Origin of the sequence: [Collinsella] massiliensis, from assembly GCF_002161605.1 — a bacterium.
GTDB lineage: Bacteria > Actinomycetota > Coriobacteriia > Coriobacteriales > Coriobacteriaceae > Enorma.
In genome coordinates this window covers 1-57,671 of the sequence record NZ_NFIE01000004.1, presented here as the reverse complement: position 1 = coordinate 57,671, position 57,671 = coordinate 1, and the positions used below count along the sequence as shown (strand labels likewise).

The following is a 57,671-nucleotide window of genomic DNA, read 5'->3' as shown; positions in this document are numbered from 1 at the left end:
ATCAACCTGGAACACCGTCCCGCACTTGGGGCATTTGATCTCGTTCATCGCAACGCCTCCTTTTGCCTCGACAGGTAGCCTACCGCGCCGCCCGGACAAAAGCGAGATGATAAAAACCAGCCTGTCTGCTTTTTATCATCTAGGCGAGGTAGGCGCGGAGCGCGTCGAGCGTCGCGGCGCCGTCGCGGCGGCCGACCTCGTACACCCGATCGAGCTCGGCGGGGTCCTTGATGGTGATGGGCACCTTCACCGACTCGCTCGGGCGGATCACGAACACCGCGCCCGCGCGCTCGAGCTCCGCGAGCTCATCGAGCTGGGCGTTGTAGCGCTCGTGCCGGTTGGCGAGCAGCTCCACGAGCGCCGGGTAGCGCCGCAGCAGCACGCGAAGCACGGGCATGAGCTCGTTCGGCTCCTTGCGGTACCCCGCCGGCTGGGTGCACACCACCACGCAGCGCTCGTACCCCTGGTCGAGCATCCAGCGGAAGGGGATCGAATCCGCCATGCCGCCGTCGAGGAGCTTCCGCCCCTCGAGCTCGACCGGGCGCGACAGCCCGGGGATCGCGGAGGAGGCGCGCATCCATTCGACATCGACCGTATCGCCCGCGTTCAGGCCATGGTAGACGGCCTCGCCGGTCTCGACGTCCGTCGCGACGCCCGTGAAGCGCATGGGGTTCGCCGCGTACGTGGGCGTATCGAACACGTCGAACTCCCAAGGCAGCCGCCCGAAGGCGAAGTCCCGGCTGAAGAAGTTCCCCGTGGTGATGAGGCTCTTGATCCCCATGTAGCGCGGGTCGCGGCAGAAGCGCTTGTTGTACCTGAGCGCGCGGCCGACCTGGCGGGACTTGTAGTTGCAGCCGAACGTCGCGCCCGCCGAGACGCCGATCACGTGCGTGGCGGAGATGCCCTGCTCGAGCCAGGTGTCGTAGACGCCCTCGGTATACAGGCCGCGGAAGCCGCCGCCCTCGAATACCACACCCGTCGTGTGTGCCGGCGCACAAAACGGTGGGCGCTCCGCCGCAGGGACGACATCCGAAACCATGTACTCTCCGCCGCTCCGTCCGCGGCGCGCATCACGTACCATCTCTCGCCTCGATTCTTAGGTGAACACCGAGTATAGCGCGAGCCGGGCCGGCCATGGCCGCGCTCCTATCCGCTCCGGGAATCCGAGCCCCTCCCACGCGCCGCGTAACAAGTGGGTTTCGAGCGCGCAGCGATGCCCCGCTCCATGCAAGACGGCGGCATAATGATGCATCACGCACCATCGGCCGGCGCGACCGCAGCTCGCACGGAGCCCCGCCGCACCGACCGGAGAAGAGAAGATAGGAACACCGACATGTCCATGAAATTCAAGCGCCTGCTGCCCATCCCCAAGGAGATCCGCCAGGAGATGCCCCTCTCGGCCGAGACCGCCGCGAAGAAACCGGCGTTCGACGAGCAGGTCGCGGCCATCCTGCGCGGCGAGGACGACCGGCGCCTCGTGATCGTGGGCCCGTGTTCCGCCGACCGCGAGGACTCCGTGCTCGAGTACGTCACGCGCCTCGCCGCGCTCGCCGACCGCGTGCGCGACCGCCTCTTCATCATCCCGCGCGTCTACACCAACAAGCCGCGCACGAAGGGCACCGGCTACAAGGGGCTCCTGCACAACCCCGACCCCGAGGGCCCCTCCGACCTCCTGGGCGGCGTGAAGGCCATCCGCCGCATGCACCTGCGCGTGGCCGAGGAGACCGGCATGTTCACCGCCGACGAGATGCTCTACCCCACCAACTACCAGTACCTCATCGACGTGCTGGGCTACATCGCCGTGGGCGCGCGCTCCGTCGAGAACCAGGAGCACCGCCTCGTGGCGAGCGGCGTCCCCATGCCCGTGGGCATGAAGAACCCCACCGGCGGCTCCACGAGCGTCATGCTCAACTCGATCTACGCGGCGCAGCAGCCCCAGACCTTCCTGTTCCGCAACTGGGAGGTCGAGACCACGGGCAACCCGCTCGCGCACGCGGTGCTGCGCGGCTACATCGGCGATGACGGGCTTAACTACCCCAACTACCACTATGAGTACCTCGAGCGCCTGGCCGAGAAGTACACCGAGGCCGATTTCGCCAACCCCGCGGTGATCGTGGACTGCAACCACGACAACTCCGGCAAGCGCCCGCTCGAGCAGATCCGCATCAGCCACGAGGTCGCCGATTCCATGCGCCGCTCCGACCAGATCCGCCGGCTCGTGCGCGGCTTCATGGTGGAGAGCTACCTCGAGGACGGCAACCAGCCCATCGACGGCGGTGTGTACGGCAAGTCCATCACCGACCCGTGCCTGGGCTGGGAGAAGACCGAGCGCCTCATCCTCGACCTCGCCGAGCGCCTGTAGCGCGGTGGCCGCGCGGCGCTTGGTGCACGTCGCCGCGCGGCGCGAGGCGCCCCATCATATCGACCCGAGATAGCGCGAAGCCCCCGGAACCCTAGGGAACCGGGGGCTTCGCGCGCTATAGGCTTTGACGCCGCTTCGGCGCGACCGGCGCGCGGCGATTCGCTAGCGGTCGAGCGCCTCGCGGCGGGCGCGGCCCGCGAACAGCACGGCGACGAGCACGAGCACGGCATACGCGGCGTTCACCCACACGGGGCCGGAACCGCCCATGACCGAGAGCGCAACCTCGCCCGCGTTCACGATCACCAGCACCGTGCCGAGCACGATGAACGACATGAGGTGCGCCGGGTTGTTCGCCCCCCGCGCGCCGAGGAAGCCCGCGACGAGCTCGAACGCGCCGGCGACGGCCATGACCACGCTCGCCACCTGGATGGGAACGACTCCCTCGTTCGCCGCGGAGCCGATCTCGGGGGCACCCAGGAACGAGGCGATACCCAGGGCGACCGCAGCGATGCCGAGCACCATGAGCACCAGGCAGAGAACCTTCACGATCTTGCAGTTGGTTGACATAGAACCCCTTTCGCCAGGCGGACGGCGTCCACCTTGCAACGCATGAAACGTCTTATGATTATCGGCCAACGGGCGCGTCCGTCAACACGATAAACCATCCGATGACGCCATCGCGCGCGAGCTACGGGCACGCATCCGTCCCGCGCACGTGAATAACGGGTATATACCACTCGATTCTAGCTCTGAGACAAGGGACACACCATGAGCGAACCCACCAAGCACCCGCTACCCGACCTCGACCTACCCGGAAACGACCTCGACCCCAACGTGCCCACGACGCAGGAGCAGCGCAAGCTCCCGCTCATCGTCAAGGTGTACGGTCTGCTCTGCACCCTGAGCGGCCTCATCACCGTCGGGCTGACCGCCCTGCTCATCACCCTTATCGCGCTCGTCATCGCGTCCGGCAGCAGCGAGGTCTCGGTCGGCAGCCGAGACATCACGCTCGCCGTCATCACCATGGTGCTCTCGGGCGTCGTCGCCGTCGTGAACGGTGCCTGCCTCGTCTTCTTCGGCATCTCGCTGATCCGGAACCGCCGGCGCAACGCGGGCCGCTGGTCGCATGTGCTCATCGCGCTCACCGTGGCGCAGATCATCCTCGACGTCATGCTCCAGGGCATCGGGCCGCACCTCATCCAGCCGGCGATCCAGCTCGTGATCCTCGTCGCGCTCTCCGTCACGGTCGACCCGGCCCTGCGCCAGGAGCGCCAGCTGCAGCGCGACCTCCGCGACCTGGCCGACCGCGAGGCGGCCAAGGAGGGCATGCTCGGGCGCGACCCCGAGGGCAAGGGCTTCATCGAGCTCAACTTCTTCAACCTGTTCTGGGTCTTCGTGGTGTGCAGCGTGCTCGGCCTCATCATCGAGACCGTCTACCACATGGTCGTCGTCGACCCGGGCGTCTACCAGGACCGCGCGGGCCTGCTCTTCGGCCCCTTCTCGCCCATCTACGGTTTCGGCGCGCTGCTCATGACCGTCGCGCTCAACCGCTTCTACCGCGCCAACCCCATCATCATCTTCCTGGTGAGCGCCGTCATCGGCGGCCTCTTCGAGGCGGCCACCGCGTGGTTCATGCAGGTGGGCTTCGGCGCCACGGCGTGGAACTACAGCGGCTCCACCATCTTCGGCCTCTTCCCCGACCCCATCGCCGTCATCACGGGCGGGCGCACCTCGACGCTCTTCATGTGCATGTGGGGTACGCTCGGCTTCGTGTGGATCAAGTTCTGCCTGCCGCGTCTCCTCAAGCTCATCAACCTCATCCCCTGGAAGCTGCGCTACTCGCTCACCACGGTTTGCTTCATCCTCATGCTCGTGAACGGCGTCATGACGCTCCAGGCGCTCGACTGCTGGTTCGAGCGGCTCTCGGGCGTCCCGGACACCACCCCCGTCCAGACGTTCTACGCCAAGAACTTCGATAACGCCTATATGCAGCACCGCTTCCAGACCATGGAGATCACGCCCGAGCACTCCGGCCGCGTGAAGACCTCCTCGTAGCAGCGCGATGCCGGGGCTCAGGGCGGCGCTTTTGAGCCTCGTGCGCCGGGTGCCGTCATACCGGGTACGCGAACGCCCCGTCGACCAAGGTCGGCGGGGCGTTTTCGTAGAGCGAGGTATGGTCGGGCGCGGCGGGCGCTACCCCACGAGCTCGAAGAACACGGCGCTCGCGCCGGGCATGCGCAGGCGGCCGTCCGCAAGCCGGCACCCCTCGCCCGCGCCGAGCGCGTAGAGCACGCGCGCCGCCTCGTAAGGGCACGGGATCTCGACCGGTCGCGCCGCAGGGTTCAGCGCCGCGAGCACGCGCTGACCGCCCGGCACGACCTCGCCGGACGCGTCGCGCTCGCTCCGCACGTACACGAGCGGGTAGGCGCCCTGCTCGCAGTACGCGAACTCGATGGCGCCCTTCGCGCCGAGCGCCGGGTTCGCGCGGCGCACCGCGATGAGCCGTTTCACCTCGTGCCAGAGCGACTGCTCGTCGGCCATCTCCGCCTCGACGGTCGGCGCATCGGGCGCATCATCCTGCCTGATGTAGAGCTCGCTCGCCGGCGCGTTCGAGAACCCGAGGTTCCCGCCGGCGCCCCACTGCATGGGCGAGCGCGCGCCCGTGCGGATGTAGCCGCCCTCCACCGACGTCACGTCCAGGTGGAGCATGCCGATCTCGTCGCCGTAGTACACGAAGGGGCAACCCGGCATGGACATGATGAACGCGAAGGCGAGCTTCATCTCCTCCGGGTCGAGGAAGCGCCGCAAGCGCTCCATGTCGTGGTTACCCGAGGGGATGCACATGAGGCCGCGACCGTCGGTGAGGTCGAGGTTGCGCTGGTAGGTTGCCACGAACGCGCTCGCGTCGCCCGCTCCCTCGCGCGCGAACCACGGGTGCTCGCAGCGGAAGAGGTCGAGGTAGTGCGAGGTGCCGAACTGCAGCAGGAAGTCCATGTGGAAGCCCGCGCGGATGGTCTTGTCCGGCTCGCCCCATTCCGAGATGAGCACGGCGTCCGGGTAGGCGTCGTCAAGGAACGCGCGGATGTCCTGCCAGACCTTGATGGTGCCCTCCTGGCCGGGGTCGTTCTTCACGAGCGAGCCGGCCATGTCGCAGCGGAAGCCGTCGCAGCCACGCTCGAGCCAGAACGCCATGACGTCCTTCATGGCCTGGCGCGTGGCGAGCGCCTCGGGCGCGTCCATGGCGCTTTGCCAGGGCTCGGTGACTTCCGCGAAGCCGTAATTGAGCGCGGGCTGGAAGGCGTAGAAGTTCACCGCGACCGCGCCGTCGCGCTCCGAGACGCCGCGCAGGACGCCGTTCACCCCGGGGACATCCCCCACCGGCGTCCACACGCTGTCCGTCCACACGTAGCGGCCGGAGAGCTCGTTCGGCGCCGCCTTGGCCGATTCCCGAAACCACGGGTGCTCGATGGAGGTGTGCCCGGGCACGAGGTCGAGCAGGACGTGCATGCCGCGCGCGTGCGCCTCGTCGAAGAGCCGCACGAGGTCGTCGTTCGTGCCGTAGCGCGGAGCCACCTGGCAGTAATCCGCCACGTCGTAGCCCGCGTCGCCGAAGGGCGAGACGAAACAGGGGTTCAGCCAAAGGGCGTTGCAGCCCAGTTCGCGCACGTAGTCGAGGCGCGCGATGATGCCCGGCAGATCGCCGATGCCATCGCTGTTCGTATCGAGGAAGCTCTGCGGGTAGATCTCGTAGAAGACGGCATCATCCAACCAACTGCTCATAGCGGTCCCCTTCCCTGCGCGCATGGGTCGAAACACGCGCCCATGGTACTACAGCGGGAGCCTAGAGCTGCGGGATATCTGGGATGAAATCTGGCGGGTCGCCGCGCGGCGCGGGCTCAGGGGTTGCACCTGCTACAAGGCTCGTACCCTTGGTCGATGAGTTCGTCGCGCGTACCTGTGTAGTCCCGCTTGTTGTGCGCGCTCATGTCGTCCACCGAAGAGCAGTCGAGGCGGTGGAACTTCCCCGTGTTCACGTTCAGGACGTAGGTGACCTCGTCCGCAGACGACGCCTCACCGTCCCCATCCGCGCTGGGCGCGCGCCAGCTCTCGCCCGTCTCGTAATCGATCTCGACGCCGGGCTGAACGTTGTAGCAGAACACGTTGAACGACACGCCCGCGCCGTCGTCCTCGACCGACTCGGCCTCGACGTGCACGCCGCGTGCGACGAGCTCGTCCCCCTCGAAGACGGGCGTCACGCGGTAGAGCACGTGGTTGCCCGTCTCCTGGACGTAGTCCGCCACCTCGTTCTCGTAGGGCAGCATGCCCTCGACGTTCATGTAGCGCGTGCCCGTGATGAGGTTCCGTTCGTTGGCGTTCTCGCCGGAGAGCTGGTAGCCGATGAGGTGACAGCGGTTGTAGAGGTAGCGCCCGTCCACGAGGTCGTCGTAGCGCACGGTGTGCCAGCCGCTCGGCTTGACCATGCCGATCGACTCGCGGTCCTCTGTGGGCATGGTCTCCTCCCCCACGATGGCCGTCGCCTGGCCGCAGCGGCCGAGGTCGTCGAGTTCCGCATACGTTTCGGCGGGGGCATCGAGGTCCTCCTCGGTGAAGTCGGGCACGTTGCCGTCGACCTCGATCGATGCCGCGCCGTCGTATGCAGGCAGCTCCGAGGCGTCGAGGGTGCCGTCGGGCGCTGCCTGCACGCTCGATGCAGCCGGCGTGGCGGCGCTGCCCTCGTCTGCGGCGGCGGTGATGCGCCCACACCCCGTGACCCCCGCCAGCGCCCACGCGAGCGCAACGACGAGCAGCAGCGACCACGCGGCGCGGCGGCGCGCGAGCCTCATCTCATCACGCATCGACGGCTCCCATCCCTTCGCTATCCGTATCGAGCGTCCGCATCGAGTATCGCCTATGGTGCGGACAAAAGCGCCCCATCTCAACGAGTGCTTTACACGATGTTGTTTCCCCCGGATGCAGTTATCATAGCCCCGCATGGGCATTCCCCGCGGCCGGCAGGCAGCGGGATCCGCGCGACCGACCTCGAGAAAGGAACGCATATGAGCCTTATATCCGAGTTCAAGGAATTCATCAACCGCGGCAACGTGATGGACATGGCCGTCGGCGTCATCATCGGCGGCGCGTTCACCTCTATCGTGACGTCGCTCACCAATGACATCATCAACCCGCTCATCAAGCTCGTGAGCGGCGGCGGCACGGAGATCTCCGGCCTCACCATCCCCGTCCCGGGCACCGAGCGCGGCATCGATTTCAGCTCGTTCATCAGCGCCATCATCAATTTCCTCATTGTCGCCGTCGTGGTCTTCCTCATCGTGAAGGCGTTCAATAAGGCCCAGAACCTGGGCTCCGGCCTCACGAAGGGGCTCACGAGCAAGGTGCTCGGCAAGGACGGCGAGGAGATCGAGGTCGAGATGCTGCCCCCGACCTGCCCGTTCTGCCTCGAGGAGGTCAAGGAGGGCGCGACGCGCTGCCCGCATTGCGCCGCCGAGCTTCCCGAGCCGGCTGCGAGCAAGCCCAAGCGGTAGCGCCCCATCGGGCATCGCCGCACGGGCCGCCGCGCAGCGATGCCTACGGTCTAGAACGTGACGTTGCCGAATTCGGAGAGGCGCAGCCCCGGGTTGTGCTCGGTCGCCCAATCGACGTTCCACGGGCTCGTGAACAGGAGGAGCTTCCCGCCGCGCATGTCCTCCACGCGCAGGGTGTCGCGCGTGAGGTTGAGCTCCGCCACGTCGATAGAGCCCGGCTCGTTCGCGATCCAGCGGATGTCCGTGTAGCCGAGGGGCTGGCGCCGCACGCCCACGTGGTACTCGCTCTTCAGGCGCTGCTCGAGCACGTCGAACTGCAGCACGCCCACCACGCCCACGATGACGCTCTCCATGCCGGCGCCGATCTCGCGGAAGATCTGGATGGCGCCCTCCTGCGCGAGCTCCTCCATGCCCTTCACGAACTGCTTGCGCTTCATGGTGTCCACCTGGGAGACACGCGCGAAGTGCTCGGGCGCGAAGGTGGGGATGCCCGCGAACTGCACGCGCGCGGACGGGGCGCAGAGCGTGTCGCCGATGGAGAACATGCCCGGGTCGAAGAGCCCCACGATGTCGCCGGCGTACGCCTCGTCCACCGTGGCGCGGTCGTCGGCCATCATGGCGGTGCCCGTCGCGAGTTTGATCTTCCGCCCGCCCTGCACGTGCAGCGCATCCATGCCGCGCTCGAACTTGCCCGAGCAGATGCGCAGGAAGGCGATGCGGTCGCGGTGGTTCTTGTCCATGTTGGCCTGGATCTTGAACACAAAGCCCGAGAACGGGTGGTCCACCGGGTCGACCGGCTCGCCCGTGAGCGCGTCGGTGTGAGCGCTCGGCGCGGGGGCAAGGCGCAGGAAGTCCTTCAGGAACGGCTCCACACCGAAGTTCGTGAGCGCCGAGCCGAAGAACACCGGCGAGAGCTTGCCCTTGCGCACGGCCTCGAGGTCGAACTCGTGGTCCGCGCCGTCGAGGAGCTCGATGTCGTCCATGAGCGCATGGTGGTTCTCCTCGCCGATGAGCTCGTCGAGCTCGGGCGCGCCCAGCTCGGCCTCGATCTCGCCGACCTTCTTGGTGGCGTTCGCATGGCCGTCGCCCTCGAAGGCGAGCACATGGCGGCTCGCGCGGTCGAAGACGCCGCGGAAGTTGCGGCCGCAGCCGATCGGCCAGTTCATGGGGTAGGTGCCGATGCCGAGCACCGTCTCGATTTCGTCCATGAGCTCGAAGGGGTCGCGGATCTCGCGGTCGAGCTTGTTCACGAACGTGAAAATGGGGATGCCGCGCAGCGCGCAGACCTTGAAGAGCTTCTCGGTCTGCGCCTCGACGCCTTTGGCGCCGTCGATGACCATGACCGCCGCGTCCGCCGCCATGAGCGTGCGGTACGTGTCCTCGGAAAAGTCCTGGTGACCCGGGGTGTCGAGGATGTTCACGCAGCAGCCGCCGTAGGTGAACTGCAGCACTGACGAGGTGACGGAGATGCCGCGCTGCTTCTCGATGTCCATCCAGTCCGAGACCGCGTGCTTGGCGCTCGACTTGCCCTTCACCGAGCCGGCGCTCTGGATGGTGCCGGTGTAGAGCAGCAGTTTCTCGGTGAGCGTGGTCTTGCCCGCGTCCGGGTGCGAGATGATGGCGAACGTGCGGCGCGAGGCCACTTCCTCCGCAAGGCTTGGCATGGATTTCCCTTCATGAGTCATTGGGGACGGGTTCATTTGACTCACGCACGAGGCGTGAGGCGCGGGGCGGCTGGCAGTGCGATGCCGCCGGCGCGTTCGGGGCGCTTAGGCGATGTCAGCCGCGATGTCGATGTTCTCGCCCACGAGCCCGACGTGCGCGCCCGCTGCCGCCTGCTTGCTTTCGGCATGCGCGATGAGCCACTTGTCGGCCGCCCAGAGGAGCGGCGCGTCGCCCGCGGCGGCGAGCTCGGGGTCGAGTTCCGGCAGGGGGCCGTTCGTACCCGCCGGCAGCGCGATGAGCGTGCGGAAGCCCTCGTCGCCCGCCTGGCAGGGCGCGAAGTGCAGGGTATCCGCGAAGACCTCGATGAGCACGCCGGCGGGCACGCGGAAGGCGCGCACGAGCGAGGTGTCGAGCGTGGCGTCCGCACCCATGCCCTTCACCTGGCCTTGCTTCGCGAGCAGCAGGATGAAGTCGTTGGCACCGAGGTTGAATTCGCTCGAACGGTGATACTCAAGGCAGTTGAGGTGCGTGTTATGCCCGCAGCACCAGCCGAGCTGCGCCGGGCGACCGCCGAAGAGCAGGCCCTTGAGCGCGGGCGCAATCGCGAGCTCCTCAAGCGCGGCCGCGCTCGCCTCGTACTTCGTGCCGTCTTCCGGGCAGGAGGCATGCTCGGCGAGCGCGTGGGCGACGGGCGCGGTAAACGCAGCCGGAACATCCGACCACACGCGGCCGTAGCTGCGGAACGACTCGTCGTAGATGGATTCGATACGCATGGGTTCTCCCCTCGTAAGACACGGCGCTCGCGAGGGCGCACGGCATCTGATAGTGGCTTTTCCCGCTCGATTATCGCATGATTCGACTTCGCGCGATGCCGCCGCTTCGTTTTCGCATGATTGGGCGCAAAATCTAGTAACTTATTTCAGATATGCACGATTGGACGGCACTGTGGGATGCGCGCGAGGTCAGTGTGGCGCGCGTTTGCAGCCCGGCTGAACGGGAGCCGCGGTGTTTCCGCAGGATTCCGCTAATCACCGCTGTCCGGATGCCGACCTGTAACCTCCGAAAAACAATTTCGGCGGCCGCCAGTCGCGCATTTCTGAACTAACTTACTAAAAAATGGTGGTGCAGTTCAGATATGCACGATTGGAGGCGCCTCGAGATCACCCTGACGCGCCGCTCCTCCCGCAAAAACGCTTCATTGAGCCAAATCGCACCGTTTTACGAGAATTTGTCGGCCCTTGCGCGCCGCGACCTCGCTCAGAAGCACCGTCGGCGAGTGGCAATCGCGCATATCTGAATTCCACCACCACTTTTTGCGTCCAGCTTCCCAAAAACGCGAATCGACCGCCCCACAACGCCGCACGCAAAGCGGGTATGAATGAGAAAACGCTTCCAAAGGAGGGCACCATGGCCGATCTTGAGAATGTTCGCGTGTTCACGCAAAGCGCCATTCGCATCCAAAGCGAAAAGGGCACCGTCATATACCTCGATCCGTTTCACCTTACCGATGGTGAGGCGGCGCATGACGCGGACATCGTGCTCATCACCCACGCGCACTACGACCACTGTTCGCCGGACGACATCGCGCGCGTGGCCGGCAAGCACACCGAGCTGGTAGCTCCGAAGAGCATGGAACCTGAGGTCTCGGGGATCGCGGACGCGATCGGGGCGGCTGGACTACACTTCATGCAAGCTGGCGGGCATCTTGAACTGCGGGGCATCGCGATCGACGCGGTGGGTGCCTACAACGTGGAGCCCGAGCGCTTGGGGATGCATCCGCGGGCAAACGGCTGGTTGGGATATGTGCTCACCGTCGATAGCGTGCGCTTCTACGCAGCCGGCGACACCGACCAGAACCCGGACAACGAGCACGTGGTGTGCGACGTGGCGTTCGTGCCCATTGGAGGGACGTACACATGCGACCCGCATCAGGCGGCGGCGTTCGCGAACACGTTGCACCCGCGCGCCGTGGTGCCCATCCACTACGGCAGCATCGTCGGCTCGATGTCAGATTTCGATGCGTTCGCCGCCGAGGTTGATCCAGCTATCAGGGTTGTGCGGAAGCTGGAGTGGTAGATAAACGAACAGCAACTCCGCCGCATCACCGCATGTAGTTCGAAAGGATACGTCATGGGAATCTTCGGCTCGCGTGAGGAAAAGCTTGAAAACAAGGCGCAGCAGTACCGGAACGACGGCATATTCCAATACAACGACACCGTGCGCGCGAGCCTCGCGCCCAAGGACGGCAAGGTGCACGTTGTGATGCTGAACAGCTTCTCGAAGTTCCTGAACCAGACGTTCGAATGCGAGAACAAGTACACCGGGCAAATCGACGCGATCATTTCCGCCATGCAGGACGACGGCTACGAGATTCTGGACGTGAAGTTCAACTCAATCCAAGGTCAGGGACTCTCCGGCAGCATGGAGGGGTTCCATACGCTGGTGATGTATAGGTAAGGGGCGGATATCTGGCCATGAACGAAAGGGAACTTTTAGAAAAGGTCGCGATGACTGAAGCGGACGCCGACGCTCGGAGCGCCGCACATGAGAATGACGAATGAGACGAATCCACATTTAAAAAGCCCCGGTGCGGGAAGCCAGGTGATCGCTCGTCCGACATTACAGGATCAGACGCGACGGACATGTTGCAGGCATCCTGCTAGATTCCCTCCTCTCGTTCTATAATCAACTTACCTCTCCTCCTCTTTACCAGAAAGGGTAAGTCGCATGAAGGCGGTCGAAGCCCAATTCCTTTCGTTGCTCGGATCCGATTTGACTCAATTTGTTATTCCGGTATACCAGCGCGTTTACTCTTGGGATGAACGCGAATGCCAGGATCTTTGGGATGACGTCATGCGGGCGGGAAAGAACGGCAAGCAGCACTTCATCGGCTCGTTCTTATATACTCCGCAGAGCGCTACAACCGCAACATCCCTTAAGAAAAAACTGCTCATCGATGGTCAGCAACGCATGACTACGTTGTCCCTGCTTCTTGCCGCATTCTTCGAGTGGCTTGAAGAGGACGTCACTCGAGGCAGTTTTCTCGAAGACATTAAGGTGAGCGCTCTGCGTAAACGCTACCTCTACAACGATGATGACTACATCGGTGATTCGCGCTATCGTCTCGTTCTTTCTCAAGATGATCGCCCAACGCTTTTCGCCATCGTAGGAAAGACTCCCCTCCCAGACAGCCCCTCCCAACGAATCGTATCCAGCTACGAGTTCTTCAAGCGCAAAATCCAGGCAAAGCACTTCGACGCCAAATCGCTTTGGAACGGCGTAAAAAACTTGCTCATTATCGACACTGAACTTAGCGCAGAAACCGATAACGCACAGCTCATCTTTGAATCGATGAACTCCAAGGGCAAACCGCTTACGCCAATCGATCTCATTCGCAACTACATTCTCATGCGGCTCGACATGAACACCCAAACCACCCTGTACGAAAGCTACTGGCGTCCGATAGAGCTCATGTTTGGCCAACAGCGTGAAGACGAATTCAACGCGTTTATCTGGTACTGGCTTTGGCTCAAGGTGCCTAAGAGGACACCAAAAGAGAACGAAGCCTATCAGGAGTTCAAGGGATACTGCGAAGATAACAAGCTTGAAGACGACCCCAAAGGGCTCCTCGAAGAGCTGCGACGGTATGCGACACGATATGTTCGCATGTTCATGGACAAGGAGCAGGATCCCGATCTCGCGCCCGTCTTTAGACGAATTACTAACCTGGGAGTTAAGCCCGTCCGCCCGCTCATGCTCTCGCTCTACGCGCTTTATGAATCTGGCCGCTTGAGCAAAGCAGATTTCATCGAACTGTGCACGTATCTCGAGTCGTTCCTCTTCCGGCGCGCCGTCATTGGCCGCTTCACCACCGGCCTGAACAACTTCTTCGCGGGAATGTATCAAGAACTCGAAAAGGCCGAGAACCCGAAAGAATACGTTCTCGCTATGCTCCTTTCTCATGGTGAATACATGACGGCATACTTCCCCACCGATGAGGTGTTCGTTGAAAGCCTCAAAACACGCGACCTGTATCATCGCTTCTCAAAGGGGCGGTATTGCCTCGAGCGCTATGAGTCGTTCTTTAATCCAAAAGAACCAGTCCCCGGCAATTTACAGATTGAGCACGTTATGCCACAGAGCATCGAAACTTCCGAGGCATGGCAGGAAATGCTTGGCAAGGACTGGACAGAGATTCACGACGAGCTCTGCAATACGCTTGGCAACCTCACGCTCACTGGGTACAACCAGGAATACTCCAACCGCCCGTTCGAAGAGAAGCTCAATCTTCCCAACGAGGGATTTAAGTCGAGTAGCCTTCATCTAAACAAGTTCATTGCACAACAAACGGTCTGGGACAAAAAGACCATCGAGAAACGTAGCGAACTACTTGCCCAGGAGGCTTTGAGCATCTGGCCGTATCCAGAGCTCGACGAATCGATCGTCGGCCTCTACCGCCCCAAGAGCAAGCAAGAGAAAGGGTCTGGCTGGACGCTGGAAGAAAACCATCCCCTCCTTGCAAAGGGCGGAATATGCTGCAATTTCTTCGAGGAACTCGTTGATACAATAAGCAACGACTTCCCCGACTGGGAGATGTATGTCACCAAGTTCTATGTTGGGTTCAAAGAGGGAACCAAGCTCCATCTGTGTGTTGAGGGACGTTCGACAAAGGGAGGATGGCTGGCGATCGGGCTGTCGCGACAGGCAGACGAATACGTAGATCCGCACTCCCTTTGTCAGGACAAGACGTTTGGCCCCGGCATGCCTACGCGCGTCGACCTTATAGATGAGGGGCAGATTCCGGCGTTGGCGGAACTGCTGAAACAAGGATGATGAGAAGACGTCAGTACCACGCCGTTTTAATTTCTAATTCATGAACGTCGTCAAAACGCATGGATCATACAGGGCTTTCCTTTGGCATGCTTCTTGTCTCGACGTTTAGAATCATGCTGGAACGAGCTGGCCCACCTTTCTTATCCGAGCGCTATTCCATTGTCAAAGTGTGCGAGAACCTTGGCAACATCCGTATAACCCGGCATTTGTGTAGGCCATCTACAGAGGAAATCACCCATGCGTCTGAGGATGCCATGCCAAACTGCCGCGCGAGAAACGAGCTATTCATCCCCCAATATTATCGCAGCGATTTCATGGACAATATCTTCAATACTGTCGGTTTCAGTGTTACGAGCCACCTTGTCGGCAAGAGTCGGAGAATATGCAATGACCTCATCTTTTGTGATATTGTGCCAGATGGGAAGCATAACTTGCTCGCCAGACACCGTTCTTGTGACGATGCCGTCAAGCTCGTAGTTCGTCCACCCTTTCTTAATAAAGTCTCGCGAAATGATAACGATGCCAAATCGACTGTGGGCAAGACCGTAATCGATTTTTCGGCGCAGGCTGTCGCCAATTCTCAGCTCGAACTCGTCATACCAAACGGTAAGCCCAGCAGTCTCAAGAGCCTTTGCTAGTGGCCTTGCAACGGCATCCTTATCTTCTGAAGCATGGGAGATGAACACATCGTAGGTTTTGCCATTTTCGTCTGGTACAACTGCCGCCTCGTCTTTTACAAGAGAGGGAACACTTGAAAGAGGAGCGTTTTGCTTAATCGTAGGCAGCGGCATCGGTTCAACGCTCACGTTTGATCTTACCTGTCCTCTAAGTCCGAATAAATCTACGGTAACGTACCAATGACCACCATGTGGCACAGCAAGTCTCACAGGTGATCTCTTTGCAAGTCCACCGATATAACGATGCTTGCGACCATTTCGATACGCATTGAAGTTGGCGGTATCCATCAAACGCACGTTCGCTGCGCTACCTTTCAAAGAGACAACAACAACTTGCCCTTTCTTGAGGTTATGCAGGTCATAGTATGTAAATTGTGGCTTTGTAGCCATTCGCTCCCTTTCTCTTATGCACCACGAAAAGCCTGTTGAAATTGTCATTACACCTTAGACAGTTCAAGCAGCATTTCCTTCGAAGCAACGTCGCTCGATTTATTGGTGCTCAATCTCCCTCGGAGAGCCCGTGAAAGGATGGCCCGTTTAATCTCCCCGATTCTTTTCAATGTAATCTGCAGCACTTCCTCTGTGGAATTCAATTTGGTAATAGCTTTTGAGAGAACCTCCGCGATAAATTCTTGTTCATCGATGGCCGGAGTTGGCACACGAATGGCACCGAGAGATTTCTTATTAATTTTTGGCAATACTGTTCGCGAGCCCGCATCATAAGTCTGAACAAGAAAATCCTGCGAGAGCATGTAGTACCATAAATACACGGCATTAATTTCTGCATCAATGGGATACATATCTGCACTGCAAAGTCCCTCGCAGTTCGCAATAATCGCCTTCGACAGATAGGGACGGATTTTTGAATACAGTATTTGACCAGGGTAGAAATGGTGCTTGCCGCTGGTAACGCCATCTATAGATACCGTATTGAACCCTAGTAGCTTTCCCGTCTCCCTCTCGATATTGTCAGGAGCGATATGCGGCATATCGAGATACTTTGCCGGATCAACTAAGTTCGTCTTTACTGTAGCGACCTCATCAAATCGTTTATTTTTCCAAGATGAATCCGGAAGCTTCCGATCCTCTCGCCAGCTTTTTGACAGCTCTCCGGTAAATGCCGAATGAAGCAGAGAGACCCTCCGACGTCTTGCGGAGGCGTGCACGTTTTGGATAGCGCCCTCAGCTTCATCTAGCTTGGCAAACAGTCCCTCGACTCGCTCGACAATCCGCCTCTGCTCGGCAAGCGGGGGAATGGGAAGCGGGAACGCGTCAAAATCGCCTTTTTTAATTGATGGCGAGTTGTCACCCTTCATGAATGAAGTAAGCCCGTTTACCGTGTAGTCACTGCAAAGCAGGTGGTACAGATACCGACGATCAATGACAGCGTTTGGGGAGCAGACATAGAACCCGGTAGACGCAACACAATCATCATGGGAGCTATCAACATATGCAATGTTTCTAAGATAGGGACGGACCATCGAAAATAGCGTGTCTCCATCATGCACCCTACGTTTTGCGCGGCTAGGAGCCTTTTCAACAGGTAGGGTTTTAACTTCGCGAATAGCCCGTGCCTTGTTGTCGATTGCATCTATATCAATGTAATCAAAGGATTCCCCGTCAAGATTCGCAGTTTCCATCGGCCTGAGTACAGCAGAAGCTCGCACCCAGCACCAGTTGTCCGGCACGGCGTATGGCTGTTCCTCGCACGGCACCAGCGCTTCCCCGAGGAGCTGCTCGGGCGTCTTCGCCTGCTTCTTGCGCGCCATCACGCCTCCTCGTAGGACTTGAGCTCGGCGACGACGTCGGCAAGCAAGTCCATGGCGTGCTGCAACTGGCCGATCGCCTCCTCAGCGCTCTCAACGGGATCGGGAAGCTCGTCATAGTCGATGATCGAATCGTCCCTGATGAGTCCGATATCCAGACTATTCGTCTCGTTGCCGTCGGCATCGATCTTGCGGATCTCGTCGCGCGTGAACGCGCGCCAGCGCTCGTCCTTCACCGTGCGCCGGTTCCCGGCGGTGTAGGCGACTTCGAACCCGGCAAAGTCCTCGTGCTTCAGCGGATTTTTCTTGCCGAAGGAGCGCATGTTGGTGCGCAGGTCGTAGACCCACACCTCGGTGGTGCTCCCCTTGTCCGCCTTCCCGCGCTCGAAGAACAAGACGTTAGTCTTCACGCCGTTGGCGTAGAAGATGCCGGTTGGAAGGCGCAGGATGGTGTGCAGGTTGCACTTGTCCATCAGGTCGCAGCGGATTTGGTCGCCCACGTTCGACTCGAAGAGCACATTGTCGGGAAGCACCACGGCGGCGCGCCCGCCGCGCTTCAGGCTACGGTAGATGTGCTGCAGGAAGTTCAGCTGCTTGTTGCTCGTGGTGAAGGTGAAGTCGTCGCGCATTGCACGCTCGCCGCCCTTCTTCGTCCCGAAGGGCGGATTGGTAAGCACAACGTCGTACGCCCGCTCGCAAGCACCCGCCGGCGAGAGCGTGTCGCCGAGCTCGATCTTCCCCTCGATGCCGTGGAGCATCGCGTTCATGAGGGCCAAGCGGTGTGTGTCGTGCACGAGCTCGCGTCCGGTGAACGCCTCCTCACGCTGGAACTTCTCCTCGTCGGCGCTCAGGTCAAAGTAGTCGTCGGTCTGTGCCTTTACGTAGGCATCTGCGGCAATCATGAAGCCGAACGTCCCGCACGCAGGGTCGTTGCAGAGCTCTCCGGGTTGGGGCTTTATCAGGCGCACCATCACGTCGATGAGCACGCGCGGGGTGAAGTACTGCCCGGCTCCGGACTTCTTCTCATTCGCGTTCTTCTCGAGTAGGCCCTCGTACAGGTCGCCGAGACCCTCCTCGCGCGCGGAGTACCAGTCCAGTCCGTCGATGCTCTTGATGATCTTCTCGAGGTTGGCAGGCTCGTCGATGTTGGAGGACGCACCCTGGTAGATCTCGCGGATCCTCCCGAAACCCTTCTCGCTAAGCGTGTCGAGCAGCTTCTTGTAGTAGCTCTTCAGCTCGACGCCGGACTTCGATCGAAGGTCGTCCCAGCGGCAGCCCCCGGGGAGCTGCCCCTCCCGCCCGGTCTCTTTCATCATTTTGAGGAACAGGATGTACGTGAGCTCGGTCACGTACTCCTGGTAGGTTATGCCATCGTCGCGCAGCACGTTGCAGAGGTTCCAGAGCTTTGCGACGATTTCCGTTGTCGTCATGCGACCCGCTCCTTGTCGTCATAGAGGTAGGTGTTCAGCTCGACCACGACGTTCGCGAGCTCGCCGTGGAACGCCTTGTCGATCTTCTTGAACCCGCCCTTGCTCTTGAACCGCTCGTCGGTATCGAAAACTGAGGTGTTCAGGACGGAATCGTTTATTAGGTAGGTTTCGATGCGGGAGAGCCAGTTGAGCTCTTGCTTGCTGAAGTCGTGCGCGTTCTCGAGGCGCTGCACGGCGCGGCGGATACGCTCCTCGTGGCTCACCAGGGGCGAACCAATGGCGTAGCGCCTCACCAAGCTAATGATGTCTGCTGTCATCTCCTGGTTCGTCATGTCCGATATTGCGCGGTTCAAGCGCGTCTCGGTGTACCCCTCACGCGAAAGGGTAAGCTCGAGCTCCTTCAACGTCTCCCGCGTGAGATCGCTCGGCTTCGTGACACAGAGGTTGAGCGCGGCGACTTCGTTCATGTTGTTGCGCACGTAGCTGGAAAAGGAATCGAGGTAGTCTGCCGGTACCACACCGCTTCCGTAGTCGCGCGCATGGCTAATCAACACGTCTGCTTTGTCGGTGATAACAATTCCGTGCTTCGCTTTAATATTCATTTCATCGAGGGCTATGAGGATATCGCGCTGTTGCGTGATCCGCGCTTTTGCATCTTGCGGAGGCAGCCCTTTTAAATCGCGAATAAAGTCTTCGAGCGAGATGCCGGCTTTCTGCTCTATGGCGTCATTCCAAGAGCTATAGCCTACAATCCATTGGCTGCTCATCGCGTGTATTTTCCGTTGAATCTTCGCGATGATTCGATCAATCTGCGCTTTTGCCACGCTGTCGTTCTCTACATAGTCAAGACCCTCAATGAGCTGCTCAATCGTAGTCTTCGGATTCGCACTGACAGGGCGCATCGCGGTTACGGGCTCCAGCGCCTCGTACACTCCAACGGGGTCGTAGATCTCGAAGTGCGTTTTGTGGATAGCAGAGCACGGGCGCGTCGCGCGCCCAAGCATCTGCTCAAACAGAATACGCGACTTAACGCGCCGCATGAAGACCAGGGTGGTGATCTGGGGCACATCGATGCCCGTGGTGAGCAGGTCTACCGTAACGGCGATGGATGGGTAGCGCTCGTTCTTGAAGCGCCGCACCAGCTTGCGCACGCGCTTGGAGCTCCCACCGCCCGCAGCAGCGGTAATCTTCATGATGGCGTCGTTGTCCACGCCCGTCTCGGCATAGATCTCCTTCAAGATTCGCACGATCATGTCGGCGTGCGCGTCGTCAACTGCGTAGATGAGCGTCTTGCCCTGCTCCTCGGGCGTCTCGGGGTCGATGTCCTTGGAGATTTCCTCGAGCACAGCACGGTCGAAATTCTCGTCCACGACCCGACGGTTGAAGTCCTCCACATCGAAGTCGAGCTCATCCTTAAGCTCGGCACCGTTCAGAAGTTCGTTCGTCACCGGGTCGTACACCGCGACCGTCTCGCCACGGTCGAGGTGGATGCCGTCCGTCGAAAGCCGTGTCTTGAGCGCGTGCGGCACGTCGTGGTCGACGAGCCAGCCGTCAACCACGGCCTCGCGGTAGGTGTACTGGAAGACGGGCATACCGAAGATCTGAGTGGTGTGCAGCGCGGGCGTCGCGGTGAGTGCGATCTTCACGGCGTCGAAGTACTCGACGACCGCCCGGTACTGGCTCTGGTACTCGCGCTGGTTGCGGTAGAGCGCCTCCTCGTCGGTCATCTCCTTGTCGAGGGTGTAGCCGCGATGCGCCTCGTCCACGATGACCAGGTCGTAGTCGGTGACGGCAGGCTTCAGGTCATCCCCGTTGTAAAGCACGCGCCTCACCATGCTCTGCACGGTGGCGATGGACACGCGCGTCTCGGGATCGATGCCGGCGTCATCGAGCCCCTTCACCTCGTATATCTGGTCAAGCGTGAGGAGTTGGTCGATCTTCACGTCACGGAACGCGTCGCCGGCCTGCTCTCCCAGCGAGTCGCGATCTACAAGGAACAGGATACGTCGGAAGCGATCGGTCTTGAGGAATCGGTAAATCATGGCGAGCGCGGTGCGCGTCTTGCCCGTGCCCGTCGCCATGGCGATGAGCATCATCTTGCGACCGGCTATCACCGCACCCTCGGCGGCCTTCACGGCGCGAATCTGGTAGTCCCGGAGGTTTAGGCCGTCCCTGTCCGTCAATAGATCGTCGGGTTCGCTCGCGAGGCGCGCATTCGCCGCCTTGATATCGGCCTGAAGCTCGTTCATGAGGCCCTCGGGGCTCGGCCACCCTGCGAGCGCCTTGGGCGGGTTGGAGGGGTTCCTCAGGTCGAGCTGCCAAATTCCCGACTTCTGCTCGTACTGCTTAAGATACGGCCTTCCGTTCGTCGCGAACGTAAAGGGCACCTGGTATCTACCGGAGAATTCGCCAATGCAGTAGCATCGATCATCCTGCCTGATGTGGCTCGAGTACTCCTTGCACTGCACGTCGAGCACCGAGGGGATGTCCTTGCTTTCCGCCTTCGCCTCAATGATGCCCACCATCTGCTCCCCGATGAAGAGGGCGTAATCGGCGAAACCGCTCTGCCCACTCGCGGAGTCGGTCGGCCATTCGGCGATTGCAAGGTTGCGCCCCCTCTGCGGGCGCGTTCCCTTCGAATGGCGAAGCACCTGCGTGTCGGCCTCCCAGCCAACGTCGCACAGGGCGCCGTCGACGATGAGCCTCGTCTCGGCCTCGGATTTCGGTCGCTGGTTCTCAGCTTGAAGCACGCGCTTCAAACGCTCTGCCTTGGAAATACGCGGCGCCGCTTTCGCCTGCTCGCGGGTTTCTTTCTCAAGCCTTTCATCCTCGGCGTCATTTTGCCGGTTCGCCTTGCCTGCAACCGCATGTTCCGCGTATGAATCTACGTACTTGACAAGCTCGTATTTCCGCGAGCCGAACGACATGGCGAACCAGAGGCAGATGCTGTGCGCCACACGCACGAGGGAGTCCGCGAGGTCGGGGGACTCGTAGCCGGAATGGACGGCCTTGTTGCGCGCCTTTCTCATCTCATGGAGTAGGTTGGTCACCTGCTTGGGAAGGTAGCCTTCCCGCGCAAGCTTGTTGATCTTGGAAACGGCTTTCTGATCAGAGGGGAGTGCCGTCCCCGTGTAATCGTAGATGAGGTTGACTATGGACTCGCCAATCATGCCGACCTTAATCAAGGCGGAGTTGGGGTCGCTCTTACGGTAGCCGTCAGCCTGGTTACCGTAGGAGGAAAGTATGGGAAACTCGTCCGCAAGGAAATCGAAGTTGCAGCTCACTGCGTCCCACCTGCCTCTATCACAAGATGATTGATGACGCATTGCCGGATGCGAGCGGACGTACTCACGCCAAAGAACGCCGCTTCCTCGGCAAGTGTTTCCTTCAGGTTCGCAGGAATCCGAATAGTCGTAGTGAGCATGTCGCTCTTGGCGAAATAGGCCTCAATCGCAGTTCGATTCGTCCTATCATCGACAAGCCGTCGGAATCCCATACCGTTTCTCTCGCCGAAAGCGAATACAACTTAATACATTGTATCATGCAGCAAGATAACTCCAGGAAATCAAGGCGACAACCTGCTCACCAGCTAAGAATGAAATAGTCCTTCAGATGACCTGAATCCCCACCGCAACCACCCCTACCACGCTCTCGTCGAACATAGACGCATCGCAAGCGACAGTGGTTCATCCTCGGGTCATCTTCTTGATCCTCGACGCCACTGTCTCGCACCACACATGCGACGGGTCGCTCACACTCACCCACTCCGGCTTGAAATCTAGTTTGCTATGAGGCTTGATATTCCACGGACTAATGGGATTGCGGGGGCTCCATTCACGTGCAAGCTCTGGATACTGCCACGCAAGGGATCCCATTACTTTGCCGCACGAGGGGCAGCGGTTATTCATACGCTTCTCTCGATCGCGCACCGTTTCAATCCATTCATGTCCACATGCCATACAGCGCCACCGCACCGAGCGTTTGCTCCCGCTCTTTACCGTATCCGGCGTGTACTTCGCGCCGTCAATGGCTTCAGCCCATTCTTCTGCAAGCTCGGGGTTTGTGTCGCGCAGGTACTCTTGATTAGCCGCCGTCTTCGTGCGGAGGCCTCGGCATACCATACAACCATCAACCAAATAGCTATACGGCGTTTGGTTGGGACGATGCCCATTTGGGCAACGGAAATGCCTCAAATGCGAGCTTACAACAGGAACGCCCTCGGGAGAGGAATCGTCGTCCCATGCAGCAAGTAACTCCGGGAAGTCCGTGACCAGTTTCCCCTTCACCTGAGCATAGATGTATCGTGTCGGTTCTTTCGCATGACGTTCGGCGGCCGCGATTATACTCGCCGCACCAGGTGTACGCGGAGCAATTTTCCGCTCCGTGCGAGACGTGCACGGCTGCTTTGCCTCGCTGCCGAAAGCAACACCTTTCTTGAAAGTTTTTCGGCATTGGCAGCCGAACACCACATCCCCAGGTCTCTGCGGAAGCAATCGTCCACACGCGGTGCATCGTACGACTAAAACGTCATCGCCCGGATGATTGCCATGCAGCAAATCGACGAGCTCATACCCGTGTTCCTCCGCCAAGCGCGCAGCATTGTTCCAATCGAGGCCGCACTCTTCACGCAGCACGCCCTGCTGCATGAGCTCGCGACGCGAGTAGCCGCTCTCGATGAGCTTCTGCACTCCCCTATCGTATAGCTGGCGCGCACTGCCATACCAGGCGAGCCAGTAGCATGCACGACACGTGCGCTCGCCTATCTTGTTCTTGTGGCGAATGTACTGCAGCTTATAATGCGCCTCCACGCCACAACGCGCACAGCGTGTAAGCAAATAGTCATCGTTTCGGTACGTTCCTGTAGGACTATACGGTTGCGACAATTTAAGTCCCGCCCGCGCCAGAATCGCATCGAGTTCGTCGTTGGACAACTTCATTGCGGCACCTCGCAAACCCGTTGATTACTTAATCACTCCCGCCAAGAGGCAGCTCATAGCCCCAACAGCTCGCTATGGCTCCCAGTACGCGTCGCGACGAGCACAAGCCCATCCTCGTCGACGCGGTATATGAGAAGCCAGTCGGGCTCGATATGGCACTCGCGATGCCCGTGATACGTTCCCCCAAGCGAATGGTCGCGCATCGCGTCGGGCAAAACTTCCTGGCATACAAGTGCCTCAAGAGTTCGCTCGAGCTTCGAAAGATCCTTACCCTGTCGCTTGATGCGCCTGTAATCCTTCTTGAATTTGGTAGTGAATCTCAGCTCCAGCATGGCCTACTCCTCGTCGAGGGCAGCCATAGCCTCTTTGACGGTGCGATAGGGGCCGGAAAGGTTCCTGCCCGCCACCGCATCATCCATCGCTGACAGCGTCTCCTGGCTGAACCCGTAGGGATTCGACGGGTCGAAGGGGAAGCCTCCGCGACGGTTGAACGCGGAAACAAACATACGGATAGCGTTGCTCGGCGACGTGCCGATCTCGTCACAGATGAGGGTGAACCGATCCTTCTCGTCTTTGCGGAGCTTTGCGGAAATGGACTCGGTTGCAGCCGCGGTAGGCATGATTGCTCCCTACTACAATATCCTACATTGTCTGATATTGTATACCCATTGCGCCCAGAATTACCCCGCCTCCTTATTGTTCGTGACGGCTTTGTTGCCGCCGCAGGCTACTTGAAGATGTGCGCCCCAGCGACGTGAAGAATGATGGGCTGCCCGCTCTGAACCCCGAGCCAGTCGAGGTCGAGTGCTCGGTAGACGTTGACTGGTGGCTTGAGTAGGGGGCGCGGCCAGACAGGCTTATTCCCCAGGCGACACCCCGGCAGACTCTCGCGCCACGGCGTGCCGCAGGCTTTCGTAGCCACGTCGTCCACGATAAGTGCAGCCTACAAGATTATTCTCAGTAGAATAATTCTCATCAGAATAATCTTGTCAGTACGCAATTGGACAGAATGGGCGCCCTTCGCTGCGTACCACATATGATAAAGTAACCTATTTCTTCCTATAGAGGTTTTCATCAACCACGTTCGCCACCACGCCCCAAAGACAGTAGGGCAAATCATGCTTTTTCTCGTGCAACATAAAGCTTCATCTTCCTTGTTGCTCGGTCTTCTATCACCCCGTGCAACTCTTTGCCATATTGTTGTACAAGTGTGCACACGCGTCGAAGCTCACCCTCTGTGCTTGGCTCAAAGGGAAGATGACCCTCCTTGGAATTTGTTATATCAACACGGAGGCAGCCATCCACATCTGTGAAAGCGCGCAACTTAACAAGGCATCGATCGTTCTTGCCCTCGAACTTGGCAACACTATTATTAAGCGCGCCAGCATAAGCATGATAACCTTGAAGGTAATACCAGATCTTCGCCGGCATGAGCTCAATTTCGTCGACGAACTGGACGAATCGCTCGTCTTTCAGCAAGAACGGAATGCCTTTTTGGAGAAATGTCTTCTTGTTTGAATAGTCCGGAATGAGCAACGCGCGCTTCTGCCGCTCCCTATACTCCTCTTCAAACCAGCTCATATACAGCTGCGACAGTAGCGCGGTAGAGAGTGGGAACGTCGCCGTGCCGTAAACCACGGCGTCCATTCCGCAATATGGACACAGGGCCGTATCATCGCCGTCCTCCTCATGCATCCACTCGGAGATCTCATCCGCACGAAACCGACTCCCACAGTGGAAACAACCACACTGGCGAGCGTGACGCTTACCAAGAACTGTCCTGTTATACGCCGTAAGACGATTGAGGGCATCCTTGTCTTCATAGTGCAGATATGGGACGGGAACCGACGGCTTATCGGGAACGATATGAGGCTCTTTCATCCCTAGCACCACCTTATGGGGTTACCGGTCTCGAGCGAAGCGAGAAGCAGTCGCCGGATCCGCTCCGCCGTCCCGTACTTCCCCTCCCACAGAAAGGGGGCTTTCTCCGACGTAACGTAGAACTCGCGCTCCGCTCGCCTCTCCTCCCCAACGCCGATACCGTCGAATGTCAGCGTCTCTTTTCCCGTATCGAGACACGTGATATACACCTGCTGGTAACCATTGGGAGCAGGTTTGCCCACAGGGCGCTGCTTGAAATGCGTCGTTTCGACGCGTGGGAGGCCGGCGTGCTCGAAATACACCTTTCCGCCTGCCATGCCGACCTCGTCGTACGGACCGCGCGTCCAAGCGAACGTGCTTCCTGGCGTCGACGTCCAAATCTTTTCTTCGGTCTCCGCATCAACGAGCACCCACTCATCAACGTTGGTGATTATCTCTAGAAAACGATCGAGTTCCTTGAGTGTTGCCTCCGCAAGCTCTACCGGATAGATGCCACCATTTCCGTGGGGGAGCATGTGACTCAGCAGAGGAAACTCCGCCTCACCACCGGCTTCCTCGACCCGTGACTCAAACTCCGCAACACCCGCCCAGTTACTCACCCATTCAACTACATAGTCACCGTTTTCGTGTTCGCAACAATGATCGGACCAGTCGTAGAACGCCTTCTCAAGTTCGCCGTAGCGGGCGGCGAAGCAACGGCGTCCAAGCTCGGCACGCCTCGCATCAAGCCTCCGAGACGCGAGATAGCCCTCTCCGCCGGCATAGAGGTCATCATAGGGCACCGGCCCCGGCTTGAGCTTTCCCTCTTCAAAGCACCGGCAACGTACCGTCGCATCAAGCCCCATATTCCGCACCTCCGTTTCCAATGGAAATCGTCACTGAGGAAACCATATTCCTCCGTGCGGACATAATTAGATGGCTCTTTTGAACGAACTTGAGCAGCTTGCATGCCTGCGCACCAGTGCCTGGCAGATACGGCCTCGTCGATAACTAGGAATGATAAAGGCATCTGACACCATTCCTTCTCAAATGCGAGAACGGTGACAGCTCTTTTGTCATGCTATACTTATTTCAGAATTCGTATAGCAGGAGGCTGACATGTCTGCCGTGCAGATGAACGTCCGGATGGATTACGCTCTCAAGGCATCCGGCAACGCCGTTATCGCCGAGCTTGGATACACGCCGTCGCAGGTCGTGCGCGCGCTGTGGGAATACGCCACCGTGCAGGGCACGCTCCCACCCGCCTTGACGCATCTGCTGCGCGCTGATCAAGATGCCGGTGCGATGGACAGTGGCACACCCGACCGCGCATCCAAGGGCGCCTTGATCGTTTCGTCCTTCTATCAGAAGGTCGGCATCGAGGAACCAGTGGGCGGTGACATCGATTACGACGAGCTTCGCGAGCTTGCCGCAGCCGAGCAGCTTGAGAAATGGGGGCTCGCATGACAAAATCCCCGCGCAAGGACGTGCGCTCCCCTATCAAGATCCTCGTCGACACCAACATCTGGCTTGACTACTTCCTCGCACGCGGCGCGCATCACCATGCGGTGAGTACGTTTATAGCGATGGCGTACGGACACGAGGACATCGCGCTCTATGTCCCATCGCTCTCACTCAAGGATCTGGCGTATCAGCTGGCAAGTCTCATGAAGCTCGATGCACGGCGCGCCGGGAAGGACATCACGCCCGATATCGCCGCTGCGGCGCGCGAGGTGTCCTGGGGATGTGTACGCAATGTGCTCGAAAAAGCCCTCGTCGCACCCATCGGCCACGCGGAGGTGCTCGGCGCGTTCACCTACAAGCGCGTCCACGACGATTTCGAGGACGATCTCGTCCTCGCGGCGCTCGACGCCGTCGGCGCGAACTTCCTTATGACCCACGATGACGCGCTCAGACGACACGCGGGCAATTTCTGCATAACCTCCGAAGAGGGGCTCGAGCTGCTCACCGAACTTGACGGATAACAACCCAAGCGGAGCTCGACACCCTTCTCAAATTTTACAGTCACCCCGAGCGCCCATCACATCCGTCGGGCTCGTGCCCACCATGCGTTTCTGAACCGTGGGCGCCACGTGTGCGGGCTACGATAGGCGTGCTTGCCATAGCCTGCTCCTTGAAAAAACCGCCCCTGGCAGAACCAAGAGTGGCTCGATGATACAACAATGAAGCCTGATCGTTGTCGTCAGAATGGGTTGAAACGAACCCGTCCCCAACCAACCGTTGCTCGGTGGATGTTGACTGGTGGCTCAAGTAGGAGAGGCACGGTTTCAAATAGCGCCTCGGAGAAGGCGCCGCTGCACAAGAAATCGCATCAAAGTCGGTCGTGTTACCTCAAGCCAGAGCGATGCGCCCCGCCCCCGCCTCAGCCCCCTACCGCTCAGGCTCCGCCTGCAGATCGACCCCGTCACGATTCGCGAGGCGCTCGAAGTCCGGGCCGAGCCATACGCTCGACTCGCCCGGGCCGAGCACGAGCGGCATGCGGTTGTGCACCGGGGCCACGCTGGCGTTCGGCTCGACGGTGACGATCGAGAGGCATCCGTCCTCATAGATCCCCGCGAGCAAAAACGCTCGCGCGCCGGGCAGCCGGAACCGGTACTGCCTGCGCACCATCTTACCCGTGCGCTCGCTCTTCACGCGCTCGCTGCCATGGGTCTCGTAGAACGCGCGCACCGGTACCAGGCACCGCCCCTGCAAGATGGCGGAGCTCCACATGCCCCGCCCCTCGCGCGCCTGCTGCAGCGCGGTCTCCAGGCGCGTGTTGAACACCGCATGCGGCTTATCCTTCAAGGGAAATCCCCAGGTGAGCGACACGGTCACCAGCGCGCCATCCTCCGCGCGCTCATAGGCCGCAACCGTCGAGCCAGGATACGCGTCGGCCACATCAGCGAAATCATCAACCTCATCAAGCGCATGGGAACCCGGCGTCAGGCGCGCGTCGAGCACCTCCTGCGCTTCGTCCGCCGTCAGCGCGCACATCCTCATGCACATGGCTCCACCTCGCAAACGGTAGCCCTACAACTCACCCCAGGCTACCACTCGCCGCCGCACGCACCCCGCGAGCGCTTGAGCTCGGAGCGATGGCGCTTGTCGGCGAGCCGGCGCTCGCGGGCGGCCTTGGGCACCTTCGTCTTCTTGCGCACACGCGGGGGCTGGGCGCGGCGCTTGATGATCCGCACGAGCTTCTGCAGGCAGAGCTGGCGGTTCTGAAACTGGCTGCGCGTCTCGCGCGCGGTCACGGTGATGCCCGTGGGGACATGCGTCATGCGCACCGCGGAGTCCGTGGTGTTCACGCCCTGCCCGCCCGGGCCCTTCGCGCGAAACACCTGGACCTCGCAATCGTGCGCGAGTTCCTCGGCGCTCATCTGCGCATACCGTGCATACTCACGCCACGTCATGGCTACTCCTCCCCCGTCGCCTCATCGCTCCACGCGCGAAGCCAGCGCCGCGTGCCTACTTGCCCTCCACCATGGTGAGCGAGATCTTCCCGCGTTCGCGATCGACCTTCTCGACCCACACCTTCACGGTATCGCCCACGGCGACCACGTCGCTCGGGTGCTTCACGAAGCGGCGCGCGAGCTTGGAGATGTGCACGAGGCCATCCTGGTGCACGCCCACATCCACGAACGCGCCGAAATCGACCACGTTGCGCACGGTGCCCGTGAGCTCCATGCCGGGTTGCAGATCGTCAATGGAAAGTGCCGCGCGGCTGAACACCACCTCCGGCGCGTCGTCGCGCGGGTCGCGTCCGGGCTTCTTGAGCTCGTCGATGATGTCGAAGAGCGTCATGAGGCCGCATCCGAGCTCGCCCGCGAGCGCCGAGACGCTGCCCACGCGGCGGTCGATGTCCGGGATGCCGCCCGCCGCGAGATCCTTCGCCGTCACCCCGGCACGGTCGAGCACGCCCATGGCCACCTCGTAGCTCTCCGGATGCACCGCCGTCGCGTCGAGCGGGTTCTTGCCGCCCGCGATGCGGAGGAACCCCGCGCACTGCTCATATGCCTTCGGCCCCAGCTTGGGCACCTCCTTGAGCTGCTTGCGGTCGGTGAACGCGCCGTGCTCCTCGCGATACGCCACGATGTTGCGCGCCACGGTGGGCGTGATGCCGGAAACGTAGCCCAGCAGGCTCGCGCTCGCCGTGTTCGCATCCACGCCCACGCGGTTCACGACGTCCTCCACCACGTGCCCGAGCGTGCGCGCGAGCTCTGCCTGATCCAGGTCATGCTGGTACTGGCCCACGCCGATGGACTGGGGCGGGATCTTCACGAGCTCCGCGAGCGGATCTTGCAGTCGGCGCCCCAGGCTCATGGCGCCGCGCGTGGTCACATCGAGGTCCGGGTACTCCCGGCTTGCGAGCTCGCTTGCCGAGTACACGGACGCACCCGCCTCGTTCACGATGGTGTAGCGCAGCTCCGGCGCCTGCTCCGCGATGAACTCGGACACGACCTCCTCCGTCTCGCGGCTCGCCGTGCCGTTGCCGATGACGATGGTGTTGATGTCGTAGCGCTTGACGAGACGCGCGAGCTCGCGCTTCGTGCCCGCAACATCGCGGCGCGGCGGCGTGGGGTACACGACGCCGTGGTCGAGCAGCTTGCCCGTCTCGTCGAGCACCGCCACCTTGCAGCCCGTGCGGTAGCCCGGGTCGAGCGCGATGATGCGAGCGCCGCGCACCGGACGGGCCGAGAGTAGGCTCTCCAGGTTCTTGCCAAACACCTTGATCGCCTCCGTCTGCGCGCGCACGGTGAGCTTAGCGCGCAGCTCGCGCTCGAGCGAAGGCGCCATGAGGCGCTTGTAGCCGTCGGCGATGGCGGCGTCGAGCACCGGCGCGAAGGGGCCCTGCCGGCGCGGCCAGCGGCTCCCCAGGCGGGCGACGGCCGCCTCCGTATCCACCCCGACGCGCACGCGGAGCTTCCCCTCGCGCTCGCCGCGGTCGATGGCGAGGACGCGGTGGTTGGGGATCTTGCGCGCCGGCTCGGAGAAGTCATAGTAGGGCTCATACGGGGTCTTCTCCGTCGCATCCACGGCAACCGACACGATCTCGCCCGTGCCCTCGGTGAAGGAGCGCAGGTCGGCGACGTTCTCGGCGTCCTCCGCCACCGTCTCGGCCACGATGTCCTGCGCGCCGGCGAGTGCCTTCTCGGGCGTGTTGTAACCGGCATCGGCGGCCTCGGGCGTGACGTAGGCCGCGGCGATGTCGAGCGGGGTCTGGGCGTCCTTGGGCGCGATCTGCATGATGATCATGTTCGCGAGCGGCTCGAGCCCCGCCTCCCGCGCCTTCTGCGCACGCGTCTGGCGCTTCTTGCGATACGGCTTGTAGAGGTCCTCCACGCGCTGGAGCTGCGTGGCGGCGCGGATCTCGGCCTCGAGCTCCGGCGTGAGCTTGCCCTGCGCGCCGATGAGCAGGATGACGTCCTCCTTGCGCTGCTCGAGGTTGCGCAGGTAGGTCAGGCGGTCATCGAGGGCGCGCAGCGCGACGTCGTCCATGCCGCCCGTGGCCTCCTTGCGGTAGCGGGCGATGAACGGGATGGTGTTGCCCTCGTCGATGAGCTCGACGGCGGCTTGGACGGCAGTCGGCTTGAGGCCGAGCTCAGCGGCGAGCGTGGCGATGATGTCCATGAGGCGGTGCCTTTCTGGTTTGAGATCCGGGCGCGAGCCCGGGCAGCGCGGGCGCGCACGGCGCCCGGCGATCATCCGTGCAAGGTGCACTAGCTTAGCGCAACGCGCGCCCGATTGCACCGGGTCGCACCCGGGTGAGGCGTAGCGCCGCACCCCGCTAGGGTTCGCGCACGGGGTGCCGAATCACCGTTTTGAGCTGCTCGGGCTTGGTGCGCCGCGGGTCACCGAGATAGATCTCGTGATGAAGGCGCACCGCGGGAACCGCCCCGTCCACATCGAGCGCATCGAGCATCGTCTTGGCATCGAACGCCTCCGTCGCGGCATGGCCTGCGGGTGATTCCCCGCCCGATGCGATGTCGGGTACGAACCCTTCCCCTTCGACGAACGCGGAGAGCTTCTCGATCGTCGCCGACTCGCTGTCGTACGATCCCTTATGCAAAACCTGGGCGCAGCGCCCCTCGGCAAACCGGACCAGGCGCAGCCGCCCCGCTTCGAGCGCGCCCGCCAGCTCCGGCTTCTTCTGGGCGACCAGCTCGCACACGCGTCCGAACACCTCGGGCGTGACGAAATCCGGCTGCCGGATGAGCGACACCCACGAGAGCGCCTGCTTGTTGCCGATGCGCGCACCGTCGAACGCGCCGACACCCGTCCACCACAATCCCTCGAGCGGGGGCACCACGAAGTCGAAATATCCCTCGGGCTGCCACGCGCCCTTCTTGGTCATCTTCACGGTATACGAAAACGCATAGAGCAGGGCGAGCGCCGCTTGGTAGGCACCATCCTGCTCGTTGGGATCGCCCGTCCCCGCGACGGCGACGAAGCTCATCGCCGGGACATCGATGATCGCCGGTTGCTCTTTGGGCTGGTACAGGTCGCGAAACGCGCGCTTGAAATCGTATGCCATGAGCGAGCCTTCCCCTTACGTCTGCTGGCATCAGCATACTAGAACATATGTTCGCAATCAAGGGGAAGACGCATGTAAAATTACCCCTGGGGTGTTTTTACATCGTGCCGCGGGTTATCCGCGCACGCACGGTTCTGGACGATTCGCATGAGCGGCGGGAACGCGACCGCGCCGACCGCGCCCAGGATGAACGTGAGCACCACGCCCGCCTTCGCGCCGAAGCGGTCGCCGATGATGCCCGCCCCGAAGCTTCCCGCACAGGCGAGGAACGACGTGAGCGTCATGATGAGCGTGCTCTGGTCGAGTGTGAAACCCACCTCGATGAGCCGCGGCACGAGCTGCACCATGATGCCGCCGGAGAACACGAGCTGCAGGCCGAGCACGACGGTGAGCAGCACGAACACGGGGTTCGCGAAGAAGCGCCTGATCTCGCTCGCCGCTGGGGCGTGCCGTGCGGCGCCCGCCTCCTCAAGCTCCGCCGTCGCAGTCGCTTCCGCCGCGCCCGTCGCCGCGCCCGCCGCCAGCTCCGCATCCTCCGCGAGCTCCGCGCTCGCGGGATCCGCCACCGGCGCGCAGCGCTCCATCGTGTCGGGCGCGAACCCGCGCTGCTCCGGCCAGTCGGAGATGAGCGCCATGAGCAGCACGAGCGCCACGAGCGCGAAGACCACGAACGGCACCGTGGAGAGCGCGGGCCCCAGGGTGCGATACGCCCAGGTATACACCATCGAGGACACGGACCCCAGCAAGATGCCCATGGACGCGAAGCCCTGCACCGTCCCCTTGCGGGTGGGGAACCATCGCGTGATGAGCACGGGCATGGTGTTGTAGCCCCACGCGGACGCGGCGGCGTTCGCGAGGCACATTGCCACCACGAACACGCCCACCTGCGTCGATATACCCATGGCGAGCACGCCGGCGATGAACATCACGCCCCAGGCGATGCAGACCGGCTTGGCCGAGCGGCGCGACGCCATGCGCCCGGCGATGTAGCCGGTAACGACGTTGATGAACGACGCGACGGACATCCCGCCCGTGAGCAGCGCGGCATCCCAGCCGCGGTCCGCCTCGAAGAGCACGGAGGCCACGTTCACGATGCTCGACACCACGCCGGTGAGGACGTAGCACATGAGTGAGCAGAGGATGAGCGGCCAGGCGCGCCAGTAGCGATAGGTGACAGCCGGCTTGTTCTGTGCATCCATCAAGATAATCAACACCAATCAAAAAAGTCGGCGGGGCATGCATGTACCCCCGCCGACTCTTATTTCACATTAGCGTACCATTTGCGCAGCTCACAGCCTATCCGGCCTGAACCTCGGTCTCGGTGGAAGCAGCCTTGGGGCTCTTCACCTTAGCAAAGTACACGGCAGAGACAACACCGACGATCGCGGCGAGCCCAGCGCACACCATGAAGGAATCGGCCGCGGTGCCACCGAAGGCGCCCGCCACGCCGCCGATCATCATGGGCGAGAAGAAATTGCCGAGCGAGCCGGAGGAGTTCAGGATGGCGAGGTTGAACGCCATGCCCACGGTGTCGGACGCCTCGGAGACGTACTGCGAGCTGATCGCGTTGTACACGGCATAGGCGAACGACATCGCGAACGCGCCGGCGAAGACGGGCATGATGCTGCCCGCGGTGAAGATGAGCACCGCGCCGATGGCGCCGAGGATGGCGTTCACCGTGAGCGTCTGGCGCTTGAAGAGACGGTGCACGGGGATCACGAGCAGGCCGCCGATGGCGCCCACGAGCGTGTTGACCGACGAGACGTTACCGGACATGACCGTGTCGCCCAAGCCGGTCTGAGCCAGGAACATCGAGATGTTGTTGCTGAAAACCTGGTTGCAGGAGAAGTAGAAGAACACCATGAGGGAGACGACGATGACCTCGCGCGGGATGCGGGCGCGCTGGGTCTTACCGGTCTCGGCGACCTCCTTCTTGCCCTTGGGCAGGACGATGAACATGACCACGAGCACGACCGCGATGATGAGATAGGTGTAGTAAGCCATCCACCAGTTCTCGGCGCCCAGGCGCCCGGCCACCATGGTGTAGAGCGTGCCGCCGAGGCCGACGAACACCGAGCACAGGCCGAAGAGCAGGCCGCGCGAGTCGCCCTCGAAGTAGTCGGTGATCATGGCGCCGACGGTGTTCTGCACGCCGCCCATGGCGAAGCCGACGGCGATGGCGGCGAAGAGCGCCGGGTAGATGCTGTCATGGAACGCGACGGGCAGCAGGCCCACGAGGTAGATCGCCGTGGAGATGAGCATGCCCGTGCGGCGGTACATGTAGCGCGCGAGGCGGGCGAACACGAAGCTGCCCGCAATGGCGGCGAACGACGAGCAGGAGACGAGCATCTGGATGAGCATGGCGGGCGTGTCGGGGAACGCCTGGGCCACGGCGCCGAGGATCGGCACCGGGACGAGGATGCTCATGATGGTGAACGTGCCGGAGTAGAAGCCCACGAGCGCGCGGACCTGCTCCTTCGAGATCTTGAGAGCCATGGTAGTCCCTTTCGAAAACGCGCGCTTACGCGTCCTGCTCGGCGATCATGTCGGCGAGGTCCTGGAACGTCTTGTACGTGCCGAACTCGGCGAGCGGGATCACCACGTCGAAGTGATTCTCGATCATGGCGCACATGCCCATGCGGTTGAGCGAGTTGGTGCCGAGGGTCGCGGAGATGTCGGTGTCGGCGGCGAGCGTGGAGGCGTCGGCCTTGTAGACGATGGCGGCGTCCTCGATGAGCTTGGCGATGATCTCGTCCTTGGTCATGATGTACTCCTATCTGGAAGAAGGTTTGCGATGTGGTCGGTGCGGCAACGCTGCCGCGAGATGGGCGCGGGGGTGCGAGAGGAGACGGGACGCGCCCCCGCGCAACGGGGTGATCGGTGGGGCCGAAGGCTTACAGCGCGTCCTTGTCGACCTCGAAGAGGAGTGTGGTGTAGCCGTCCATGGGCACGAACTTCGCGTGCACGGGCACGGGGAGCTTCGCGCGGATGGCGTCCGCGTTCTCGGCATTCACGCCGAAGATCGTGGAGTTGAACTCGCAGCCCTCCTCGAGCTGGACGATGCCGAAGCAGTAGTCGCCGATGGCGGCGAGCTTGTTGTCGGCGTTGAGCGACACGGGAAGGATCACACTCTTGAGCACGCCCTTGCCGGAAAGCTCGACCCACTCCGTCTCGTGATAGCCGCACTCGTTGCACGCGTAATGCGGCGGGAACTCCACGGCACCGCACTCGGTGCACTTGCGGCCATAGATGATGCCCTGCTCAAGCCCCTGGTAGAACTTGAGGACGTTGCGTTCAAGCGTAAGCGCCATTTGTACAACACTCCTTTACTCGTCGACGGTGCGGAGGACAGCGATGCGGACGTTCTGGCCGCCGCCGAAGCCGCGCAGCATGGCGGTCTTCGGAAGCTTCTTGACCTGGTGCGCGCCAGCCTCGCCGCGCATCTGGATGACGGCCTCGTAGACGTCGGCGGCACCCGAGGCGCCGAAGGCGTGGCCATAGGAGGTGCGGCCGCCGTTCGTGTTGATGGGACGGTCGCCGTCGAAGGCGGTGCGGCCCTCCATGACGTACTTCCAGCCCTCGCCGCGCGGCAGGTAGCCCACTTCCTCGGCCGCGAGCAGCTGCGAGGAGAGGATGAAGTCGTTCACGAGGAGCAGGTCGATGTCCTCGGGCTTGATGCCCGTGAGCTCGTAGATCTGCTTGGCCGCCTCGGCGGTGGCGTCGCGCTCGAGGTGCGGGCGGGCGCTCTCGAGGCAGGAGGCGGAGACGCCGAGCACCTCGATGGGGGTCTTGTTGAACTGCTTGGCCATCTCGGTCGGGCAGACGATGAAGCACGCCGCGCCGTCCGCGCTGGGGGCGTTGCCGGTCACGCGCAGGTACTGCGTGGTGTGCGGGTTGAACGGCGAGCGCAGATAATCCATGGGGTCATCGAAGCCGAAGCGCTTGGCGATGTCCTCGAAGGGCTCGCGCTCGAGGGCGAGCGGGTTGAGCGCCGCGGCGCGGCGTCCCTGGTAGGACATCATGTTGAGCACGTCGTCCACCTGCTCGGCGGTGAGGCCGTACTCCTTGCGGTACACGTCGATCCAGTCGTCCTGGCCGATGGCGCCGCCGCCGAGGTAGCGCGTGTAGGCGCGGTCGATGATGGCGTCGAGGTCGGGCCAGATGTCCTCGGCGGTCATGGGGCGACGGAAGCACGCGGGCTTCTTGCCGTCGGGCAGGCCCGTGGCCATCTCCACGCCGCCGGAGAGCACGATGTCGTGTGCGCCGGAAGCGACCGCCATGACGGCCTGCTCGAGGGCGACGTAGCCGGTCGCGCACGCCTCGGAGTGGTGCACCGAACCGCGGCCGCGCATGCCGAACCACTCGGCCACCTGCATGGCGGGGGTCACCGCGTCGTTGAACATCTTGGGGTTCGCGGAGCCGTGATAGAAGTACTCGACGTCGCGCGGCTCGAGGCCGGCGTCCTCCATGGCCTTGAGGGCGGCGTAGCCGAAGCAATCGCCCTCCGTGAGGCCCAGCAGATCCGGATCCTCGTTGATGTTCATGAACGGCGTCGCGCCGACACCGATGATGGAGACGCTCCGGCTGAGCTTGCCAAGCTTCCCGTGTACCATATTCCACCTTCCTTACCTGTTCGCCTCGGGACCCTTCCCGTTGCTTGATTGATACGTTACGCGCTGGCTACCAGCGCATTAAGAGCGAAACCCTGCTGCCTGTGCCATGGCCTGGAACACATCGGGCGCATGTGTCGCACCGCGCGGGACGCCCTGTCCCAGGGGTGGGCGCGGAGCCTCACCCCTCGAAGCCCTGGAACACCGGCACCCCGGTGTAGACCTTGGGCTCCTCCTCGCCTGCGAGCACGCGCACGGCGCCGGATGCCATGGCCTCGAGCTCGAACTCGCCCGGATACGCGCTCACGGGGGCGATCCAGCCGCACGTGCGCTCGATGTGCGCCACGAGGCCGGCGTCGTGCACCATCCCGCCGCCCAGCAGGATGCCGTCGACCTTCCCCTCGAGCACGCCCGCCATCGCGGCGATGCTCCGGGTGATCTGGTAGAGCATGGTGCTCCACGCGCGCTCGGCCGCCGCGTCGCCCGCCTGGGCGCGCGCGGTCACCTCGCGGGCGTCCGAGGTGCCGAGCAGGCTCACGAACCCGCCCGACTTCATGCACAGGCGCCGCACCTCGTCCACGCTGTGGCCGGCCTCGAGGTAGTCGAGCACCTCCACCACGGGCACGCCGCCGCAGCGCGTGGGCGCCATCATGCCCTCGCCGCCCACGATGTCGTAGCCGTCGATCATCTTGCCGGCACGGTGCGCGGAAATGGAGATGCCGCCGCCGATATGGCACACGATGAAGTTGCAGTCCTCGTAGCGCTTCCCCTGGGAGGCCGCATGGCGGATGGCCGTCTCCTTGAGGTTGAGCGCATGCAGGTGCACGTGGCGGTAGACGCCCTTGATGCCCGTCATGCGCGCCTCGTCGCACAGCTCGTCCGTGTCCGGCGGGTTGACCACGAACGCCCGCTTGCCGTAGGCGCTCGCGAGCTCGTGCGCAAGCTGGCTGCCGAGCTGCGCGGGGTGCTGCACGCCGTTCGCGCCGGCGCGCGCGTGCTCGAGCATCGTCTCGTTCACCTCGTAGGTGCCGCCCTCGACGGGCATGAGGCCGCCGCCGCGCCCCACGAAGGCGTCGATGGTCGCAAGGTCGATGTCGTTCTCCTCGAGCGCAGCGAGGATCGTCTCGCGGCGGTACGGGAGCTGGGAGGAGACGTCCGGGAACTCCGCCAGCTTGGCGGCGTCGTGGTCGACGGTCTTGGTGAAGACCGAGCGGTCGCCCTCGAACACGCCCACCTTCGTGGAGGTGGAACCGGGGTTGATGACCAGGATGCGATATGCCCGCTCCATGCTACTCACCCGCTTCCTGCGCCGCCGCGCGCACGACGAGCATGGCGACGTTGCCGAGCATCTCGTCCACGGGGGCGCTGCGCGAGAAGTCGCACACGGGCTTGGCGAAGCCCTGGAGCACCGGGCCGTAGGCGTTCGCATGGCCGAAGATCTGCACGAGCTTGACGCCGATGTTGCCGGCATGGAGGTTGGGGAAGATGAGGATGTTCGCCCGCCCGGCGACCTCGCTCGGGCGCTTCACCTTGTGCTCCGCCACCGCGGGCATGATGGCGGCATCGAGCTGGAGCTCGCCGTCGCACTTGAGGTCCGGGCGGAGCTCATGCACGCGCTCGACCGCAGCGCGCACCGTCTCGAGCGACTCGTGCTGCGCGCTGCCCATCGTGGAGAACGAGAGGAGCGCGACGCGGGGCTCCCAGCCCAGGAGGGTCGCGGCGGTGTCGGCCGAGGCGATCGCGATGCCCGCGAGCTCCTCGACGCCCGGCTGCACGGTGATGGCGCAGTCGGCGAGGCCGAGGAACTCCCCCTGCGGCCCCTCGAACCCGGGGATCTCGGCGATGCCCAAGCTCGAGGGCGAGGCGACGCCCTCCGCGAGGCCCACGATGCCCATGGCGGCTGCGACGACATCGCCCGTGGGGCACTCCTTGCCCGACGCGACGCCGTCCACGTCGCCGAGCTTGAGCAGGAGCATGGCGCAGAGCAGGTTGTCCTTCGCCCGGCGCGTGCACGCCTTCTGGGAGAAATCGTCGTACGCCGCCGTGTAGCGCTCGACGATGGCGCTCACGACCGCCTCGTCGGCGTTATCGACGTACTCGAAGCCCTCGGTGGAGACGCCCGCCTCCGCGGCGACCGCACGCGATGCGGCGGCGTCGCCCACGAGCACCGGGACGCCGATCTCGGTCTCCACGATGCGCTGCGCCAGGCGCAGCACGTCCGGGCTCTCCACCTCGGAAAGCCCGATGCGGCGCGGCGTCTCCGCCGCCCGCGCGATAATGTCTGACATGAAATCTGCCACGGCTGTCCTCCCCTTGGGTCACGTGCCAAACACGGCGTTTGAACGTGATTCCAAGGTATTTCCGGGAGGGTGGCGGATACAGAGCAGCCCCCGCCGATGTGTTGCGAGGGCTGCGACACTTAGGCGCGGTCTGTGTCACCGTCGCGCGGGGCGGCCAGCGTTGGCCGCCGTGACGCGGCGCACCCGGCACGCTCAGGAGAGCATCTTGCGGATGTTCGCGTAGAACTCCTCCATGACCCCGCACATCTCCTGCGGCGTGAGGTCGGGGCGGCGGTTGAGCCAGTGACTCACGATGCTGAACATGCCCGCCTTGAGGAACTCAAAGAGGAAGTCGCTGTTGGGAAGCGCGGAGAAGCGGGGGCTCAGCGTCACTTGAATGTTGTCGAAGACGAGGTTCGCTGCCTTCGTGGCGAAGGAGGGATCACCGTGGATACCGGTCACCGCGACGATGAACTCGCGAGCCTCGTACAGGATCTCGGCGCGCAAGAGGTCGCCCGCGCTCACCTGCAAGGGTGCTGGGTCGCCCGCCGCGAAGGGCGCGGCATCGAAGCGCGATGTCCGGCGCAGGGACTCGATGAGCTCGTTCTCGGTCTGCTTCACCACCGCGTCGACCGAATCGTAGTACCGATAGAACGTCGAGCGCGACACCTTTGCACGGGCGCACAGGCTCGTGATGCTGATATCGGGAATGTCCGTCGTCTGCATCTCGGCAATCACCGCGTGGCGTATCGCCATGCGCGTCTCGGCCTTGTCCATCGGGTCTCCCCCATCGACTGCGGGCTGCTATTCAGCGCGCACGGAACGCGGAATCGTGTCGGGCGCGCCACCGCCCTAGATTCTGCCAAAACGCGGCGGATTTAGCAAAATGCTCGATTCTATGGGGAGTAGCCTCGCCCTACTTCACCTCGGCGACCTCCTCGCGGTAGCCAGGCCGCCCGGATACGAGCTCGGGCACCTTCGCCGCAGCCGCGGCGAGCGTGTCCGCGCGCTTGAGGTACTGCTCGAGCACGTAGCGCAGATCCTCCTCGGCAATGCCCGCCACGAGCTCCTTCGCCGCATCGAGCGGCCCGTCCACCACGAAGGGGTCGCAGCTCTCCTGCGCCGCCTGCATGAACTGCTCGAGCTTCGGGCACGTATCCGCGCCGAACGCGTGCAGACGGATGAGGAAGCTCAGCTGCTCCATCTCGCACACGAGCCCCCACTGGCAGAAGAGCACACGCACGATGTCCTTGCGCTGCTCGCGCTCCGCGGGCGTGTCCTCGGGCAGCGCCCGCGCGTAGGCCATCGCCTGCGTATGGATCATCTGGATATGGAGCAGCGCCTCGCTCGACGTCACCGCGTCCACGCGCTCATGCAGGGCGAAGCGCAGCAGCCCCCAGTAGCGCGCGATGAGGCCGAACCCCTCGTGCACGTTCGCGAGGAAGAGCGTGCGGTCGCTCGTGGGCATGACGAGGCGGTTGATCACGAACACGAGCAGCACGCCCGCCGCGAGGCAGATGAGGCGCATCCGTATGGCGTAGTGGTCGCCGATGGACATCGAGGCCATCGAGATCGCGTAGGCCGTCCCGAAGAAGGACGTGGGCGCACTCCCCGGCGTGCCCATGAACCGACCCGCGACGAACAGCATGTCCACGACGATGACCGCCGCGAGCGGCAGCTTGAGCATCGAAATGACGTGCACGACCAGGCATCCGAGGACCGTGCCCACGGTACGGGAGCGCATGCGGCGGATGGTCTCGTTCGGGCTGGGCCGCAGGAGCATGAACGAGGTGAGCGGGAACCAGTACAGGTGGTTGACGGGCGAAAGCAGGCTCGTCGTGCACGTGATGGCGAGCACGGCCGCGCAGCGCACCGCGAAGCGCAGCTCGAAGGAGTCGAGGGTGAGGTGCTTGCGGAAGGACATGAGGCGCAGCCTTGTAAGCGGTGAGACGCGCCAGGCGTGGCTCCGGGGATGGCGCGCGTCGCGCAGCACGAGCAGGATCATATGGAGGTAGCTCCGGAAGAACAGGCGGTAGCGCTCGTTGTCGATGGTATCCGCTTTGGCCAAGAGCGCTTGGGCGCGTGCGGCTGCCTCGTCGCCGCCCTTCTTATCCAAGACGCCGCCCGCTTGACGCGTCAGGTCCGCGAGCTCATGCAGGTAGGGCGGGTGCGGACAGGTCGCCTGCTCGCGGCACCCGAGCCGCCCCACGAGGTACGCCGTGCGCTGGGCGAGCATGGCGAACATGTCATAGAGGTTCGCGACGGCGGGCTGGACGCTCGCGTTCTCGCGCACCGTATACGCGAGCTTGGAGTAATCGGAGCGCAGGCTGAGCAGCTCCTTACGCGTGCCAGCGGTAATGCCGACATCCGCCATATGGTCGAGCGCATCGGCCAGGCGCTCGACCATCCCATGCAGCTTGGCCAGGTTCGCGCGGCCAGCCTTGGTCACGATGTTCATGACCGCGATCGCGACCGAAAGCGTCGTGCAGCACGCCACCACGAGCGCAGCCTCGAGCGCCATGTCGTCGAGGAGCTGCGGCCGCAGCTGGAAGAAGACGAAGAGCATCGTATAGGGGATGTAGCGGCGGGGATTGAACTGCGAGGACCGCATGAACACGAACATGAAGGACATCACGATGTTCACCACGATGCTCGTCACCCAATTGAGCGTGGCCACCCGCGCAGCCCCGAGCGCGATGAAACTCATGACGAAGAACCGTAGGTACTGGCTGGGCGGGCTGTACTTGCGATAGCGCATCCTGAAGAGGACGGTGTAGCACGAGACGGGCATCACGTGACGGATGCCGAAGATCGGCACGATCACCCAGAACAGCACGATGAAGAAGATGGAGATGGGGATCACGGAGAAGAGCTTGGCGGGGAGCTTGGGCAGCGCGCCGGTGCGCCATGTCGACCACGCGCTCTCGAGGCGCTCCACCCTCGCCGCGAGCTTGCCGCCCTTGCCCTTGCACCCGTCCGCCACGCTCGCTCACACCTCACATGAAAGGACGCCTTTATACCATCGTACCCAATACGGAAGGGGTTCCCGCGCGCATGTAAAATTACCCCAGGGGTCATTTTACATAGGGCGGCACACCCCCGCTTCCGGTGACCCGAACACAAAAGCCCCCTCGGGCAGCAGGTACCCGAGGGGGCTCTCAAAGCCTTCGAGGCTCTAGGCGATGCTTAGAGCTTGATCTCGATGTCGACGCCGGCGGGGAGATCGAGGCGCATGAGCGAGTCGACGGTGCCGCTCGTGGGGTCGAGGATGTCGATGAGGCGCTTGTGCGTGCGCATCTCGAACTGCTCGCGCGAGTCCTTATCGCCGTGCGGTCCCTTGATGACCGTGTACAGGTTGCGCTCGGTGGGCAGCGGCACGGGGCCGGAGACGCGGGCGCCGGTCTTCTGGGCGGTCTCGACGATGAGCTTCGCCGACTGATCCACGACCTCGTGATCGTAACCCTTGAGGCGGATCCTGATCTTCTGGCTAGACAACGTTACCTCCTTGATGTGCGAGGTCATCCTCGCGATTGATACCTACTCAGCGATCGCGAGTGATTACGCGTTGGCACCAGACTTGCTGATGACCTCGTCGGCGACGGACTTCGGCGCCGGCTCGTAGGAGTCGAACTGCATGGTGTAGGACGCGCGGCCCTGGGTCTGCGAACGCAGGTCGGTCGCGTAGCCGAACATCTCGCCCAGCGGCACCTTGGCGCGGATGACCTTGTTGCCGGAGCGGTCGTCCATGCCCTCGATCTTGCCGCGACGGCCGGAGAGGTTGCCCATGACGTCGCCCATGTACTGCTCGGGGGTCTCGACCTCGACGGCCATGACGGGCTCGAGCAGGATGGGGTCGGACTGACGCAGGGCCTCCTTGATGGCCATGGAGCCGGCGATCTTGAAGGCGGCCTCGGAGGAGTCGACCTCGTGGTAGGAACCGTCGAAGAGCGTCACCTTGACGTCGACCACCGGGTAGCCGGCGATGACGCCCGTCTGCAGCGCCTCCTGGATGCCCTTGTCGATGGAGGGGATGTACTCCTTCGGCACGACGCCGCCCACGATGCCGTTGACGAACTCGTAGCCGAAGCCCTCTTCCATCTTCTCGAGCTTGATGACGGCGTCGCCGTACTGGCCGCGGCCGCCGGACTGGCGGACGAACTTGCCCTGGGCGCGCTCGACGTCGTGACCGGGAGCCTCGCGGTAGGCGACCTGCGGCTTACCGACGTTCGCCTCGACCTTGAACTCGCGGAGCAGACGGTCGACGATGATCTCAAGGTGCAGCTCGCCCATGCCGGCGATGATGGTCTGGCCGGTCTCGTGGTTGGTGCGCACCTGGAAGGTCGGGTCCTCCTCGGCGAGCTTGGTGAGCGCGATGCTCATCTTGTCCTGCTCGGCCTTGGTCTTGGGCTCCACGGCGACGTCGATGACGGGGTCGGGGAACTCCATGGACTCGAGGATGATCTCGTGGCCCTCGGCGCACAGGGTGTCGCCGGTGGTGGTGTTCTTGAGACCCACGGCGGCGAGGATGTCGCCGGTGGAGGCGCCGTCCACGTCAACGCGGTCGTTGGCGTTCATCTCGAGGATGCGGCCGAAGCGCTCGCGCTGGCCGTTCGTGGCGTTCACCACGTAGGAGCCGGCGTCCACGTGACCGGAGTACACGCGGAAGAACGTGAGCTTACCGACGTAGGGGTCGGTCGCGATCTTGAAGGCGAGCGCGCTGAAGGGCTCGTCGTCGCTGGCCTTGCGGGTGTCGGTCTCGCCGGTCTCGGGGTTGGTGCCCTCCACGGGGGGCACGTCGAGCGGGCTCGGGAGGTAGTCGACGACGGCGTCGAGCAGCTCCTGGACGCCTTTGTTCTTGTAGGCGGAGCCCACGAGCACGGGGTTGAGCTCGTTGGCGAGCACGCCGGCGCGGATGGCGGCCTTGAGCTTCTCGGTCGGGATCTCGGCCTCCTCGAGGATCATCTCCATGAGCTCGTCGTCGAAGTTGGCGGCGGCGTCAAGGAGCTCCTCGCGCTTCTCGGCGGCGATGTCCTCGAACTCGGCCGGGATCGCGTCCATGGCCTCGGGGTAGGTCATGCCCTTGTCGTCGGCCTTGAAGTCCCACGCGATCATGGTCACGAGGTCGATGATGCCCCAGAAGTTATCCTCGGCACCCATGGGGACCTGGATGGCCACGGCGTTGGCGTGCAGGCGCTCCTTCATGGTGTCGATCGCATGGAAGAAGTCGGCGCCCACGCGGTCGTACTTGTTGATGAAGGCGATGCGCGGGACGTTGAAGTTGCGGGCCTGGCGCCACACGGTCTCGGACTGGGGCTGCACGCCGGCGACGGCGTCGAACACGGCCACAGCGCCGTCGAGGACGCGGAGCGAGCGCTCGACCTCGGCCGTGAAGTCCACGTGGCCGGGGGTGTCGATGATCTGGATGCGGTAGGCGGGGCCGTTGTTCACGTCGCCGCCCTTGTGCCAGAAGCACGTGGTGGCGGCGGAGGTGATGGTCACGCCGCGCTCCTGCTCCTGGATCATCCAGTCCATGGTGGCAGCGCCCTCGTGCACCTCGCCGATCTTGTGGGTCTTGCCGGTGTAGTACAGGATGCGCTCGGTCGTGGTGGTCTTGCCAGCATCGATGTGCGCCATGATGCCGATGTTGCGGGTATCGGCAAGCTTGTACTTCTTCTTAGCCAATTCGATTCCTCCCCGGAATTACCAGCGGTAGTGGGCGAAGGCGCGGTTGGCCTCGGCCATCTTGAAGAGGTCCTCGCGGCGCTTGATGGAGGCGCCGACGCCGTTGGAGGCGTCGAGGATCTCGTTGGCAAGACGCTCGGCCATGGTCTTCTCCTTGCGGGCACGGCTGAAGTTCACGATCCAGCGGATGGCGAGCTGCGTGGAGCGACGGGAGTTGACCTCGACCGGCACCTGGTAGGTGGCGCCGCCCACACGACGGGGCTTGAGCTCGAGCGTGGGCTTGACGTTCTCCATGGCCTTCTTGAACACGGCGAGGGCGTCCTGACCGGACTTCTCGGCCACCATATCGAAGGCGCTGTAGACGATGCGCTCGGCGGTGGCCTTCTTGCCGTCAAGAAGGACCTTGTTGATGAGCTGCGTCACGAGACGGTTGTTATACACGGCATCCGGCATAACCTCGCGACGATGAGTCTTAGATGCACGACGCGGCATGATAAATCTCCTCTAGCGTGGATTTCGATCGCGCTTCCCGCGCGTGGCGGGCGGCGCGCAAGCGATTCAGGTCAGTTACTTCTTCTTCGGGCGCTTGGCACCGTAGCGCGAGCGGGACTGCATGCGGTTGTTCACCGCTGCGCAGTCGTAGGCGCCACGGATGATCTTGTAACGCACGCCAGGGAGGTCGCGCACGCGGCCGCCACGCACGAGCACGATGGAGTGCTCCTGCAGGTTGTGACCCTCACCGGGGATGTAGGCCGTGACCTCGATACCGTTGACCAGGCGAACACGGGCCACCTTACGAAGAGCCGAGTTCGGCTTCTTAGGGGAGGTGGTGAACACACGGGTGCACACGCCGCGCTTCTGCGGGTTGTGCTGAAGAGCCGCGTTCTTGGACTTCGCGGGCTTGGACTTGCGGCCGTGAAGGACCAGCTGGTTAATTGTAGGCAAAGCGTACTCCTTCTTCTGATGATTCCAGCTCTATACTTGGTGCAACGGCTTGAATCGAGGCGTCAGCATCCACCTTCGAAACACGCAGGATTGAACTTTACGCGCGCGTACCGGGGATGTCAACACACCACGCGCCCGGGCGTTTCCCTATTTTTTCCGATTAGCGCAGAATCTCCACATGAGTCATTGGGGACGGGTTCGTTTGACTCGGTGAGTCATCGGGGACGGGTTCAAATGACTCACTGAGTCAAACAAGCACGTCCCCAGTGACTCGCTGAGTCAATTGAACCCGTCCCCAATGACTCAATGGCTCAGCTGCGGGGGTAGTGCACGCCGCGGTCGCGCAGGGAGAGGACGGCCACGATGACGAGCACCACGCCCAGACCGACCTCGAACCAATAGGGCATCCAGGGAACGACGGCGTAGAGCAGTTCCTGCCCCATCGTCCCCATGAAGTTGTACACCGCATGCAGCAGCATCACGGGCACGATCGAGCCGCTCGCGTGCGCCGCGTAGCCCATGAAGAGGCCGAGCACACAGGTGTAGATGCCCTGGGTGAGGTTCATATGGAAGATGCCGAACGCGACCGCCTGCAGGACGTTGGCCACCGCGAACGGCACGCCCGCCCGCTTGAGGTACGTGAGCCCCAGACCACGGAAGCCTGTCTCCTCCACGATTGGCGGCAGCACGACGGTCGCGAGGAACCACGCGATACCGTACTCCGAGACGCCGGACGCATCGATCATCGACCGATACTCTTCCATAGCGGCAGGGAACAGCAAAAGCACGAGCGTCATGAGGAGCGTCGTCACGAACTGCATCCCCAAAGCCAGAAGCACCGTGTCGAACCATACGGCTCGGGGCACGCCGCGCACGCGGAACGACACCTGCGCGGGCGGCTCGGGTGTGGGCGACGCGAAACCAAGCTGGGTGGCGTGCACAGGCGCAGCCGCGTCCGCAATCGGCTCCCCTACCGCCCCCGCGTCCGGCGCGGCGCCCTCCACCCGGTGCCCCCGCCGGCACATACCGAGCACCCAGGCGAACACGACGATGCCGAACAGCAGGTACACCACCGCCGAGAAGACGTTCGGGTTACTCGAGAGATAGGTAAACGCCGCAGCGTATGCCTCGTACCCACCCCATTGGATCGAGACGGTCTCGACAAAGTCGAGCACCGCAGCGCTCAGCAGGGTGGGCAGCTCGATCATCATGATGAACACCACGAGCGCGAGCACGAAGCTCCTGATGCGGTACCCCGCTGTCGATCGGACGGACATACGGCCTCCCTCGCTCGCGTGCCTCATTCGATGGTACCACGGTACCCAGCGCGCAGCGCCATATGCACGGCAACGCAGGTGGGGCCGAACCCTTCGATTCGACCCCACCTGAACCTATATCACATCCCGCTCAGAGAGACGCCACCGCGACGCTTATCCGCGCTTGCGACTCACTACCGCGCCCGCGCCCAGAGCGGTCATGCCCGCCGCAGCGAAAGCGCCCATCGCGAGCACGCTCAGATCTCCCGTCTGCTCGAGCGTGCCGCCGGAAGGCTGATCGGCCGTGGAATTTCCATCTGACGGCTGGCCGGAAATCCGCTCCCACTTGGCATAGAGCGTAAGATCCGCCGTGACCGGGGTGGTGAAATCGTAGGCCTCCTCGGCATACGCACCGTTCTCGAGCTCGTACCAACCCAGAAAACGATACCCTGCGCACACGGGATCCTGGGGCTTGGCCACCGTCTGGCCGTTGGGAACCTCGGCGGAAGCGTTCTCGGTGTTCTCGAGGCAGTCATCGAACGTAACCGTGTGGGTGACCTGCTCAACCGGTTTGCTGGCACCTTGACTGTCGGCGAAATCCTGGGCAGCCTTCTCGTTCTGGAAGAGCCAGGTATGCCCATCGTCGTCAACGACCTTGTAGCTGCCGCCGTTTGCAAGCGCGTCGGCTTCCGTCGGATACACGTCGCAGGTGCCATCCTCATGCACCACAACCGCCGCATTCCCCGTAAGGTATCCCTTGATGCTCGCATCGGAGAACGATCCGCCCGAGACCGCGATGGTCACGGGAGTTTTATCGGGGCGCGCCGGATCCACCAGCTCCTCAAGCGCACTCCCCTTGTCGCTCGTGAAGGAACCACCTTGGATGTCGACCTTGATCGGACGGTCGTCGTAACCCCCATCTACGTAAATCGCCGCACCGGTCTCGGCGATACCGCCGGACGCGGGGATGTCCGTGGGATCCTTTTCTCCCTTGGCATGGATGGCGCTATTTCCGCTCACGACGAGCGTACCGCCCTTGATACCGATACCCGTACCAGCGGTGATCTGCGTGTCGTGCACGGTAAGGGTGCTGTCGGCGGCCGGGAAATAGATACCCATCACGTCGTCGGGCACGGTAAGCGTGCACCCGTCGAGCGTAACGGCGTTCTTCGTATTGAGGCCGTAGACCTGGATTCCCGCACCGCCGCTCTTCTGCATCGTGAGATTGACGCCCTTGAGCGAAAGGCTGGCGTTATCCATCCCGTTCGGGGCGGCAACCATGACGATGGTCGCGTTCTCCGACGAGGGGGTCGACACGATGTTTCCGTTCGTGATGGTGAGGTTCGCATTCGAGCCAGCGAGGCTCACCACCGCATCCGCATCCGAGGTGACCGTGTGGCCGTTCAAGTCGATCGTGGCGGTGATGCCATCCGCAGAGATCTGCCCGGTCACGTCCTCATACAGTGTCAGCGCATCGCCATCGGAAAGGGCGCCGAGCGCCGTCGAGGCGAGCTGGTAATACTCGACGCTTCCATCGCTCTTCACGATCTTCGCCCCGGCACCTGCTTCGGAATCGAGCGCCGTGACGTACCAAGCCCCATCGCGCTCGACGCACTGCTGGTTCGCGGGAAGAACCGAGGCGATGTCGCTCCCAAACTGGCTGGTGAGCATCGCCCCATCCGGAAGCTCGCCGGTCACACCACCAACTGTGCCGCCCAGGAGCTCAAGGGTTCCCACGCCCGCATGCGCTTTGACGCTTCCCTGTAAAACTGGGGTATCTAGACTGTCCGCTTTGCCGACCGTGAGACCACATGCACCCTTCGGAGTTCCCTGAGTCATATCGACGGCAACGCCGCCACTTGTCGAGACAAGGGTGCCACCCATGATGTTGGCGGTCGCGTTAAGCTGAAGGCTGAGCGGCACAGGAGCGGAAAGTGTTCCGCCCGTCATCTCGAGTCGCGAGCCGGATGTTGTCATGCCAACCGCAGTCCCAGACTCATTGCTCACGGTACCGCTCTCCACGGTTATCTGTTGATTTCGGCCTATACGTGTCTGGATGGTGTAGCTACCGGTTCCCGAGATGGCACCGCCCCCATTCTGGCTACCGTCCCGAATGGCAAGCGTGCTCCCAATCCCCATCCGCATCGAATGCTCGGCCATGTTGACTGTGAATCCATTCAAATCGAGAACGATCGCGGTGTTTGCAGCTAATGTGACATTGTCGGTTGCGGTGATATTGCCCGCGAGCGTGACCGTCAGGGATTCATCCCCCGGTGCGCTCTCCAGCGTATTCACGAACTCATCAAAGCTATTGACTTCAGCCTCCGCCGCATACGCTATACGCGGTGCGATCACGGCAAGCGCTGCGACGAGCGCTGCCATCGCGACAAGCAGCGAACGGCGAGCCCACCGACCCATTCGACCCATAGCCCCTCCTTTAACGCTCAACATCATCTAGATGCAAATTATATGCTCCCCCTTACTGAATTAGTATGGACATTCGCGAGGCAAAAAGAGCCCGCCTCCCTTTCGGGAAGCGGGCTCGCTTGCAAACGGTGCGGCGACGCGCGCCGTCTTTTGGGTTACTCCTCGGAATCACCCTCGTCCGAAGCGTCGTCCGAATCCACGAGCTGGTTCAGCAGCTCGTCGAGCGAGGCCATGTCCTCGTTGATCACACCCGGGGTGCTGCTCGTGGAGGTGTCCGCCGGCGCGCCGATCATCTCCTCGTCGGAGTCGAAGTGGTGGCGCGGGGCGCTCGTGCCCAGCAGGATGTCGTCCGGGCCGTCCGGGCTGAAGACCATCTGCAGCAGCTGCGACAGATCCTCCTCGTCCGCGACGTCCTCGTTGCTGTCGAGGATGAAGAGCAGGTTGTGCTTCTCCAGGCCGTCGCGCAGCTCCTCGATCGCCTTGGCGCCGATGCCGTCGATGCGCAGCAGGTCCTCCTCGCTCTTGCCCACGAGGTCGCCCACGGTCTCGATCCCCACCTCGCTGAACTTGTTCGTCCAGCGCTGCGAGACGCCCAGGTCGTCGAACAGGTAGAGCTTCGCGTCCTCGGCGGAGATGGTGCGGCCGTTGCGGGTGAACGAGCCGTCCGCGCCGCCGAAGTCGTCGTAGCCCGCCCAGTCCGACTGCAGCGGGAGCTGCTCGTCGAGCTCCTTGAGCTCCTCGGGCGCCCAGTCGGGCAGCACCTTGGCCTGCGGCGACGTGGGACCGTCCACCGCGACGTAGCCCTCGGGCGTACGGTAGGTGAGCGTCGCGTTCGCGTACGGCTTGAGGCCGGTGCCCGCGGGGATCTTCTTGCCCACGATGACGTTGGACTTGAGGTCGAGCAGGTGGTCGACCTTGCCCTCGATCGCGGCCTGCGTGAGCACGCCGGCCGTGCGGATGAACGAGGCGGAGCTGAGCCAGGAATCGATGTTCGAGGCGACCTTGAGCGTACCCAGGATCACCGGCTCGGCCACGGGCGGCACGCCGCCCACGCGGGCCACGCGCTCGACCTCGTCGGCGAACTCGTAGCGGTCCACGTACTCGCCGAGCAGGTACTTCGAGTCACCGGGGTTCGTGACGGCAACGCGGCGCAGCATCTGGCGCGCGAGCACCTCGATGTGCTTGTCGTTCAAATCGACGCCCTGGGAGGTGTAGACCTCCTTCACGTTCTGCACGAAGACGTGCATCGTGGACTCGATGTCGGTGAGACGGCGGAGGTTGCGGAAGTTCACGAAGCCGCGCGTGATCTGGTCGCCGGCGCGCACCTCGTGGTCGTAGGCCTCACCCGCGCCGAAGCCGGGCATGAAGCGCACGCCGGAGGTGATCTCCTTGCGGTCGATGACGCGCGTGGGGTCGTCGATGTCCGTGATGGTGATCACGTACTTCGAGCCCTCCGTGCGGATCGAGAGCATGCCGGAGTGCGAGGCGAGCTCCGCCTCGCGACCGAGGATCTTCTCGTTGACGTTGCCGACGATGTCGAACATGCGCGAGACGGTCGGGAGACCCTGCGTGATGTCCTCGACGCCCGCGACGCCGCCGGAGTGAATGGTACGCATCGTGAGCTGCGTACCGGGCTCGCCGATGGACTGCGCGGCGATGATGCCCACCGCGGTGCCGATGGCGACGGGGCGGCGGGTGGAGAGGTCCCAGCCGTAGCACTTCTGGCACACGCCGTACTTGGAGCGGCAGGTGAGCAGCGCGCGCAGCTTCACCGAGGTGAGGCCGGCGTCGAGCATCTTCTGCAGGTCGGCGGCGCTCTCGATGTAGCCGTCCTTGTGGAAGAGCACGGTTCCGTCGGGCGCCACGACGTCCTCCACGAAGCAGCGACCCACGAGGTCGGTGTTGAGCTGCGGCTCGTCGCCCTCGTTCTGGGTGATGGCGAGCTGGTAGGTCACGCCCTCGGTCGTGCCGCAGTCCTCCTCGCGCACGATGACGTCCTGCGCCACGTCGACGAGGCGGCGGGTGAGGTAACCGGAGTCGGAGGTATGCGACGCGGTGTCGACGAGGCCCTTACGGGCGCCGTAGGTCGAGATGAAGTACTCGAGCGGCAGCAGGCCCTCGCGGAAGTTCGCCTTGATGGGAAGGTCGATCGTGTCGCCGGACATGTCGGCCATGAGGCCGCGCATGCCGCCGAGCTGGCGCAGCTGGGTCTTGGAACCACGGGCGCCCGAGTCGGCCATCATGTAGAGCGGGTTCTCCTCGTCGAACATGTCGAGCATGAGCTGCGACACCTTGTCGGTCGCCGCCGTCCAGGCGTTGACGACCTCGTTGTGGCGCTCCTGCTCGGTGACGTAGCCCTCCTCGAAGTTGGCGTTGATCTGGTCGACGTCGGCCTGGGTCTTCGCGAGGATCTCCGGCTTCTCGTCCGGGATGAGCGCGTCCCACACGGAGAGCGTGAGGCCGGCGCGCGTGGCGTAGTGGAAGCCGGTGTACTTGATGTTGTCGAGGATCTCGGCGACCTTGGCCTGCTCGTAGCGGTCGCAGCAGTCGCTCGTGAGGCGGCTCACGTCGCCCTTGACCATCTTGTAGTTGATGAACTCGTAGTCGTGCGGCAGGCACTGGCGGTTGAAGATGATGCGGCCGATGGTCGTCTCGAAGCGCGCGGTCTTGGAACCGGTCACGTCGAGGTCGAGATACTCGCCGCCGTTGTTCACGCGGAACGTGAGCGTGCCGTCCTCGTTCACCACGTTGGCGTCGGCCGCGCTCACGCGCACCTGGATCTTGGCCTGGAGGTCGATCTCGGCGCGGGCGTCGTAGGCGTTGAGGGCATCATCGAAGCTGGCGAAGACGTGGCCCTCGCCGGTGAGGCCGTCGCGCTCCTGCGTGAGGTAGTACACGCCGATGATCATGTCCTGGCGCGGGGTGTTCACGGGCTTGCCGGACGCCGGCGAGCGCAGGTTGTTCGAGGAGAGCATGAGCACGCGCGCCTCGGCCTGGGCCTGGTAGGACAGCGGCACGTGCACCGACATCTGGTCGCCGTCGAAGTCCGCGTTGAAGGGCTCGCAGACGAGCGGATGCAGGTGGATGGCCTTGCCCTCGACGAGCACGGGCTCGAACGCCTGGATGGAGAGGCGGTGCAGGGTAGGTGCGCGGTTGAGCAGCACGAGGCGGCCGTCGATGACCTCCTCGAGGATGTCCCACACGTAGCTCGCGTTGCGCTCGATGGCGCGCTTGGCGCCCTTGATGTTCTCCACCTTGCCGAGCTCCACGAGGCGCTTCATGACGAAGGGCTTGAAGAGCTCGAGCGCCATGGTCTTGGGCAGGCCGCACTGGTGCAGCTTGAGCTTCGGGTCGGTGACGATGACCGAACGGCCGGAGTAGTCCACGCGCTTACCGAGCAGGTTCTGGCGGAAGCGGCCCTGCTTGCCCTTGAGGGCCTCGGCGAGCGACTTGAGCGGGCGGCCGCCGCGGCCGGACACCGGGCGCCCACGGCGACCGTTGTCGAACAGCGCGTCCACGGCCTCCTGCAGCATGCGCTTCTCGTTGTTCACGATGATCGCGGGCGCGTCGAGGTCGAGCAGGCGCTTCAGGCGGTTGTTGCGGTTGATGACGCGACGGTACAGGTCGTTCAGGTCGGACGCGGCGAAGCGGCCGCCGTCGAGCTGCACCATGGGGCGCAGATCCGGCGGGATCACGGGGATCACGTCGAGGATCATGTTCGCGGGGTCGTTACCGCCCTTCAGGAAGGCGTCGACGATCACGAGGCGCTTCACGGCCTTGTCGCGCTTCTGCTTCTGGCCGTCCTCGTCGGCGATGATGGCCTTGAGCTGCTCGGCCTCGGCCTCGAGGTCGACGGCGCGCAGCAGCTCGCGGACGGCCTCGGCGCCCATGTCGCCCGAGAAGTACATGCTGTAGTAGCGCTTCATCTCGCGGAAGAGCGGCTCGTCGGAGATGAGCTCGCGCTCGGTGAGCTTCATGAAGGCCTCGAAGGCGTCCGTGCGGAGCTGCTTCTCGTCCTTCGTCTCCTCCTCGATGTCGATGATGCCGGCGGCGATCTCCTCCTGCGTGAGGGGCTCCTCGTCGCTGAACTCATCGAAGTTCTCGGGGTTGCCCTGCTCCTTCAGGCTCTCGATCTGGCGGGCGCACTCGGCGTCGAGCTCCTCGAGGTCGGCGGCGAGCTCCTCGCGCAGGTCATCGGCGTCGGCCTCGCGGGCCTCGTAGTCGACGTGCGTGATGATGTAGCTCGCGAAGTAGAGGACCTTCTCCAGATCCTTCGTCTTGAGGTCGAGCAGGCGGCTCATGGGCGAGATCGACGCGCTCTTGAAGAACCAGATGTGGCTCACGGGCGCGGCGAGCTCGATGTGGCCCATGCGCTCGCGGCGCACCTTGGAGGTGGTCACCTCCACGCCGCAGCGCTCGCAGGTGATGCCCTTGAAGCGGATGCCCTTGTACTTGCCGCAAGCGCACTCCCAGTCCTTCGCGGGACCGAAGATCTTCTCGCAGAACAGGCCGTCCTTCTCGGGCTTGAGGGTACGGTAGTTGATGGTCTCGGGCTTCTTGACCTCGCCATGGGACCACGAGCGGATCTGCTCGGCGCTGGCAAGCGAGATCTTCACCGCATCGAAATCGGTAGCTTCGAAATCTGCCACAGTCACTTACTCCTTATCTGCGGTCGCGGCGGCAAAGTCGTCGATGAGCGAGTCCACGGCGTCGAGCGCGTCGTCGTCGAGCTCGGGGACGTCGCTGAACGGGTCGAAGGCGTCCTGCTCGGCGTCCTCGTCCGCCTGCTCGGCGGCCGCGGGCTCCGCCTCGTGGAGCGGCTCGATGTCGAGCGCGAGCGAGCGGATCTCCTTCACGAGCACCTTGAAGGACTCGGGCAGGCCGGCCTGCGGGATGTTCTCGCCCTTCACGATGGACTCGTAGGCCTTCACGCGGCCGACGGTATCGTCGGACTTGACGGTGAGGATCTCCTGCAGCACGTTGGCGGCGCCGTACGCGTAGAGCGCCCACACTTCCATCTCACCGAAGCGCTGGCCGCCGAACTGCGCCTTGCCGCCGAGCGGCTGCTGGGTGACGAGGCTGTAGGGGCCGGTCGAGCGCGCATGGATCTTGTCGTCGACCATGTGGCCGAGCTTCAGGATGTAGGACGTGCCCACAGTGATGGGCTCGCGGAACTCCTCGCCGGAGCGGCCGTCGTAGAGCGTGGTCTTGCCGGAGGCGTCGAGCTGCGTCACGAACTCGGGACGCATGTGCTCGCCGTAGCGCTCCTTCGCCAGATTCACGAGGTTCTTGTTGGCACGGCGGATGACCTCGGCGATCTCGTCCTCCTTGGCGCCGTCGAAGACGGGCGTGGAGACGAACACCGGGCCGGGCACGTACTTGTCGGAGTCGGCGTCGTCCGGATCCCAGCCGGAGGCGGCGGCCCAGCCGAGGTGGCACTCGAGCAGCTGGCCCACGTTCATACGCGAAGGCACGCCGAGCGGGTTCAGGATGACGTCCACCGGGGTGCCGTCGGCCATGTAGGGCATGTCCTCGATCGGGAGAATCTCGGAGATGACGCCCTTGTTGCCGTGGCGGCCGGCGATCTTGTCGCCCTGCTGGATCTTGCGGCGCTGCGCCACGTAGACGCGCACCTGCTCGTTCACGCCGGGAGCGAGGTCGTCGTCGGCGTCGCGGCTGAAGCGCACGACGTCGATGACGCGGCCGTAGGCGCCGTGGGGCATCTTGAGCGAGGTGTCGCGCACGTCGTGGGCCTTCGCGCCGAAGATGGCCTTGAGCAGGCGCTCCTCGGCGGTCTGGGTGCTCTCGCCCTTGGGCGTAACCTTGCCGACGAGGATGTCGCCGGGGCCGACCTCGGCGCCGATGCGGATGATGCCGTCCTCGTCGAGGTTCGCGAGCATGTCCTCCGAGAGGTTCGGCACCTCGCGGGTGATCTCCTCGGGGCCGAGCTTCGTGTCGCGCGCGTCGATCTCGTGGCGCGAGATGCTGATCGTGGTGAGCAGGTCCTCGGAGACCACGCGCTCGGAGACCACGATGGCGTCCTCGTAGTTGTAGCCTTCCCAGCTCATGTAGGCCACGGTGAGGTTCTGGCCGAGAGCGAGCTCGCCGTGGTCGGTGGACGGGCCGTCGGCGATGGGGTCGCCGGCGTGCACCTCGTCGCCCACGCTCACGAGCGGGCGGTGGTTGATGCAGGTGGACTGGTTGGAGCGCTGGTACTTCGGCAGCTTGTACTCGTCCATGCCCTCGGAGCTCTTCACGATGATCTTCGAGGCGTCGGCGAAGATGACCTCGCCGTCGTGGCGGGCGAGCGTGACCTCACCGGAGTCGAGCGCGGCGCGCAGCTCCATGCCCGTGCCCACGTACGGGGCGACCGGGTGGATGAGCGGCACGGCCTGGCGCTGCATGTTCGCGCCCATGAGGGTACGCTTGGCGTCGTCGTGCTCGAGGAACGGGATGAGCGTGGCGGCGACCGAGATCATCTGGCGCGGGCTCACGTCCATGTAGTCCACGGCGTCCACGGGCACGTCGGCCGGCGCGCCGAACGAGCCGTCGAAGTCGCGCGTGCGGGCGACGATGGTGTGCGGGCGCACGAGGTTGCCCTCGGCGTCGGTGGTCACGAACTCGTTCGTCTTGGGGTCGATGGGCGTGTTCGCCGGCGCGATGATGTGGTCCTCTTCCTCATCGGCAGTCATCCAGTCGATGATGTCGGTGACCTTGCCGTTCTCCACGCGGCGGTACGGCGCCTCGATGAAGCCGTACTCGTTCACGCGCGCATAGAGGGCCAGTCGGCCGATGAGGCCGATGTTGGGGCCTTCGGGCGTCTCGATGGGGCACATGCGCGAGTAGTGCGAGTTGTGGACGTCGCGGACCGCGGTCGGGACGTTCGTGCGGCGGCTCGAGCCCGACTTGTGGCCGGCGAGGCCGCCGGGGCCGAGCGCGGAGAGCGTGCGCTTGTGCGAGAGGCCGGTGAGCGGGTTCGACTGATCCATGAACTGCGAGAGCTGGCTCGAGCCGAAGAACTCCTTGATGGCGGCCACGATCGGGCGGATGTTGATGAGCACCTGCGGGGTGATCTCGTCGACATCGTGCGAGCTCATGCGCTCGCGCACCACGCGCTCCATGCGGCTCATGCCGATGCGGAACTGGTTGGCGACGAGCTCGCCCACGGTGCGGACGCGACGGTTGCCGAAGTGGTCGATGTCGTCGGTCTTGAACCCGGGCTCGCCCGCGGCGAGGGCCAGCAGGTAGCGGAGGGTGGCGATGATGTCCTCGTCGGTGAGCACGCGCACGTCCTCGCCGGTGGTGAGGCCGAGCTTCTTGTTCACCTTGTAGCGACCCACGCGCGCCAGGTCGTAGCGCTGCGGGTTGAAGAGCAGGCCCTCGAGGTGCGAGCGGGCGGCCTCGACCGTAGGCGGCTCGCCCGGGCGCAGGCGGCGGTAGGTCTCGATGAGGGCGTCCTCGCGGGTGAGGGCGGTGTCGCGCTCGAGGGAGCGGAGCACCACGTCGGAGTCGCCGAGGAGCTCGATGATCTCGTCATTCGTGACGGCGATGCCGAGGGCGCGCAGGAGCATGGTCGCGGACTGCTTGCGCTTGCGGTCGATGGAGACCACGAGCTGGCTGCGCTTATCGACCTCGAACTCGAGCCAGGCGCCGCGCGCGGGGATGACCTGCGCCTTGAACACGCGGTTCTCGCCGTCCATCTCGGTGGAGTAGTACACGCCGGGCGAGCGGACGAGCTGGGAGACGACGATGCGCTCCGTACCGTTGATGATGAAGGTGCCCTGCTCGGTCATCATGGGGAAGTCGCCCATGAAGACGCGCTGCTCCTTGATCTCGCCGGTCTCCTTGTTCGTAAGACGGACGAGCGTGAAGAGCGAGGCCTGGTAGGTCATGTCCTTCTCGCGGCACTCGTCGACCGTGTAGGCGGGGTCGTTGAACTGGTGGTCGCCGAAGGTGACCTCGAGAACGTGGTTCTGGCTCTGGATGGGGCTCGACTCCTGGAACGCCTCGCGCAGGCCCTCGTCCATGAAGCGCTGGAAGGATTCCTTCTGCACGGAGATGAGGTTGGGCAGCTCGAGAGCCGTCGGGATCTTCCCGAAGTTGAGGCGCGTGCGCTCGGTGCGCGGGACCCCGTGTGATGCGGTTGCGTGTGGCAAGCTCTTTCCTCCTCGCAAGAACGGCTGGGTACGCCCGCCCGGTGCCGGCCCGCGAGCCGGGCGGACGCACCGGTGCGGGCGGTATCGGCATGCCTTCGGCAGGGTACCGAATATCGCAGCCTTTAAGTTTACCAATCGCCTACCGTTTAGCAAGAAAATGCTTGACGCGAGGGCGATTCTGGGCTAGGAGAAAATCTTCTTGCCGAATGCGCTGGTAGAAGGCTTATTACGAACACATGTTCATGTAATTTGGGTGAATGACCCCGATGATAAAATCCAGACAGGCTGGTTTTTATCATTTCACACGTGTGGCCGAGCCGCGGGGGCGGTGACGAGGAGCGAACAGCGGAACGAGCGCGGCCTGCGCGAGGCGGCGATGCCCTCGACGATATGGAAGGACGCGTCGAGCTTGCCAGCGCAGCTATCTCCCACCTGGCCCCCAGCTATCTCCCAGAATATGCAAATCCGGGAGATAAGGCGGCGCAGCGGGGCGCTTATCTCCCGGAATATGCGAATTCGGGAGATACGGCGGCGCCCCGGAGAGGCCTAGGAGATGCGGCCGCGCCCCTACCCTCTCTTGAGCCCGCCGCGGGCGTCCACGGCCTCCCAGAAGCCGGCGGAGAAGCGCGGGTCGGAGGCGGCCATGAGGGCGTTGGTGGCCATCCAGCCCGAGGGCGTGCCCGTGTCGAAGCCGCTGAGCGGGTC

The 57,671-nt window shown here is 63.2% G+C and carries 44 protein-coding genes and 1 pseudogene (1 of these 45 running past the window's edge); 8 read left to right on the top strand and 37 right to left on the bottom strand.

Features of this window, described 5'->3' with window-relative positions; all coding sequences use genetic code 11:
• Both B5G02_RS02325 and B5G02_RS02320 read right to left on the bottom strand, forming a co-directional pair.
• On the bottom strand, positions 1–48 hold the 5' end (the start) of the coding sequence (locus B5G02_RS02325) for a DUF2130 domain-containing protein (protein WP_094335018.1). 1,608 nt of this gene lie to the left of the window's left edge; the window shows 48 of its 1,656 coding nt (coding positions 1–48); the start codon lies at positions 46–48; its stop codon lies off the left edge, out of view.
• Between the two features lie 91 nt (positions 49–139).
• Positions 140–1,039 carry a patatin-like phospholipase family protein gene (locus B5G02_RS02320; protein WP_241146133.1) on the bottom strand — a complete coding sequence of 300 codons (900 nt, stop codon included), beginning with the start codon at positions 1,037–1,039 and terminating at the stop codon, positions 140–142.
• A gap of 174 nt (positions 1,040–1,213) precedes the next feature.
• Here B5G02_RS02320 and B5G02_RS02315 point away from each other — a divergent pair, with 174 nt between their 5' ends.
• Complete coding sequence (locus B5G02_RS02315) at positions 1,214–2,362, top strand: 3-deoxy-7-phosphoheptulonate synthase (protein ID WP_342631290.1); 1,149 nt, start codon at positions 1,214–1,216, stop codon at positions 2,360–2,362.
• Between the two features lie 162 nt (positions 2,363–2,524).
• On the opposite strand, the gene B5G02_RS02310 is transcribed toward B5G02_RS02315, so the two are convergent.
• Positions 2,525–2,929 carry a hypothetical protein gene (locus B5G02_RS02310; RefSeq protein WP_019239042.1) on the bottom strand — a complete coding sequence of 135 codons (405 nt, stop codon included), beginning with the start codon at positions 2,927–2,929 and terminating at the stop codon, positions 2,525–2,527.
• A gap of 201 nt (positions 2,930–3,130) precedes the next feature.
• Between B5G02_RS02310 and B5G02_RS02305 the strand changes: the two genes are divergently transcribed.
• Positions 3,131–4,417 (top strand): putative ABC transporter permease, encoded by a 1,287-nt coding sequence (locus tag B5G02_RS02305; RefSeq protein WP_019239043.1) that lies wholly within the window; start codon positions 3,131–3,133, stop codon positions 4,415–4,417.
• A 138-nt stretch (positions 4,418–4,555) separates the two neighbouring features.
• Here the strand turns inward: B5G02_RS02305 and B5G02_RS02300 are convergent, their stop codons facing one another.
• Together B5G02_RS02300 and B5G02_RS02295 are read right to left on the bottom strand one after the other, a co-directional pair.
• A complete protein-coding gene (locus B5G02_RS02300; protein WP_094335016.1) occupies positions 4,556–6,142 on the bottom strand; it encodes an alpha-amylase family glycosyl hydrolase in 1,587 nt (528 codons plus the stop codon).
• Positions 6,143–6,258: 116 nt separating this feature from the next.
• Positions 6,259–7,218: a DNA/RNA non-specific endonuclease gene (locus B5G02_RS02295; RefSeq protein WP_206383729.1), complete on the bottom strand. Its 960-nt coding sequence runs from the start codon at positions 7,216–7,218 to the stop codon at positions 6,259–6,261.
• A gap of 201 nt (positions 7,219–7,419) precedes the next feature.
• On the opposite strand from B5G02_RS02295, the gene mscL reads away from it, so the two are divergent.
• The gene (gene mscL / locus B5G02_RS02290) at positions 7,420–7,905 is read left to right on the top strand and encodes a large conductance mechanosensitive channel protein MscL (RefSeq protein ID WP_094335015.1); all 486 of its coding nucleotides are present in this window, start codon (positions 7,420–7,422) and stop codon (positions 7,903–7,905) included.
• Positions 7,906–7,955: 50 nt separating this feature from the next.
• Here the strand turns inward: mscL and B5G02_RS02285 are convergent, their stop codons facing one another.
• On the bottom strand, positions 7,956–9,569 hold the full coding sequence (locus tag B5G02_RS02285) for a peptide chain release factor 3 (RefSeq protein WP_094335014.1): 1,614 nt from the start codon (positions 9,567–9,569) through the stop codon (positions 7,956–7,958).
• 105 nt (positions 9,570–9,674) lie between these two features.
• The gene (locus tag B5G02_RS02280; protein WP_094335013.1) at positions 9,675–10,343 is read right to left on the bottom strand and encodes a DUF4867 family protein; all 669 of its coding nucleotides are present in this window, start codon (positions 10,341–10,343) and stop codon (positions 9,675–9,677) included.
• Between the two features lie 634 nt (positions 10,344–10,977).
• Here B5G02_RS02280 and B5G02_RS02275 point away from each other — a divergent pair.
• The 3 genes from B5G02_RS02275 to B5G02_RS02265 all read left to right on the top strand — a co-directional run bounded on the left by B5G02_RS02275 (position 10,978) and on the right by B5G02_RS02265 (position 14,403).
• The gene (locus B5G02_RS02275; protein WP_094335012.1) at positions 10,978–11,646 is read left to right on the top strand and encodes an MBL fold metallo-hydrolase; all 669 of its coding nucleotides are present in this window, start codon (positions 10,978–10,980) and stop codon (positions 11,644–11,646) included.
• A gap of 54 nt (positions 11,647–11,700) precedes the next feature.
• Entirely contained in the window at positions 11,701–12,027 is a 327-nt protein-coding gene (locus tag B5G02_RS02270) for a hypothetical protein (protein WP_019239049.1), read from the top strand.
• Positions 12,028–12,297: 270 nt separating this feature from the next.
• Complete coding sequence (locus tag B5G02_RS02265) at positions 12,298–14,403, top strand: DUF262 domain-containing protein (RefSeq protein ID WP_094335011.1); 2,106 nt, start codon at positions 12,298–12,300, stop codon at positions 14,401–14,403.
• 281 nt (positions 14,404–14,684) lie between these two features.
• Here B5G02_RS02265 and B5G02_RS02260 read toward each other — a convergent pair whose 3' ends face one another.
• The 9 genes from B5G02_RS02260 to B5G02_RS10180 all read right to left on the bottom strand — a co-directional run bounded on the left by B5G02_RS02260 (position 14,685) and on the right by B5G02_RS10180 (position 25,939).
• Positions 14,685–15,470, bottom strand: a complete 786-nt coding sequence (locus tag B5G02_RS02260; protein ID WP_206383728.1) for a DUF1883 domain-containing protein — start codon at positions 15,468–15,470, stop codon at positions 14,685–14,687.
• 47 nt (positions 15,471–15,517) lie between these two features.
• Positions 15,518–16,849, bottom strand: coding sequence for a restriction endonuclease subunit S (locus tag B5G02_RS02255; protein ID WP_094335009.1), 1,332 nt, complete (start codon positions 16,847–16,849; stop codon positions 15,518–15,520).
• Positions 16,849–18,276: an N-6 DNA methylase gene (locus B5G02_RS02250; protein ID WP_094335008.1), complete on the bottom strand. Its 1,428-nt coding sequence runs from the start codon at positions 18,274–18,276 to the stop codon at positions 16,849–16,851. The genes B5G02_RS02255 and B5G02_RS02250 overlap by 1 nt, the downstream gene beginning before the upstream one ends.
• Complete coding sequence (gene hsdR / locus B5G02_RS02245; protein ID WP_094335007.1) at positions 18,273–21,560, bottom strand: type I restriction-modification system endonuclease; 3,288 nt, start codon at positions 21,558–21,560, stop codon at positions 18,273–18,275. The genes B5G02_RS02250 and hsdR overlap by 4 nt, the downstream gene beginning before the upstream one ends.
• Before the next feature lie 402 nt (positions 21,561–21,962).
• Positions 21,963–23,213 (bottom strand): zinc-ribbon domain-containing protein, encoded by a 1,251-nt coding sequence (locus B5G02_RS02235; RefSeq protein ID WP_094335005.1) that lies wholly within the window; start codon positions 23,211–23,213, stop codon positions 21,963–21,965.
• A gap of 53 nt (positions 23,214–23,266) precedes the next feature.
• A complete protein-coding gene (locus B5G02_RS02230) occupies positions 23,267–23,545 on the bottom strand; it encodes a type II toxin-antitoxin system YafQ family toxin (RefSeq protein ID WP_094335004.1) in 279 nt (92 codons plus the stop codon).
• A 3-nt stretch (positions 23,546–23,548) separates the two neighbouring features.
• Positions 23,549–23,833: a type II toxin-antitoxin system RelB/DinJ family antitoxin gene (locus B5G02_RS02225; protein ID WP_094335003.1), complete on the bottom strand. Its 285-nt coding sequence runs from the start codon at positions 23,831–23,833 to the stop codon at positions 23,549–23,551.
• Between the two features lie 496 nt (positions 23,834–24,329).
• Entirely contained in the window at positions 24,330–25,094 is a 765-nt protein-coding gene (locus tag B5G02_RS02220; RefSeq protein ID WP_094335002.1) for a hypothetical protein, read from the bottom strand.
• Between the two features lie 2 nt (positions 25,095–25,096).
• The gene (locus tag B5G02_RS10180; RefSeq protein WP_241146132.1) at positions 25,097–25,939 is read right to left on the bottom strand and encodes a hypothetical protein; all 843 of its coding nucleotides are present in this window, start codon (positions 25,937–25,939) and stop codon (positions 25,097–25,099) included.
• A 253-nt stretch (positions 25,940–26,192) separates the two neighbouring features.
• Between B5G02_RS10180 and B5G02_RS02205 the strand changes: the two genes are divergently transcribed.
• Positions 26,193–26,540 carry a type II toxin-antitoxin system RelB/DinJ family antitoxin gene (locus tag B5G02_RS02205; protein ID WP_094335001.1) on the top strand — a complete coding sequence of 116 codons (348 nt, stop codon included), beginning with the start codon at positions 26,193–26,195 and terminating at the stop codon, positions 26,538–26,540.
• On the top strand, positions 26,537–27,058 hold the full coding sequence (locus B5G02_RS02200) for a type II toxin-antitoxin system VapC family toxin (protein ID WP_094335000.1): 522 nt from the start codon (positions 26,537–26,539) through the stop codon (positions 27,056–27,058). The genes B5G02_RS02205 and B5G02_RS02200 overlap by 4 nt, the downstream gene beginning before the upstream one ends.
• 406 nt (positions 27,059–27,464) lie before the next feature.
• On the opposite strand, the gene B5G02_RS02195 is transcribed toward B5G02_RS02200, so the two are convergent.
• The 21 genes and pseudogenes from B5G02_RS02195 to B5G02_RS02095 all read right to left on the bottom strand — a co-directional run bounded on the left by B5G02_RS02195 (position 27,465) and on the right by B5G02_RS02095 (position 56,966).
• Positions 27,465–28,082: an SOS response-associated peptidase family protein gene (locus B5G02_RS02195; protein WP_094334999.1), complete on the bottom strand. Its 618-nt coding sequence runs from the start codon at positions 28,080–28,082 to the stop codon at positions 27,465–27,467.
• A 41-nt stretch (positions 28,083–28,123) separates the two neighbouring features.
• Positions 28,124–28,432 (bottom strand): annotated as a pseudogene (locus tag B5G02_RS02190) (peptide chain release factor-like protein); the annotation flags it as partial.
• A gap of 112 nt (positions 28,433–28,544) precedes the next feature.
• Entirely contained in the window at positions 28,545–30,707 is a 2,163-nt protein-coding gene (locus B5G02_RS02185) for a Tex family protein (RefSeq protein ID WP_094334997.1), read from the bottom strand.
• A gap of 157 nt (positions 30,708–30,864) precedes the next feature.
• Positions 30,865–31,611, bottom strand: a complete 747-nt coding sequence (locus B5G02_RS02180) for a GyrI-like domain-containing protein (RefSeq protein WP_019239071.1) — start codon at positions 31,609–31,611, stop codon at positions 30,865–30,867.
• A gap of 80 nt (positions 31,612–31,691) precedes the next feature.
• Complete coding sequence (locus B5G02_RS02175; protein WP_094334996.1) at positions 31,692–32,810, bottom strand: MFS transporter; 1,119 nt, start codon at positions 32,808–32,810, stop codon at positions 31,692–31,694.
• A 97-nt stretch (positions 32,811–32,907) separates the two neighbouring features.
• Complete coding sequence (locus B5G02_RS02170) at positions 32,908–34,107, bottom strand: MFS transporter (protein ID WP_019239073.1); 1,200 nt, start codon at positions 34,105–34,107, stop codon at positions 32,908–32,910.
• Positions 34,108–34,132: 25 nt separating this feature from the next.
• Positions 34,133–34,375: an acyl carrier protein gene (locus B5G02_RS02165; RefSeq protein ID WP_019239074.1), complete on the bottom strand. Its 243-nt coding sequence runs from the start codon at positions 34,373–34,375 to the stop codon at positions 34,133–34,135.
• 130 nt (positions 34,376–34,505) lie between these two features.
• Positions 34,506–34,922 carry a Zn-ribbon domain-containing OB-fold protein gene (locus B5G02_RS02160; RefSeq protein ID WP_019239075.1) on the bottom strand — a complete coding sequence of 139 codons (417 nt, stop codon included), beginning with the start codon at positions 34,920–34,922 and terminating at the stop codon, positions 34,506–34,508.
• A 15-nt stretch (positions 34,923–34,937) separates the two neighbouring features.
• Positions 34,938–36,224, bottom strand: a complete 1,287-nt coding sequence (locus tag B5G02_RS02155; protein ID WP_094334995.1) for a thiolase C-terminal domain-containing protein — start codon at positions 36,222–36,224, stop codon at positions 34,938–34,940.
• Positions 36,225–36,402: 178 nt separating this feature from the next.
• Positions 36,403–37,509, bottom strand: coding sequence for a butyrate kinase (gene buk, locus B5G02_RS02150; RefSeq protein WP_019239077.1), 1,107 nt, complete (start codon positions 37,507–37,509; stop codon positions 36,403–36,405).
• Between the two features lies 1 nt (position 37,510).
• A complete protein-coding gene (locus B5G02_RS02145) occupies positions 37,511–38,521 on the bottom strand; it encodes a phosphate acyltransferase (RefSeq protein WP_019239078.1) in 1,011 nt (336 codons plus the stop codon).
• Between the two features lie 192 nt (positions 38,522–38,713).
• The gene (locus B5G02_RS02140; protein WP_019239079.1) at positions 38,714–39,277 is read right to left on the bottom strand and encodes a TetR/AcrR family transcriptional regulator; all 564 of its coding nucleotides are present in this window, start codon (positions 39,275–39,277) and stop codon (positions 38,714–38,716) included.
• Between the two features lie 139 nt (positions 39,278–39,416).
• Positions 39,417–41,483, bottom strand: coding sequence for an FUSC family protein (locus tag B5G02_RS02135; protein ID WP_094334994.1), 2,067 nt, complete (start codon positions 41,481–41,483; stop codon positions 39,417–39,419).
• 203 nt (positions 41,484–41,686) lie between these two features.
• Entirely contained in the window at positions 41,687–41,995 is a 309-nt protein-coding gene (gene rpsJ / locus B5G02_RS02130; RefSeq protein ID WP_094334993.1) for a 30S ribosomal protein S10, read from the bottom strand.
• 63 nt (positions 41,996–42,058) lie between these two features.
• The gene (gene fusA, locus B5G02_RS02125; RefSeq protein WP_094334992.1) at positions 42,059–44,182 is read right to left on the bottom strand and encodes an elongation factor G; all 2,124 of its coding nucleotides are present in this window, start codon (positions 44,180–44,182) and stop codon (positions 42,059–42,061) included.
• Between the two features lie 18 nt (positions 44,183–44,200).
• Positions 44,201–44,674: a 30S ribosomal protein S7 gene (rpsG, locus tag B5G02_RS02120; RefSeq protein WP_094334991.1), complete on the bottom strand. Its 474-nt coding sequence runs from the start codon at positions 44,672–44,674 to the stop codon at positions 44,201–44,203.
• Between the two features lie 75 nt (positions 44,675–44,749).
• Positions 44,750–45,127: a 30S ribosomal protein S12 gene (gene rpsL / locus B5G02_RS02115; RefSeq protein ID WP_019239084.1), complete on the bottom strand. Its 378-nt coding sequence runs from the start codon at positions 45,125–45,127 to the stop codon at positions 44,750–44,752.
• A gap of 311 nt (positions 45,128–45,438) precedes the next feature.
• The gene (locus tag B5G02_RS02110; protein WP_094334990.1) at positions 45,439–46,404 is read right to left on the bottom strand and encodes a CPBP family intramembrane glutamic endopeptidase; all 966 of its coding nucleotides are present in this window, start codon (positions 46,402–46,404) and stop codon (positions 45,439–45,441) included.
• A gap of 153 nt (positions 46,405–46,557) precedes the next feature.
• Entirely contained in the window at positions 46,558–48,810 is a 2,253-nt protein-coding gene (locus B5G02_RS02105) for an InlB B-repeat-containing protein (protein WP_094334989.1), read from the bottom strand.
• Between the two features lie 155 nt (positions 48,811–48,965).
• Complete coding sequence (locus B5G02_RS02100) at positions 48,966–53,459, bottom strand: DNA-directed RNA polymerase subunit beta' (RefSeq protein WP_206383727.1); 4,494 nt, start codon at positions 53,457–53,459, stop codon at positions 48,966–48,968.
• 6 nt (positions 53,460–53,465) lie between these two features.
• Complete coding sequence (locus B5G02_RS02095) at positions 53,466–56,966, bottom strand: DNA-directed RNA polymerase subunit beta (RefSeq protein WP_019239090.1); 3,501 nt, start codon at positions 56,964–56,966, stop codon at positions 53,466–53,468.
• Positions 56,967–57,671 lie beyond the last annotated feature (705 nt).

Excerpts from the sequence above, each read along its gene's own strand:
- B5G02_RS02320 (WP_241146133.1), bottom strand. The coding sequence starts at position 1,039 with ATGGTTTCGGATGTCGTCCCTGCGGCGGAGCGCCCACCGTTTTGTGCG.
- B5G02_RS02315 (WP_342631290.1), top strand. The coding sequence starts at position 1,214 with ATGCCCCGCTCCATGCAAGACGGCGGCATAATGATGCATCACGCACCA.
- B5G02_RS02310 (WP_019239042.1), bottom strand. The coding sequence starts at position 2,929 with ATGTCAACCAACTGCAAGATCGTGAAGGTTCTCTGCCTGGTGCTCATG.
- B5G02_RS02305 (WP_019239043.1), top strand. The coding sequence starts at position 3,131 with ATGAGCGAACCCACCAAGCACCCGCTACCCGACCTCGACCTACCCGGA.
- B5G02_RS02300 (WP_094335016.1), bottom strand. The coding sequence starts at position 6,142 with ATGAGCAGTTGGTTGGATGATGCCGTCTTCTACGAGATCTACCCGCAG.
- B5G02_RS02295 (WP_206383729.1), bottom strand. The coding sequence starts at position 7,218 with ATGCGTGATGAGATGAGGCTCGCGCGCCGCCGCGCCGCGTGGTCGCTG.
- mscL (WP_094335015.1), top strand. The coding sequence starts at position 7,420 with ATGAGCCTTATATCCGAGTTCAAGGAATTCATCAACCGCGGCAACGTG.
- B5G02_RS02285 (WP_094335014.1), bottom strand. The coding sequence starts at position 9,569 with ATGCCAAGCCTTGCGGAGGAAGTGGCCTCGCGCCGCACGTTCGCCATC.
- B5G02_RS02280 (WP_094335013.1), bottom strand. The coding sequence starts at position 10,343 with ATGCGTATCGAATCCATCTACGACGAGTCGTTCCGCAGCTACGGCCGC.
- B5G02_RS02275 (WP_094335012.1), top strand. The coding sequence starts at position 10,978 with ATGGCCGATCTTGAGAATGTTCGCGTGTTCACGCAAAGCGCCATTCGC.
- B5G02_RS02270 (WP_019239049.1), top strand. The coding sequence starts at position 11,701 with ATGGGAATCTTCGGCTCGCGTGAGGAAAAGCTTGAAAACAAGGCGCAG.
- B5G02_RS02265 (WP_094335011.1), top strand. The coding sequence starts at position 12,298 with ATGAAGGCGGTCGAAGCCCAATTCCTTTCGTTGCTCGGATCCGATTTG.
- B5G02_RS02260 (WP_206383728.1), bottom strand. The coding sequence starts at position 15,470 with ATGGCTACAAAGCCACAATTTACATACTATGACCTGCATAACCTCAAG.
- B5G02_RS02255 (WP_094335009.1), bottom strand. The coding sequence starts at position 16,849 with ATGGCGCGCAAGAAGCAGGCGAAGACGCCCGAGCAGCTCCTCGGGGAA.
- B5G02_RS02250 (WP_094335008.1), bottom strand. The coding sequence starts at position 18,276 with ATGACGACAACGGAAATCGTCGCAAAGCTCTGGAACCTCTGCAACGTG.
- B5G02_RS02235 (WP_094335005.1), bottom strand. The coding sequence starts at position 23,213 with ATGAAGTTGTCCAACGACGAACTCGATGCGATTCTGGCGCGGGCGGGA.
- B5G02_RS02230 (WP_094335004.1), bottom strand. The coding sequence starts at position 23,545 with ATGCTGGAGCTGAGATTCACTACCAAATTCAAGAAGGATTACAGGCGC.
- B5G02_RS02225 (WP_094335003.1), bottom strand. The coding sequence starts at position 23,833 with ATGCCTACCGCGGCTGCAACCGAGTCCATTTCCGCAAAGCTCCGCAAA.
- B5G02_RS02220 (WP_094335002.1), bottom strand. The coding sequence starts at position 25,094 with ATGAAAGAGCCTCATATCGTTCCCGATAAGCCGTCGGTTCCCGTCCCA.
- B5G02_RS10180 (WP_241146132.1), bottom strand. The coding sequence starts at position 25,939 with ATGGGGCTTGATGCGACGGTACGTTGCCGGTGCTTTGAAGAGGGAAAG.
- B5G02_RS02205 (WP_094335001.1), top strand. The coding sequence starts at position 26,193 with ATGTCTGCCGTGCAGATGAACGTCCGGATGGATTACGCTCTCAAGGCA.
- B5G02_RS02200 (WP_094335000.1), top strand. The coding sequence starts at position 26,537 with ATGACAAAATCCCCGCGCAAGGACGTGCGCTCCCCTATCAAGATCCTC.
- B5G02_RS02195 (WP_094334999.1), bottom strand. The coding sequence starts at position 28,082 with ATGTGCATGAGGATGTGCGCGCTGACGGCGGACGAAGCGCAGGAGGTG.
- B5G02_RS02185 (WP_094334997.1), bottom strand. The coding sequence starts at position 30,707 with ATGGACATCATCGCCACGCTCGCCGCTGAGCTCGGCCTCAAGCCGACT.
- B5G02_RS02180 (WP_019239071.1), bottom strand. The coding sequence starts at position 31,611 with ATGGCATACGATTTCAAGCGCGCGTTTCGCGACCTGTACCAGCCCAAA.
- B5G02_RS02175 (WP_094334996.1), bottom strand. The coding sequence starts at position 32,810 with ATGGATGCACAGAACAAGCCGGCTGTCACCTATCGCTACTGGCGCGCC.
- B5G02_RS02170 (WP_019239073.1), bottom strand. The coding sequence starts at position 34,107 with ATGGCTCTCAAGATCTCGAAGGAGCAGGTCCGCGCGCTCGTGGGCTTC.
- B5G02_RS02165 (WP_019239074.1), bottom strand. The coding sequence starts at position 34,375 with ATGACCAAGGACGAGATCATCGCCAAGCTCATCGAGGACGCCGCCATC.
- B5G02_RS02160 (WP_019239075.1), bottom strand. The coding sequence starts at position 34,922 with ATGGCGCTTACGCTTGAACGCAACGTCCTCAAGTTCTACCAGGGGCTT.
- B5G02_RS02155 (WP_094334995.1), bottom strand. The coding sequence starts at position 36,224 with ATGGTACACGGGAAGCTTGGCAAGCTCAGCCGGAGCGTCTCCATCATC.
- buk (WP_019239077.1), bottom strand. The coding sequence starts at position 37,509 with ATGGAGCGGGCATATCGCATCCTGGTCATCAACCCCGGTTCCACCTCC.
- B5G02_RS02140 (WP_019239079.1), bottom strand. The coding sequence starts at position 39,277 with ATGGACAAGGCCGAGACGCGCATGGCGATACGCCACGCGGTGATTGCC.
- rpsG (WP_094334991.1), bottom strand. The coding sequence starts at position 44,674 with ATGCCGCGTCGTGCATCTAAGACTCATCGTCGCGAGGTTATGCCGGAT.
- B5G02_RS02110 (WP_094334990.1), bottom strand. The coding sequence starts at position 46,404 with ATGTCCGTCCGATCGACAGCGGGGTACCGCATCAGGAGCTTCGTGCTC.
- B5G02_RS02105 (WP_094334989.1), bottom strand. The coding sequence starts at position 48,810 with ATGGGTCGAATGGGTCGGTGGGCTCGCCGTTCGCTGCTTGTCGCGATG.